Origin of the sequence: Zongyangia hominis (assembly GCF_014385095.1) — a bacterium.
GTDB classification, from domain to species: domain Bacteria; phylum Bacillota; class Clostridia; order Oscillospirales; family Ruminococcaceae; genus Zongyangia; species Zongyangia hominis.
In genome coordinates this window covers 1-54891 of the sequence record NZ_JACRTC010000003.1, presented here as the reverse complement: position 1 = coordinate 54891, position 54891 = coordinate 1, and the positions used below count along the sequence as shown (strand labels likewise).

General features: G+C 58.2%; 65 protein-coding genes (1 of these 65 only partly in view). 12 read left to right on the top strand and 53 right to left on the bottom strand.

All coding sequences use genetic code 11. The features are described 5' to 3' along the window. The 7 genes from H8709_RS05565 to H8709_RS05535 form a co-directional block, all read left to right on the top strand. On the top strand, nt 1-1390 hold the 3' portion of the coding sequence (locus H8709_RS05565) for a glutamine synthetase III family protein (RefSeq protein WP_262397384.1). Its footprint begins 692 nt before the window's first position; the window shows 1390 of its 2082 coding nt (coding positions 693-2082); the start codon falls outside the window, past its left edge; the stop codon is at nt 1388-1390. A gap of 260 nt (nt 1391-1650) precedes the next feature. Beyond that, complete coding sequence (locus tag H8709_RS05560; RefSeq protein ID WP_262397383.1) at nt 1651-3984, top strand: anaerobic ribonucleoside triphosphate reductase; 2334 nt, start codon at nt 1651-1653, stop codon at nt 3982-3984. Nucleotides 3985-4090: 106 nt separating this feature from the next. Continuing rightward, nucleotides 4091-4615 carry an anaerobic ribonucleoside-triphosphate reductase activating protein gene (gene nrdG, locus H8709_RS05555; RefSeq protein ID WP_262397382.1) on the top strand — a complete coding sequence of 175 codons (525 nt, stop codon included), beginning with the start codon at nt 4091-4093 and terminating at the stop codon, nt 4613-4615. Between the two features lie 401 nt (nt 4616-5016). Further along, the gene (locus tag H8709_RS05550) at nt 5017-5466 is read left to right on the top strand and encodes a MarR family winged helix-turn-helix transcriptional regulator (protein ID WP_262397381.1); all 450 of its coding nucleotides are present in this window, start codon (nt 5017-5019) and stop codon (nt 5464-5466) included. Beyond that, nucleotides 5456-6223 carry a sulfite exporter TauE/SafE family protein gene (locus H8709_RS05545; protein WP_262397380.1) on the top strand — a complete coding sequence of 256 codons (768 nt, stop codon included), beginning with the start codon at nt 5456-5458 and terminating at the stop codon, nt 6221-6223. The genes H8709_RS05550 and H8709_RS05545 overlap by 11 nt, the downstream gene beginning before the upstream one ends. A 12-nt stretch (nt 6224-6235) precedes the next feature. Beyond that, nucleotides 6236-6697: a GNAT family N-acetyltransferase gene (locus H8709_RS05540; RefSeq protein WP_262397379.1), complete on the top strand. Its 462-nt coding sequence runs from the start codon at nt 6236-6238 to the stop codon at nt 6695-6697. Nucleotides 6698-6909: 212 nt separating this feature from the next. After that, a complete protein-coding gene (locus H8709_RS05535; RefSeq protein WP_262397378.1) occupies nt 6910-8502 on the top strand; it encodes a peptide ABC transporter substrate-binding protein in 1593 nt (530 codons plus the stop codon). Nucleotides 8503-8773: 271 nt separating this feature from the next. Here H8709_RS05535 and rplQ read toward each other — a convergent pair whose 3' ends face one another. The 45 genes from rplQ to H8709_RS05310 form a co-directional block, all read right to left on the bottom strand. Continuing rightward, on the bottom strand, nt 8774-9115 hold the full coding sequence (gene rplQ, locus H8709_RS05530; protein WP_262397377.1) for a 50S ribosomal protein L17: 342 nt from the start codon (nt 9113-9115) through the stop codon (nt 8774-8776). 33 nt (nt 9116-9148) lie between these two features. Then, nucleotides 9149-10099 carry a DNA-directed RNA polymerase subunit alpha gene (locus H8709_RS05525; RefSeq protein ID WP_262397376.1) on the bottom strand — a complete coding sequence of 317 codons (951 nt, stop codon included), beginning with the start codon at nt 10097-10099 and terminating at the stop codon, nt 9149-9151. Nucleotides 10100-10171: 72 nt separating this feature from the next. Then, the gene (gene rpsD / locus H8709_RS05520; RefSeq protein ID WP_262397375.1) at nt 10172-10798 is read right to left on the bottom strand and encodes a 30S ribosomal protein S4; all 627 of its coding nucleotides are present in this window, start codon (nt 10796-10798) and stop codon (nt 10172-10174) included. Between the two features lie 173 nt (nt 10799-10971). After that, nucleotides 10972-11370, bottom strand: a complete 399-nt coding sequence (gene rpsK, locus H8709_RS05515; RefSeq protein WP_262397374.1) for a 30S ribosomal protein S11 — start codon at nt 11368-11370, stop codon at nt 10972-10974. A 19-nt stretch (nt 11371-11389) separates the two neighbouring features. Then, a complete protein-coding gene (rpsM, locus tag H8709_RS05510) occupies nt 11390-11758 on the bottom strand; it encodes a 30S ribosomal protein S13 (protein WP_262397373.1) in 369 nt (122 codons plus the stop codon). 93 nt (nt 11759-11851) lie between these two features. Further along, on the bottom strand, nt 11852-11965 hold the full coding sequence (gene rpmJ / locus H8709_RS05505) for a 50S ribosomal protein L36 (RefSeq protein WP_160209753.1): 114 nt from the start codon (nt 11963-11965) through the stop codon (nt 11852-11854). Nucleotides 11966-11999: 34 nt separating this feature from the next. Continuing rightward, nucleotides 12000-12218 carry a translation initiation factor IF-1 gene (gene infA, locus H8709_RS05500; protein ID WP_191481396.1) on the bottom strand — a complete coding sequence of 73 codons (219 nt, stop codon included), beginning with the start codon at nt 12216-12218 and terminating at the stop codon, nt 12000-12002. A gap of 31 nt (nt 12219-12249) precedes the next feature. Continuing rightward, nucleotides 12250-12522 carry a KOW domain-containing RNA-binding protein gene (locus H8709_RS05495; RefSeq protein ID WP_262397372.1) on the bottom strand — a complete coding sequence of 91 codons (273 nt, stop codon included), beginning with the start codon at nt 12520-12522 and terminating at the stop codon, nt 12250-12252. A gap of 15 nt (nt 12523-12537) precedes the next feature. Next, entirely contained in the window at nt 12538-13287 is a 750-nt protein-coding gene (map, locus tag H8709_RS05490) for a type I methionyl aminopeptidase (protein WP_262397371.1), read from the bottom strand. Between the two features lies 1 nt (nt 13288). Continuing rightward, nucleotides 13289-13921 (bottom strand): adenylate kinase, encoded by a 633-nt coding sequence (locus tag H8709_RS05485; RefSeq protein ID WP_262397370.1) that lies wholly within the window; start codon nt 13919-13921, stop codon nt 13289-13291. Nucleotides 13922-13940: 19 nt separating this feature from the next. Continuing rightward, nucleotides 13941-15239 (bottom strand): preprotein translocase subunit SecY, encoded by a 1299-nt coding sequence (secY, locus tag H8709_RS05480; protein WP_262397369.1) that lies wholly within the window; start codon nt 15237-15239, stop codon nt 13941-13943. 1 nt (nt 15240) lies between these two features. Further along, the gene (rplO, locus tag H8709_RS05475; RefSeq protein ID WP_262397368.1) at nt 15241-15681 is read right to left on the bottom strand and encodes a 50S ribosomal protein L15; all 441 of its coding nucleotides are present in this window, start codon (nt 15679-15681) and stop codon (nt 15241-15243) included. Nucleotides 15682-15743: 62 nt separating this feature from the next. Continuing rightward, nucleotides 15744-15923: a 50S ribosomal protein L30 gene (gene rpmD, locus H8709_RS05470; RefSeq protein ID WP_262397367.1), complete on the bottom strand. Its 180-nt coding sequence runs from the start codon at nt 15921-15923 to the stop codon at nt 15744-15746. Nucleotides 15924-15937: 14 nt separating this feature from the next. Next, on the bottom strand, nt 15938-16414 hold the full coding sequence (rpsE, locus tag H8709_RS05465; protein WP_262397597.1) for a 30S ribosomal protein S5: 477 nt from the start codon (nt 16412-16414) through the stop codon (nt 15938-15940). 38 nt (nt 16415-16452) lie between these two features. Then, nucleotides 16453-16812: a 50S ribosomal protein L18 gene (gene rplR, locus H8709_RS05460; protein WP_262397366.1), complete on the bottom strand. Its 360-nt coding sequence runs from the start codon at nt 16810-16812 to the stop codon at nt 16453-16455. A 19-nt stretch (nt 16813-16831) separates the two neighbouring features. Then, complete coding sequence (rplF, locus tag H8709_RS05455; protein WP_262397365.1) at nt 16832-17377, bottom strand: 50S ribosomal protein L6; 546 nt, start codon at nt 17375-17377, stop codon at nt 16832-16834. Between the two features lie 15 nt (nt 17378-17392). Then, entirely contained in the window at nt 17393-17791 is a 399-nt protein-coding gene (rpsH, locus tag H8709_RS05450; protein WP_262397364.1) for a 30S ribosomal protein S8, read from the bottom strand. A gap of 23 nt (nt 17792-17814) precedes the next feature. After that, complete coding sequence (locus H8709_RS05445) at nt 17815-18000, bottom strand: type Z 30S ribosomal protein S14 (RefSeq protein WP_262397363.1); 186 nt, start codon at nt 17998-18000, stop codon at nt 17815-17817. A gap of 12 nt (nt 18001-18012) precedes the next feature. Continuing rightward, the gene (gene rplE / locus H8709_RS05440; protein ID WP_262397362.1) at nt 18013-18552 is read right to left on the bottom strand and encodes a 50S ribosomal protein L5; all 540 of its coding nucleotides are present in this window, start codon (nt 18550-18552) and stop codon (nt 18013-18015) included. Nucleotides 18553-18568: 16 nt separating this feature from the next. Continuing rightward, nucleotides 18569-18892 (bottom strand): 50S ribosomal protein L24, encoded by a 324-nt coding sequence (gene rplX, locus H8709_RS05435; protein ID WP_262397361.1) that lies wholly within the window; start codon nt 18890-18892, stop codon nt 18569-18571. Between the two features lie 15 nt (nt 18893-18907). Then, complete coding sequence (rplN, locus tag H8709_RS05430) at nt 18908-19276, bottom strand: 50S ribosomal protein L14 (RefSeq protein ID WP_262397360.1); 369 nt, start codon at nt 19274-19276, stop codon at nt 18908-18910. Nucleotides 19277-19309: 33 nt separating this feature from the next. Continuing rightward, on the bottom strand, nt 19310-19567 hold the full coding sequence (gene rpsQ, locus H8709_RS05425) for a 30S ribosomal protein S17 (protein ID WP_262397359.1): 258 nt from the start codon (nt 19565-19567) through the stop codon (nt 19310-19312). A gap of 21 nt (nt 19568-19588) precedes the next feature. Beyond that, nucleotides 19589-19783: a 50S ribosomal protein L29 gene (gene rpmC / locus H8709_RS05420; RefSeq protein ID WP_262397358.1), complete on the bottom strand. Its 195-nt coding sequence runs from the start codon at nt 19781-19783 to the stop codon at nt 19589-19591. Next, nucleotides 19783-20205, bottom strand: coding sequence for a 50S ribosomal protein L16 (rplP, locus tag H8709_RS05415; protein ID WP_262397357.1), 423 nt, complete (start codon nt 20203-20205; stop codon nt 19783-19785). The genes rpmC and rplP overlap by 1 nt, the downstream gene beginning before the upstream one ends. Next, nucleotides 20205-20870, bottom strand: a complete 666-nt coding sequence (gene rpsC, locus H8709_RS05410; RefSeq protein WP_262397356.1) for a 30S ribosomal protein S3 — start codon at nt 20868-20870, stop codon at nt 20205-20207. The genes rplP and rpsC overlap by 1 nt, the downstream gene beginning before the upstream one ends. Before the next feature lie 20 nt (nt 20871-20890). Then, complete coding sequence (rplV, locus tag H8709_RS05405; RefSeq protein WP_262397355.1) at nt 20891-21226, bottom strand: 50S ribosomal protein L22; 336 nt, start codon at nt 21224-21226, stop codon at nt 20891-20893. Between the two features lie 24 nt (nt 21227-21250). Next, nucleotides 21251-21532 (bottom strand): 30S ribosomal protein S19, encoded by a 282-nt coding sequence (rpsS, locus tag H8709_RS05400; protein ID WP_191509319.1) that lies wholly within the window; start codon nt 21530-21532, stop codon nt 21251-21253. A gap of 27 nt (nt 21533-21559) precedes the next feature. Then, entirely contained in the window at nt 21560-22390 is an 831-nt protein-coding gene (gene rplB / locus H8709_RS05395) for a 50S ribosomal protein L2 (protein WP_262397354.1), read from the bottom strand. 121 nt (nt 22391-22511) lie between these two features. Next, a complete protein-coding gene (gene rplW / locus H8709_RS05390) occupies nt 22512-22805 on the bottom strand; it encodes a 50S ribosomal protein L23 (RefSeq protein WP_262397353.1) in 294 nt (97 codons plus the stop codon). Continuing rightward, the gene (gene rplD, locus H8709_RS05385) at nt 22805-23428 is read right to left on the bottom strand and encodes a 50S ribosomal protein L4 (RefSeq protein ID WP_262397352.1); all 624 of its coding nucleotides are present in this window, start codon (nt 23426-23428) and stop codon (nt 22805-22807) included. Before rplD ends, rplW begins: the two co-directional genes overlap by 1 nt. Before the next feature lie 17 nt (nt 23429-23445). Continuing rightward, nucleotides 23446-24081, bottom strand: coding sequence for a 50S ribosomal protein L3 (gene rplC, locus H8709_RS05380; protein WP_262397351.1), 636 nt, complete (start codon nt 24079-24081; stop codon nt 23446-23448). A 69-nt stretch (nt 24082-24150) separates the two neighbouring features. Continuing rightward, nucleotides 24151-24462: a 30S ribosomal protein S10 gene (gene rpsJ / locus H8709_RS05375; protein ID WP_262397350.1), complete on the bottom strand. Its 312-nt coding sequence runs from the start codon at nt 24460-24462 to the stop codon at nt 24151-24153. A 696-nt stretch (nt 24463-25158) separates the two neighbouring features. Next, a complete protein-coding gene (locus tag H8709_RS05370; protein ID WP_262397349.1) occupies nt 25159-26253 on the bottom strand; it encodes a glycerol dehydrogenase in 1095 nt (364 codons plus the stop codon). A gap of 188 nt (nt 26254-26441) precedes the next feature. After that, the gene (gene proS, locus H8709_RS05365) at nt 26442-27860 is read right to left on the bottom strand and encodes a proline--tRNA ligase (protein WP_392391666.1); all 1419 of its coding nucleotides are present in this window, start codon (nt 27858-27860) and stop codon (nt 26442-26444) included. Between the two features lie 108 nt (nt 27861-27968). Continuing rightward, on the bottom strand, nt 27969-28118 hold the full coding sequence (locus H8709_RS05360) for an OadG-related small transporter subunit (protein WP_262397347.1): 150 nt from the start codon (nt 28116-28118) through the stop codon (nt 27969-27971). A 32-nt stretch (nt 28119-28150) separates the two neighbouring features. After that, nucleotides 28151-29290: a sodium ion-translocating decarboxylase subunit beta gene (locus H8709_RS05355; RefSeq protein WP_262397346.1), complete on the bottom strand. Its 1140-nt coding sequence runs from the start codon at nt 29288-29290 to the stop codon at nt 28151-28153. A 180-nt stretch (nt 29291-29470) separates the two neighbouring features. Then, on the bottom strand, nt 29471-29704 hold the full coding sequence (gene acpP / locus H8709_RS05350; protein ID WP_262397345.1) for an acyl carrier protein: 234 nt from the start codon (nt 29702-29704) through the stop codon (nt 29471-29473). An 82-nt stretch (nt 29705-29786) separates the two neighbouring features. Beyond that, complete coding sequence (locus tag H8709_RS05345) at nt 29787-30593, bottom strand: acetyl-CoA carboxylase carboxyltransferase subunit alpha (RefSeq protein ID WP_262397344.1); 807 nt, start codon at nt 30591-30593, stop codon at nt 29787-29789. Next, a complete protein-coding gene (gene accD, locus H8709_RS05340) occupies nt 30586-31431 on the bottom strand; it encodes an acetyl-CoA carboxylase, carboxyltransferase subunit beta (RefSeq protein WP_262397596.1) in 846 nt (281 codons plus the stop codon). Before accD ends, H8709_RS05345 begins: the two co-directional genes overlap by 8 nt. A 102-nt stretch (nt 31432-31533) precedes the next feature. After that, nucleotides 31534-32889 (bottom strand): acetyl-CoA carboxylase biotin carboxylase subunit, encoded by a 1356-nt coding sequence (accC, locus tag H8709_RS05335; protein WP_262397343.1) that lies wholly within the window; start codon nt 32887-32889, stop codon nt 31534-31536. A gap of 12 nt (nt 32890-32901) precedes the next feature. Next, nucleotides 32902-33342 carry a 3-hydroxyacyl-ACP dehydratase FabZ gene (fabZ, locus tag H8709_RS05330; protein WP_449354413.1) on the bottom strand — a complete coding sequence of 147 codons (441 nt, stop codon included), beginning with the start codon at nt 33340-33342 and terminating at the stop codon, nt 32902-32904. Nucleotides 33343-33680: 338 nt separating this feature from the next. Continuing rightward, a complete protein-coding gene (gene accB / locus H8709_RS05325) occupies nt 33681-34148 on the bottom strand; it encodes an acetyl-CoA carboxylase biotin carboxyl carrier protein (protein ID WP_262397342.1) in 468 nt (155 codons plus the stop codon). A gap of 48 nt (nt 34149-34196) precedes the next feature. After that, nucleotides 34197-35435 carry a beta-ketoacyl-ACP synthase II gene (gene fabF / locus H8709_RS05320; RefSeq protein ID WP_262397341.1) on the bottom strand — a complete coding sequence of 413 codons (1239 nt, stop codon included), beginning with the start codon at nt 35433-35435 and terminating at the stop codon, nt 34197-34199. Nucleotides 35436-35533: 98 nt separating this feature from the next. Beyond that, the gene (fabG, locus tag H8709_RS05315) at nt 35534-36277 is read right to left on the bottom strand and encodes a 3-oxoacyl-[acyl-carrier-protein] reductase (protein WP_262397340.1); all 744 of its coding nucleotides are present in this window, start codon (nt 36275-36277) and stop codon (nt 35534-35536) included. Nucleotides 36278-36608: 331 nt separating this feature from the next. Beyond that, the gene (locus H8709_RS05310) at nt 36609-37601 is read right to left on the bottom strand and encodes a 3-oxoacyl-ACP synthase III family protein (protein ID WP_262397339.1); all 993 of its coding nucleotides are present in this window, start codon (nt 37599-37601) and stop codon (nt 36609-36611) included. A gap of 375 nt (nt 37602-37976) precedes the next feature. Here H8709_RS05310 and H8709_RS05305 point away from each other — a divergent pair, with 375 nt between their 5' ends. From H8709_RS05305 to H8709_RS05295, 3 genes are all read left to right on the top strand, one after another. Then, nucleotides 37977-38903 (top strand): ACP S-malonyltransferase, encoded by a 927-nt coding sequence (locus H8709_RS05305; protein WP_262397338.1) that lies wholly within the window; start codon nt 37977-37979, stop codon nt 38901-38903. 21 nt (nt 38904-38924) lie between these two features. Beyond that, nucleotides 38925-39797 (top strand): shikimate dehydrogenase family protein, encoded by an 873-nt coding sequence (locus tag H8709_RS05300; protein WP_262397337.1) that lies wholly within the window; start codon nt 38925-38927, stop codon nt 39795-39797. 90 nt (nt 39798-39887) lie between these two features. Beyond that, a complete protein-coding gene (locus H8709_RS05295; RefSeq protein WP_262397336.1) occupies nt 39888-40418 on the top strand; it encodes a shikimate kinase in 531 nt (176 codons plus the stop codon). Nucleotides 40419-40549: 131 nt separating this feature from the next. Here H8709_RS05295 and H8709_RS05290 read toward each other — a convergent pair whose 3' ends face one another. The 5 genes from H8709_RS05290 to polA form a co-directional block, all read right to left on the bottom strand. After that, nucleotides 40550-40918 carry a DUF7668 domain-containing protein gene (locus H8709_RS05290; protein WP_262397335.1) on the bottom strand — a complete coding sequence of 123 codons (369 nt, stop codon included), beginning with the start codon at nt 40916-40918 and terminating at the stop codon, nt 40550-40552. A gap of 680 nt (nt 40919-41598) precedes the next feature. After that, nucleotides 41599-43401, bottom strand: coding sequence for a phosphoenolpyruvate carboxykinase (GTP) (locus H8709_RS05285; RefSeq protein ID WP_262397334.1), 1803 nt, complete (start codon nt 43399-43401; stop codon nt 41599-41601). Nucleotides 43402-43516: 115 nt separating this feature from the next. Continuing rightward, entirely contained in the window at nt 43517-44536 is a 1020-nt protein-coding gene (gene tsaD, locus H8709_RS05280) for a tRNA (adenosine(37)-N6)-threonylcarbamoyltransferase complex transferase subunit TsaD (protein ID WP_262397333.1), read from the bottom strand. Then, nucleotides 44517-45062, bottom strand: coding sequence for a ribosomal protein S18-alanine N-acetyltransferase (rimI, locus tag H8709_RS05275; RefSeq protein WP_262397332.1), 546 nt, complete (start codon nt 45060-45062; stop codon nt 44517-44519). The genes tsaD and rimI overlap by 20 nt, the downstream gene beginning before the upstream one ends. Nucleotides 45063-45361: 299 nt before the next feature. Then, a complete protein-coding gene (gene polA / locus H8709_RS05270) occupies nt 45362-47965 on the bottom strand; it encodes a DNA polymerase I (protein ID WP_262397331.1) in 2604 nt (867 codons plus the stop codon). A 169-nt stretch (nt 47966-48134) separates the two neighbouring features. Here polA and dusB point away from each other — a divergent pair, with 169 nt between their 5' ends. Further along, on the top strand, nt 48135-49112 hold the full coding sequence (gene dusB / locus H8709_RS05265) for a tRNA dihydrouridine synthase DusB (protein WP_262397330.1): 978 nt from the start codon (nt 48135-48137) through the stop codon (nt 49110-49112). Nucleotides 49113-49525: 413 nt separating this feature from the next. On the opposite strand, the gene H8709_RS05260 is transcribed toward dusB, so the two are convergent. After that, on the bottom strand, nt 49526-51226 hold the full coding sequence (locus tag H8709_RS05260; RefSeq protein WP_262397329.1) for a S1C family serine protease: 1701 nt from the start codon (nt 51224-51226) through the stop codon (nt 49526-49528). 309 nt (nt 51227-51535) lie between these two features. Here H8709_RS05260 and H8709_RS05255 point away from each other — a divergent pair, with 309 nt between their 5' ends. Next, on the top strand, nt 51536-51913 hold the full coding sequence (locus H8709_RS05255) for a VOC family protein (protein ID WP_262397328.1): 378 nt from the start codon (nt 51536-51538) through the stop codon (nt 51911-51913). Between the two features lie 267 nt (nt 51914-52180). Here H8709_RS05255 and nadC read toward each other — a convergent pair whose 3' ends face one another. Both nadC and nadB read right to left on the bottom strand, forming a co-directional pair. Continuing rightward, nucleotides 52181-53017: a carboxylating nicotinate-nucleotide diphosphorylase gene (gene nadC / locus H8709_RS05250; RefSeq protein WP_262397327.1), complete on the bottom strand. Its 837-nt coding sequence runs from the start codon at nt 53015-53017 to the stop codon at nt 52181-52183. Between the two features lie 113 nt (nt 53018-53130). After that, nucleotides 53131-54624: an L-aspartate oxidase gene (gene nadB / locus H8709_RS05245; protein WP_262397326.1), complete on the bottom strand. Its 1494-nt coding sequence runs from the start codon at nt 54622-54624 to the stop codon at nt 53131-53133. Nucleotides 54625-54891 lie beyond the last annotated feature (267 nt).

The window sequence follows — 54891 nt, the reverse complement described above, 5'->3', positions numbered from 1 at the left end:
TTTCGGACGCATCCGGCTCAGGGTGAGCAAATATATGCACGATCTGGACGAGGAGCTGTGGAGTCTCGGCGTCACCAGCAAGACCAAGCACAACGAGGTGGCCCCGGCCCAGCACGAGCTGGCCCCCGTCTTTGAATCGGCCAACGTGGCCTGCGACCACAACCAGCTCATCATGGAGACCTGCAAGACCGTAGCTAAGAAAAACGGCTTGGCCTGCCTGCTCCATGAAAAGCCCTTTAACTACATTAACGGTTCCGGCAAGCACAACAACTGGTCGCTCTCCACCGACACGGGCAAGAACCTCCTAAGCCCCGGTAAGGACCCGGCGGACAACGCCGTCTTCCTCACCTTCCTGTGCGCGGTGGTGGAAGCGGTGGATGAATACGGCGATCTCTTGCGCCTGGCGGCCGCCAGCGCCGGCAACGACCACCGGCTGGGCGGGTTCGAGGCGCCGCCCGCCATCGTCTCCATTTTCCTGGGGGAACAGCTCACGAGCTTACTGCAGTCCATCGCCACCGGCGTTAATCCCGACACCGTCTCCCGCCTCATCCTGCACACCGCGGCGGCGGCCCTGCCCGACTTGCCCCAGGACGACTCGGACCGCAACCGGACCTCCCCCTTCGCCTTCACCGGCAACAAATTTGAATTTCGGATGGTGGGTTCCTCCCAGTCCATCGCCTATGCCAATATCTTTTTAAACACCGCCGTGGCCGACGTCCTCTCCCGCTACGGCCAGCGTCTGCGTAACGCCGCCGATGTGTCCAGCGAGGTGCGCCGCATCGTCCACGATGTGGTTGCAGAACACAGCCGGATCATCTATAATGGAAATAACTACACAGAAGAATGGGTGGAGCGCGCCCGCAAACGGGGGCTGCCCATCATGAACACCACCTGCGACGCCATCCCCGCCCTGATTTCTGACAAAAATATCACCCTTTTTGAGCGCCACCACGTGTTTTCCCAGGCCGAGTGCTTCTCCCGGTATGATATCATGCTGGACAATTATATCCACGTCCTCTCCATCGAGGCGGCCACCATGGTGGAGATGGCCCGGCGGACCATCCTCCCCGCCTGCATCCGCTATACTGCCGAAATGGCCAAGGACGCCGCCCTCATTGGGGAGGCCGGCGGTATCCAGGCCCCTGTCACCGACATCGTCAAAGAGCTCTCCGGCCTCATCGGCAAGATCAAGGCCGGCACCTCCGCTTTGGAGGAACTCAATCAGAACGCCGGGGAGGACAAGAGCCATTATCAGACCGCCCGCTATTACTGCGACATCGTCGTCCCCGCCATGCAGCGGCTGCGGGAATGCTGCGACCGGGCGGAAACCATCATCGCGTCCGATGCCTGGCCGCTGCCCACCTACACCGATTTGATCTACCGGGTGTAGGCCCCTTTTCTATTGCTATCTTCTTTATCTAAACGTTTGTTCAGGCAAAGACCCCCCTTCCGCTGAGCGGTCGGGGGGTCTTTGTCGTTTGCCTGTGGGTTTTGTATTCTCACAGAAAAGTGACTGTTTTTTTGTTGAATATTGTCGTTCTTTTCTACGGTTTCTTCCTTGACTTTTCCAACACCATACTATACAATTGGTATTGGCTTTTTAACAAACACAATATCTTGTATTTTAAAAACACACGGAGGGAATCGATCATGCTCACAAAAATCATCAAGCGCGACGGCCGGGAAGTGGCCTTTAATATAGAAAAAATCGCCAACGCCATCTTCAAGGCGGCCCAGGCCACCGGCGGCCACGATTATGAAACGGCATTTTCCCTTGCCTCCCAGGTAGTGGATTACATAGAGAACGATCTGGGCAAAAAGACGCCCAGCGTGGAGGAAATTCAGGACGCGGTGGAAAAAGTTTTGGTGGAAACGGGACATGCCCGCACCGCCAAGGAATTCATCCTCTACCGCTCCGAGCGCACCCGGGTGCGGGAGATGAACACCCGGCTCATGAAGACATACGAGGACCTGACCTTCCAGTCGGCCAAGGACAACGACGTCAAGCGGGAAAACGCCAACATCGACGGCGACACCGCCATGGGCACCATGCTCAAATACGGCTCCGAGGGCGCCAAGCAGTTTTATAAGATGTTCATTCTCGACCCCAAACACTCCGAAGCCCACGAAAGCGGCGATATCCACATCCATGATCTGGACTTCTTGACCCTGACCACCACCTGCTGCCAGATCGATTTGGAAGCCCTCTTTGACGGCGGCTTCTCCACCGGCCACGGCTTTTTGCGGGAGCCCAACTCCATCCAGAGCTACAGCGCCCTGTGCTGCATCGCCATCCAGTCGAATCAAAACGACCAGCACGGCGGCCAGAGTATTCCCAACTTCGATTACGCCATGGCGGGCGGCGTCAAAAAGACCTATCTGCACACCTATAAAGCCAACATGGCGAAGGCCATCGAAACCCTCACCGACCGGGAGGACGCCGCGGCATTTGTCGGCGATATGATCGCCGTACTGGAGGAGAAAACCGGCTTTGTCCCGACGCTTGCCCAAAACGCGGCCTATCAGTCGGCCGAGCGGGCTTACCTGCAAGAGCATTTCGACGAGGAGACCGCGTCGCGGCTGCAGGGCATCGCCTCCAAATACGCCCGCAAGGAGACCGACCGGGCCACCTATCAGGCCATGGAGGCGCTGGTCCACAACCTCAACACCATGCATTCCCGGGCGGGCGCACAGATTCCGTTTTCCTCCATCAACTACGGCACCGATACCTCCCCCGAGGGCCGCATGGTCATCAAGAATATCCTCTTGGCCGAAGAGGCGGGTCTGGGCAACGGGGAGACCCCCATCTTCCCCATCCACATCTTCAAGGTCAAGGAAGGCGTCAACTATAACGAGAACGACCCGAGCTACGATCTGTTCAAGTTGGCCTGCCGGGTATCGGCCAAGCGCCTCTTCCCCAACTTCTCCTTCCTGGATGCGCCGTTTAACCTCCAGTATTACCGCGAGGGCGACCACAACACCGAGGTTTCCTACATGGGTTGCCGCACCCGGGTCATGGCCAACGTCTACGACCCCGAAAGAGAAGTCACAGCTGGCCGCGGCAACTTGAGCTTCACCTCCATCAACCTGCCCCGCCTGGCCATCAAGGCCCACGGCAACTTGGATCTCTTCTTCGAGGACCTGGACCGGAAGATCGACCTGGTCATCGAGCAACTCTACGACCGCTTCCAGCTCCAGTGCCAGAAGAAGGTCCGCAACTATCCCTTCTTGATGGGACAGGGCGTGTGGCTCGACAGCGACAAGCTGGGCCCTGACGACTCGGTGGCCGAGGTGCTGAGACACGGCACTCTGACGCTGGGCTTCATCGGTCTGGCCGAGTGCCTCAAGGCCCTCATCGGCAAGCACCACGGCGAGTCCGCCGAGGCGCAGAATTTGGGGTTGGAGATCGTGGGCTATATGCGCAGCCGGATGGACCAAGAGACCAAGAAGAGCGGCCTCAACTTCTCCCTCATCGCCACCCCGGCGGAGGGCCTTTCCGGGCGCTTTGTCAAGATTGACCGGAAGAAATACGGCGTCATTCCTGGCGTCACCGATCGGGACTACTACACCAACTCCTTCCATATCCCCGTTTATTTCCCCATCTCCGCCTTCGATAAAATCCGCCTGGAGGCCCCCTATCACAACCTGACCAACGGCGGCCACATCAGCTATGTGGAGATGGACGGCGATCCCACCCAGAACCTGGAGGCCTTCGAGCAGGTCATCCGCTGCATGAAGGAATCGGGCATCGGCTACGGCTCCATCAACCATCCGGTGGACCGGGACCCGGTATGCGGTTACACCGGCATCATCGGCGACGAGTGCCCCAACTGCCACCGCACCGAGAACGACGGCGGCCCCGCCTTCGAGCGCATCCGCCGCATCACCGGCTATCTGGTGGGCACTTTGGACCGCTTCAACAACGCCAAGCGCGCCGAGGTGGAGGACCGTGTCAAGCACGGCGTCACCATGGAGGAGCTGTAAGCCCTCCATCGCGCGCCCCAAAATGAATGTGATGGACGCCCCGCCTGCTGTGCGGGGCGTACCTTTTGTGCCCATCGGGCATCTTTAAAAATGGGAGGAAAAAACAATGTCCGCATCAGTCTCCTGTGAAAACCGCACCCTGCGCCTGGCGGGGGTCATCAAGGAATCCATCGTGGACGGGCCGGGGCTGCGTTTCACCGTCTTTGTCCAGGGCTGCCCCCACCACTGCCCCGGGTGCCACAACCCCCAGACCCACGACTTCGAGGGGGGCTTTGATTGTCCCATCGACAAGATCGTGGCGGAGGTCAAAAAGAACCCCTTGCTCCAAGGGGTGACCCTCAGCGGCGGGGAACCCTTCTGCCAATGCGAGGCACTTGCCGCCCTCTGCCGGGAGGTGAAAGCCCTGGGACTGAATATTTATATATACAGCGGGTATACATTTGAGCAGATTTTACAGCTTTCCGACCCATTTGCCCGTGATTTGCTGGAACAGTGTGATATATTGATGGACGGGCCCTTCCTACAGGAGGAGCGCACCCTGGACGCGCCCTTCCGGGGCAGCAGGAATCAGCGGGCCATTGAGGTGGCGCCCTCCCTCACCCAGGGGGAAATCGTCCTCCACAACTTCTAGCACCTACCGGGGCGGGAAATCGCGCGCCTACCGGCGGGGTTGTCGCGCCCTGGGATTCCTTCGCAACACTGCCGCGACACCTGCGCGCCTACCGGCGGGGTTGTCGCGCCCTGGGATTCCTTCGCAACACTGCCGCGACACCTGCGCGCCTACCGGCGGGGTTGTCGCGCCCTGGGATTCCTTCGCAACACTGCCGCGACACCCGCGCGCCTACCGGCGGGGTTGTCGCGCCCTGGGATTCCTTCGCAACACCGCCGCGATTCTCGCATTGCCGTTGCGAATGGGTTACAGCGCGATGTGGCAGAGGACACTGTCCGCCCGCAGATGGTGGTTGACAGAAGAGGAAAAAGGGTGTATGCTATCCATATTGTTCTAAATAGAACTAATTGGAGGTGTAACCGTTGCTCTATGAATTTTGGGACAGTCTCTCCCTCCTCAAGCGCCTGTACGACCAGGCGGTAGAGCCGGTGGCGCGGCGGCACGGCATCACGCGGATGGAACTGGACATCCTGCTTTTTCTGTCCAACAACCCGCCCTTTGATACAGCCACTGATATTGTGGAGCGCCGGAAGCTGACCAAATCCCATGTGTCCACTTCCATCGCAGGTCTGGCGCGGCGGGGATATTTGGCGCGCTCCTTTCAAGGGGAGAATAAGAAGCTGGTTCATCTGCGGCCCTTGCCCGCCGCCGTGCCCATTATCGAGGAGGGGCAGCAGGCACAGCAGCGCTTCTTTTCCGCCATTTTAGCGGGGTTTTCCAAAGAGGAAGCAGAGGCCATGGAAAGCGCCCTCATAAAAATTACAGGCAATGCCAGGAGCGCGCTGCAAGGGGGTACTTTTGATGTTATATAAACTGCTCATCTGTTTTATTGCCGGCATCGGCGCCGGATTGGGAACAGGCTTCGCCGGCATGAGCGCGGCGGCCGTCATCAGTCCCATGCTCATCACCTTTCTGGGCATGCCCGCTTACGAGGCCGTGGGCATCGCGCTGGCAAGCGACGTGCTCGCCAGCGCCGTCAGCGCCTACACTTATGGGAAAAATAAAAATCTGGACATCAAAAACGGCCTGGTCATGATGGTGTCCGTCCTCTGCTTCACCCTGGTGGGAAGCTGGGTTGCCAGTTTAATCCCCAACACCGCTATGGGCGGCTTCTCCGTCTTCATGACCCTCCTTCTCGGCATCAAGTTTATCGTCCGACCCGTCATGACCACCAAGGAATCCATGCTGGGCGTGAGCCCCCGCAAACGCTTTGTACAGTCGGTGGCCTGCGGCGTCCTCATCGGCCTTATCTGCGGCTTTGTGGGCGCGGGCGGCGGCATGATGATGCTCCTCATCCTCACCAGCGTCCTGGGCTATGAGCTCAAAACCGCCGTGGGGACCAGCGTCTTCATCATGTCCTTCACCGCCCTCACCGGCGCTGTCAGCCACTTTGCCATCGGCGGCGCGCCCGACCTTTGGTCCCTCATTTTCTGCGTCCTTTCCACCCTCCTCTGGGCCAGAATCGCCGCTAAATTCGCCAATAAAGCGAGCCCCATCGTCCTCAACCGGGCCACCGGCGTGGTCCTCTCCCTGTTGGGCGTCTCCATCATCGCCGTCAAATTCCTCTAAAGGAGCCTTTCTATGATTCTTAGAAGCTATCAGCCCGCCGACTGCGCTCAGCTCGCGGCCCTCTTTTACGGCACGGTCCATTCGGTCAACGCCCGCGACTACACCCCGGCGGAGTTGGACGCCTGGACCGGGAGCAGCGTGGACCTGGACGCCTGGAACCGTTCCTTTCTGGAGCACTACACTGTTGTCGCGGAAGAAAACGGAATCATTGTGGGCTTCGGGGACATGGACGCCACCGGCTATCTGGACCGGCTCTTTGTCCACAAGGATGCACAGGGCCGTGGCATCGGAAGCGCCATCTGCGACGCATTAGAGCGCGCCGTTTCCTCGGAAATGATCACGACCCACGCTTCCATCACGGCAAAGCCTTTTTTCCTTCGCCGGGGCTATCTTCTCGTGGAGGAACAACAGGTGCGGCGTGGGAAGGAGCGGCTGACCAATTTTGTCATGCAAAAGAAGAACCCAGCGCGGTAAAAAAACGGACAGGAAAATTCCTGTCCGTTTTCTTTGTTTTCTTCGTATGATGGCGCTCCTTTTGGAATATGCTAGGAATACAAGTCTTATTTTTAAGATTCTTTGAAATTTTTGTGATAGCGTTGATTCCCTCTGTCTCCCATGCTACACTAAGAAAGTAATCTTGACATATTCCATCGCTTTCGGGCGATGTTTTTCATAGGAGAACCATTGTGTTTAAAAAAATCATTGTACTGATCCTGTCCGCCGCTCTGTTGTGCGCGCCGCTCACCGGGTGCTCCCGGGACAAGACGGCCGGACAGATTTTTCGATATGACATTGTGGCGGAGCCCACCAATCTGGACCCGCAACTTGCCGGGGATCACGAGTCCATGTTGGTCATTGAAAACGCCTTTGAGGGGCTGCTCACCCTGGATGAGGACAACCAAATTGCCCAGGGGGTAGCAGAGCGGTACGAGGTGTCCAGCGACAATTTAATCTACACCTTTCATCTCCGGGACGACGCCCAGTGGTCGGACGGCACCCCGGTCACCGCCGCCGACTTCCAGTTTGCCCTCCAGCGCATTGTGGACCCCAACACCCATTCCCCCCATGCCCACTCCTTCTTCTGCGTCAAAAACGCCGAGGCCATCTATAACGGCGCCGCGCAGATGGACGCTTTGGGGGTGCAGGTCATTGATGCCCACACCTTGGAAGTAACCCTCGGGTATCCCAATCCCTATTTCCCCACCCTGATGGCTTCTTCCGCGGCCGTCCCCTGCAACGAGAAGTTTTTTCTCTCCACCAAGGGTCGCTATGGACTGGACGCGGATATGCTTCTTTATAACGGGCCTTTCTTTATCCGCAAGTGGTCTCACGACGAATATGTGTCCCTACGGCAAAACAGCCACTACATGTCCGAAAAGCCGGCGATCGCAGGCGGCGTGACCTTCTATATCAAGGAAGCGCTGGATTTAAACCGCCTTCTGGACGGCAATATCGACGCCATGCCGGTGACGGCCGATCAGTTGGAGGCCGTCACCAAAAAGGGCCTCAGTTACGACAGCTTTGAGGACACGGTATGGGTTCTGGCTTTTAACGGGAAAAATGAAGTCTTCCAAAACGCCAACATTCGCAAAGCAATTTCCTATGCCATGAACCGTTCCACCTGCATCGAGGTGCTGCCCAGCTATATGTCCTTCGCGGATGCTCTCATTCCCAACGCCGTCAACATGCTTGACCGTTCCTACCGCTCGGTGGCTGGCAAGGACCTGATGTATGGCTACGACCCGGCGGCCGCCAAGAGCTGTCTGAATGCGGGCCTCGCCGAGCTGGGCTTGGAGAAGCTGCCCAAGACCAACATCATTTATCCAGACGAACCGCCTCACAACCTGGCGCTGAGCCTCATGCAGAAAAATTGGAAGGACGATTTGTCCTCCTACCTAAATATTGAGCCCCTCCCTTTGAGCGAAGTCAGCGAAAAGGTGGAGTCCGGCAGCTTTGAGATGGCGCTCATCCCCCTCAAAGCGGGCTACGACGCGCCGGACAGCCTGCTCAACAATTTCCTTGCCACCTCCAAGCAAAACTACTACGGCTATCAGAGCGCCGGTTTTACGTCTGCTCTTAACGCGGCGCTGGAGAGCACCGACATCGTCTCCAAGGCCAATGCCTTCGCCCAGGCCGAACAGCTCCTCCTCAATGACTGTATTGTGGTGCCCATGTACTTCCAGACCTCCAGCTATGCTACCGGCGAGGAGGTCACCGGCATCAGCTTCTCCCCCTTCTCCGGCCAGATTCACTTCAAATACGCCCGCAAGCCCGCCTAACCGCCTGACGGCGGAGGATGCCGGTCCCTGCCGGGACGGGATGACGCGACTTGGGGCTTAACTGAAACCATTGCTCTGTCGCCCGCGTTGACACCGCCATTGCATCAGAGCGCGTTATCCTGCACCGCCGCCTGACGGCGGAGGATGCCGATCCCTGCCGGGACGGGATGACCCGACTTGGGGCTTTACCGAAACCATCGCGTCGCCCGCGTTGTCTATAAAAAAAGCAGCCGCTTGTAGCGGCTGCTTTTTTCATACCTTGGCCTTTTGATTACACCAGCTCGATGATGGCCATTTCCGCAGCGTCGCCGCGGCGCGGGCCGATCTTGATAATTCTGGTATATCCGCCGTTTTTCTCTTTATAGTTGGGCGCAATCTCGTCGAACACTTTCTTGGCCACGCTCTCCTTCGTGATGAAGGAATAGACCTGACGCTTGGAGTGGAGATTGTCCTGTTTCGCGGTTGTAATCATTTTCTCAGCCATGGACCGAACCTCTTTGGCTCTGGTGACCGTGGTCTCAATCTTGCCTTTTTCCAGCAGATAGGTTACCATGGCACGCAGCATCGCCTTTCTGTGGTCAGAGGTTCTGCCGAGTTTCCGTGTACCTGGCATCGAAATTCACTCCTTTACCTGGTTGTTTGCAAACTATTCCTCTTCCTTGCTCAGATTAAAGCCCAGGGAGTTGAGTTTGCTGATCACCTCTTCAAGACTCTTCCTGCCGAGGTTTCGTACTTTCATCATATCTTCCTCAGATTTATTGATAAGGTCTTCCACCGTGTTGATGCCCGCGCGCTTGAGGCAGTTGAAGGAGCGCACAGACAGGTCAAGTTCTTCAATGGTCATCTCAAGGACCTTCTCTTTTCCGTTATCGTCTTTCTCCACCATGATTTCAGTGCGATAGACTTCATCGGACAGGTCAACGAACAAGTTGAGATGCTCGTTGAGGACCTTGGCTGCAAGAGATACGGCTTCCTTGGCGGAAATGGTTCCGTCGGTCCATACCTCAATTGTCAATTTGTCGTAGTCGGTAATCTGGCCGACACGCGTATTTTCCACGGTATAGTTGACCTTGAGCACCGGCGTATAGATGCTGTCCACCGGAATCACGCCGATCGCTGTCTGGAGCGTCTGCTTGTTGCGCTCCGCCGCCACGTAGCCGCGGCCTTTGTCCAGCGTGATTTCCATGTAGAGCTTTGCGCCGGCTCCCAGAGAAGCAATATGCATACTCGGGTCAAGAATTTCCACTTCGCTGTCCGCTTTGATGGATCCGGCGGTGACTTCGCACTCGCCCTCCGCTTCGATGCAGACAACCTTCGGGCCGTCGCTGTAAAGCTTGGCCGTCAATCCTTTGATGTTGAGGATGATCTCCGTGACGTCCTCTTTCACCCCGGGAATCGTTGAAAATTCATGTTGAATACCGTCAATCTTGACAGATGTGACGGCAACACCAGGAAGCGAGGAGAGCAGCACACGCCGTAGGCTGTTACCTAACGTTGTACCAAAGCCGCGCTCGAGAGGCTCAACGATAAATTTGCCATAAGTCCCGTCAGACTTCATATCCGCCGTCTCAATTCTTGGCTTCTCAATTTCTATCATTCATAACCCTCCTAGTAGGACAGGCCCAGCAGGACCCGTGTTTTTCGTCTTCCTTTGCCGATGTGCCGGGCATTACTTGGAGTACAACTCGACGATGAGATGCTCCTCAACCTCGAGGTCGATATCCTCACGCTGGGGCAGCTCTACGACGGTCGCCTGGGAATTCTGACGGTCCACGTCCAGCCACTTGGGAACGGGCTTGGCGGAGTTTGCCTCGATGACCGCTTTGAATTTTTCACTCGCCTTGCTCTTATTGGCAATCGCGATGACGTCGCCGGCTTTGAGCAGGTAAGAGGGGATATTCACTTTCTTGCCGTTCACAGTAAAGTGGCCGTGACGCACCAGCTGTCTCGCTTCTTTTCTAGAAGAAGCAAAACCGCAGCGGTATGCCACATTGTCGATACGGCTTTCCAGGATGCGGAGCAGGTTTTCACCGGTCACGCCCTGTTTGCGCTCGGCCATGTCGAAATATTTCGCGAACTGGCCTTCCAAAACGCCGTAAAAGCGTCTTGCTTTCTGTTTTTCCCGCAGCTGCAGACCATACTCTGAGGTCTTCTTGCGGCCTTGGCCATGCTGGCCGGGAGCGTAGCTTCTGCGGACAATGCCACATTTATCGGAGTAGCATCTCTCGCCCTTCAAAAAGAGCTTCTGGCCCTCGCGACGGCACAGTCTGCAAACCGCTCCAGTATATCTTGCCATATGGTTACACCTCCTGTAAAATACCGATTCGAGACGGGCTCGCCCCGCCCTGGGCCTGCATTGCGCAAGCCTGCGAATCGAAACGCATGCCTTCCACCGGCACGCTTTGCGCTCATCACGGCCTTACCGGGAAACCGGGGCCGAGAGCGGAACTTACACAGCACGCTGTGTGATTATACACGCCGTCTCTTGGGCGGGCGGCATCCATTGTGAGGGATCGGGGTCACGTCTTTGATCATGTTGACTTCCAGTCCCGCAGCCTGCAAAGCGCGGATTGCGGCCTCACGTCCAGCGCCCGGACCTTTGACATATACTTCCACCGATTTCAGCCCATGCTCCATAGCGGCTTTGGCAGCGGTCTCCGCTGCGGTCTGCGCTGCAAACGGGGTCGATTTTCTGGAGCCTCTGAATCCAAGTCCGCCCGCGCTTGCCCACGAAAGGGCATTGCCCTGTGTGTCGGTAATGGTCACAATGGTATTGTTGAAGGTGGACTGGATATGTGCGGCGCCACGTTCAATATTTTTGCGTTCACGACGCCGGCGAGTGGCCTTTTTCGCTGTTGCTTTTGCCATCTCTCTTATCCCTCCCTAGTTATTTTTTCTTGTTGGCGATGGTCTTCTTCGGACCCTTGCGGGTTCTGGCGTTGGTCTTGGAACGCTGTCCTCTGACGGGCAGGCCCTTTCTATGACGAACACCCCGGTAGCATCCGATTTCCACCAGTCTCTTGATGTTCAGCGCAACCTCGCGGCGCAGATCACCTTCCACCTGCAGATTGTGGTCGATGTATTCACGCAGTTTGGAGACGTCGTCCTCGCTGAGGTCTCTGACTCTTGTGTCAGGGTTGACGCCGGTTGCTTCGATAATGTCCTGAGCTTTTTTGCGGCCGATACCATAAATATAGGTAAGGCCAATCTCGACCCGCTTCTCTCTCGGCAGGTCCACACCAGCTATACGAGCCATATAACTGTTGCACCTCCTTCTATACTTTTACAAAAAGTATTGATACGCCCGGAGCGTTTTCCTCTCCGGAATCTTACCCGTTACACGCCGGGATTAGCCCTGGCGCTGTTTGTGTTTGGGGTTAGAGCATATTACCATGATCCGCCCCTTGCGTTTGATGACTTTGCATTTCTCGCAAATAGGCTTCACGGAAGGTCTGACTTTCATTTGAAATACCTCCTTGTTTCGGGCCCAGTCGGGGCTATTTGGAACGCCAGGTGATGCGTCCCTTGGTCAGGTCGTAGGGTGACATCTCGACCGTCACCTTATCCCCGGGCAGAATGCGGATAAAGTTCATCCGCAGCTTGCCTGAGATATGGGCCAGAATTTTATGACCGTTCTGCAGCTCCACCTGGAACGTCGCGTTGGGCAGGGCTTCCAGTACGGTACCCTCAATCTCGATTACATCGTCTTTCGACAAGCGAATACCTCCCTCGCAGGTGACGGGCGGCTCACTGCTCTCCCATCTTTTGGGGAGCGTCCAGCGGGCCGTTATACTCCCGCAGAGCACGCCTGAGTTGATTGTTGGTGGTCAGCGTTTCCACATCCAGAACCTTGTTCGTCGGCGCTAAGTGCCGCAGGTTTTTCCGTTTGGGCCTTTCCAGCTTGCGCTCCTTGCCGTCGGCAATGGTGGCAAAGCCGTCCCTCACTTCCAAAACCAAGTAGAACCTTCCGCCGTCGTGTCCCGCCATGGACTTCACGACACAGCCTTTCGTTACTTTCATTTTGTCCCTCCCAGTTTATGGACGGGTCAACACCACCGGACCATTTTCTGTGATGGCGATGGTATATTCAAAATGCGCCGACAGGCTGCCGCTCACAGTCACTGTTGTCCAGTCGTCCGCCAGCACCCTGACGTTCTCCCCCACGGCGTTTACCATGGGTTCGATGGCGATGGTCATGCCGGGAACCAGCCTAGCGCCCCGCCCGGGTCGGCCGAAGTTGGGCACATCCGGGGACTCGTGCAGGTGTTCGCCGACGCCGTGACCGACATATTTCTTGACGACCGCCATGCCGTTTGCCTCCACATAGGTTTGGACCGCATGGCCGATGTCGCCGATCCGATTGCCGGCAACAGCAGCTTTGACGCCAAGCTCCAGGCTCTGTCTGGTTACATCCAGTAACCGCTGCGCTTCCTCACTGATTTCGCCCACCGGGAAGGTGAAGGCGTTGTCGCCGTGAAAGCCGTGGATGCAGGCACCCACGTCCACACTGACGATGTCGCCGGGCTGAATCACTTTGGTCTTTTTCGGGATGCCGTGGATGACCTCGTTGTTGATGGAAATACAGGCGCTGCCCGGAAACCCGCCGTAGCCCAAGAAGGACGGGATCGCGCCCTCGCCCACGATGTAATCATGGACTATGGTGTCGATCTCCTTGGTGGTGACGCCAGGTTTGATATGTTCCCCGGCCACCTGCAGGGCCATGGCGGAAATCCTGCCCGCCTCGCGCATGAGCTCCAGCTCCCGCGCCGTTTTCAGCACAATCATGTCAGTCCTCCAGGGCTTTCAGGGTCAGTCTGGTTGTATCCGCGACCTCTTCCTGGCCGATGACCGTGCGGAGCTTGCCCTTTTGCGCATAGAAATCTTTGAGGGGCTCGGTCTGCTCGTGGTAGACCTTCAGCCGGTCCCGGATGGTCTCGGGCTGGTCGTCCTTGCGGATGATCAGCTTCCCGCCGCATTTGTCGCACAGGCCCTCGTTCTTGGGGGCTTTGTACAACAGATGGTAGGAAGTGCCGCAGCTCTCGCAGACCCGGCGGCCGGACAGCCTCTTTTCGATGTCCTCGTCGGAAACCTCGATGTTCACCACCCGGTCGATCTCCACACCCATCTCGTCGAGGGCCTGGGCCTGCACGACGGTGCGGGGGAATCCGTCCAGGATGAAGCCGTTTTGGCAGTCGTCCTGACTGAGTCTCTCCCGGATGATGCCGATGACCACGTCGTCGGGGACCAAGGTGCCGGCTTCCATGTAGGATTTGGCTTTGAGCCCCATCTCGGTTTCGTTCTTCAGTGCTTCACGAATGATGTTTCCGGTACTGATTGCCGGAATGTGGAGGTGATCACAGATCATCTCCGCCTGTGTGCCCTTGCCGGCACCCGGGGCGCCGAGAAGAATCAGCTTCATAACCATATCCTCCTTTTCGCTATTCAAGGAAGCCCTTGTAGTGACGCATCATCATCTGCGATTCCATCTGTCTCATGGTATCGATGGCGACGCCCACGATAATCAGAACTGTCGTACCGCCCAGGGCGATGTTCATGCCGCTCACCGCACCGAAGACGATGGGCAGGATGGCGACCAGTCCCAGGAAGAGCGCGCCGATGAGGGTGATTTTGCTGATAATCCGCGCGATGAAGTCGGACGTCGGCTTGCCGGGACGAAGTCCGGGCACCGTGCCGTTGTTCTTGCGGATATTGTTGGAAATTTCAATGGGGTTATACTGAACGGCCACATAGAAGTAGTTAAACGCGATGATCAGCAGGAAATAGAGGATCGCGTAAACCGGCTTATTGTAGTCGAAAGCGCCCAGGAATTTGCCCCAGAAGCTGGTTGCGCTGGGATCAACAAACGCCTTGATGGTGCCCGGGATTGCCAGCAGGGAGCTGGCGAAGATGATGGGCATAACACCGGACATGTTGACCTTGATGGGAATGTGGCTGGACTGTCCGCCGTACTGCTTGCGTCCCACGACGCGCTTGGCGTACTGCACCGGGATTCTCCGCTCGGCGTTGGTCATCAGCACGATGAAGGCGATAACCACTAAGAAGATCACGATGACCAGCGGCACCATGAAGTAGTACTTGGTCTGGCCGTTTTTCGCGAGCTCCAGATACGCCATCATCTGGGAAACCATCTGGGGACCGCGGGAAAGGATACCGGCAAACAGGATGATGGAAATACCGTTGCCGATGCCACGCTCATTGATCTGCTCACCCAACCAGACAACCAAAGCTGTACCGGCGGTGAAAGCGAGAACGATGACGATGGCCGCGAACCAGCCGGCGAAGCCGGAGCGGTACTGGACAACACCGGAGGTGTTTCTCAGCATGATATAGTAGGCGATGGCCTGAATGAGGGCCAGGCCCACGGTGGTATAACGGGTGATTTTGTTGATCTTTTTGCGGCCGTCCTCGCCTTCCTTGGCCATTCTTTCCAAGGCCGGGATGGCGATGGTCAAAAGCTGGATGACGATGGAGGATGTGATGTAGGGGGTGATGGACATGGCGAAGATGGTCGCCTTGCCCAGCGCGCCGCCGGTCAGTACATCCAGGTAACCGAGCAGGTTGCCGGAGCCGGAAATCAGCTCTTTGATGGCCGCGGGATTAAGGAATGGCACCGGGATGGCGGAGCCAATCCGGAACAGTAAGAGGATGAGCAGGGTAAAGAGAATCTTTTTCCTCAGATCAGCGATTTTCCACGCATTTTTCAGGGTTTCAAACACTCTACTTCACCTCGGCCTTTCCGCCCGCCGCTTCAATTTTCTGCTTTGCGGAAGCAGAGAAAGCAGCGACGCTTACTGTCAGCTTTTTGGTGAGTTCACCGTTGCCCAGGATTTTGATACCGTCCAGGGGCTTTTTGATCAGACCGGCCTCGATAATCGCCTTCTCATCCACAACCGCGCCGTCCTCGAACCGCTCCAGGGCGGAAACATTGATGGCTGCATACTTTGTGGCGAAGATGTTATTGAAGCCTCTCTTCGGGACACGTCTCTGCAGGGGCATCTGACCGCCTTCAAATCCAGGTCTGACGCCGCCGCCGGAACGTGCATTCTGGCCTTTATGGCCTTTACCGGCTGTTTTGCCGTTTCCAGAACCAGCACCTCTGCCCTTGCGCTTGACATCTTTTACGGAACCAGGTGCCGGAGATAGCTCGTGCAATTTCATCGTGTTCGCACCTCCTTGCTAGGCTGTTCTGCCTGCTTTTTTATCAGTTGGATGGGGGCCGCTTACGCTTCCTCTACCTCGACCAGGTGGGAGATCTTAGCGACTTTCCCTCTCGTTGCTGCATTATCAGGCTGAATCACCTGTGCACCGATTTTGCGAAGGCCCAGGGATTTGGCGGTGGCGATTTGATCGTCTTTTCTCCCCGCGAAGCTTCTGATGAGCTTAATCTTCAGGTTTGCCATGATAATCCCCTCCCTTAACCTAAAATTTCTTTCACAGTCTTGCCCCGGATGGCGGCCACCTGTTCGGCGTCGCGCAGGGATGCCAGACCGTTCATGGTTGCGCTCACCACGTTGCAGGGGTTATTCGAGCGCAGGCATTTGGTACGGATGTCGCGGATGCCGGCAGTCTCAAGGACAGCACGGACCGGGCCGCCGGCGATTACGCCGGTACCGGGTGCGGCCGGTTTCATCAGAACGCGGCCAGCGCCAAACGCGCCGATAATTTCATGAGGAATGGTTGTGCCTTTCAGGGAAACCTTGATGAGGTTCTTTTTAGCATCCTCGATTCCCTTGCGAATTGCATCCGGAACTTCGCTCGCTTTGCCAATGCCAAAGCCTACGATCCCGTTGCCGTCACCCACAACGACCAGCGCGGCGAATTTGAAAATACGGCCGCCCTTGACGGTTTTGGATACACGGTTGATGGATACAACTCTTTCAGTGAGTTCCATTGTAGATCCGTCGATTCTAGCCAAAAGTATCCTCCTCCCTAGAATTTTAATCCGCTCTCACGAGCGCCGTCGGCCAGCTCTTTGATGCGGCCGTGGTAAATATATCCGCTGCGGTCAAACACCACTTCGGTGATGCCCGCGTCCACTGCTTTTTTGCCAATGGCCATGCCGACCTTTTTCGCAGCCTCTTTGTTACCGCCAAAACCTTCAAAATCCTTGTCCATCGAAGATGCGCTAACTAAGGTGACTCCCTTCACATCATCAATAATCTGGGCGTAGATGTGTTTTGCGGAGCGGAATACGTTGAGGCGCGGACGCTGCGCGGTGCCGCTGATTTTAGCGCGCACTCTGCGATGTCTTAAAAGCCTTGCTTTGTTGCTGTCAGGCTTTGTCACCATTGCTTTTTCCCTCCTTTAATTACTTCTTGCCCTTACCGGCCTTGCCTTCCTTGCGGATGATCACTTCGTCGATATACTTGATGCCCTTGCCCTTGTAGGGTTCCGGCGGACGTTTCTCGCGGATCTCGGCGGCAAACTGTCCCACACGCTGTTTGTCAGCGCCGTGGACAATGACTTTGTTCGGGGCAGGAACTTCGATGGTGATACCATCGGTTTCAGGCACGATGACCTGATGGGAGTAACCCAGTGTCAGGACCAGGTTTTTACCCTGCTTCGCGGCACGGTAACCGACGCCGTTGATCTCCAGCTCCTTCGAAAAGCCGGTGGTCACGCCCTGTACCATGTTGGCGATCAGGGTTCTGGTCAGTCCATGCAGGCTCTTATGCATTTTATCCTCGGAAGGACGGGATACGATGATCTCGTTGCCCTCCAGCTTAATTCCAATCTCGGGATGGAACGTCATGTCCAGCGCGCCTTTCGGGCCCTTGACCGCCACTTCCTGACCGTTGACTTTCACGTCGACTCCCGCGGGAATTTCAATTGGTTTTCTTCCTATACGAGACATTCCCTGTGCACCTCCTTACCAAATAAATGCAAGGACTTCGCCGCCAACATTCTCCTTACGGGCCTGTCGGTCGGTCATGATGCCCTTGGATGTGGAGAGAATCGCAATGCCGAGGCCTTTCATGACCTTGGGCATATCCTCGCAGCTGGTATAGATGCGCAGGCCGGGTTTAGAAACCCTGCGCAGGCCGGTGATGACCTGTGATTTATTCTCACCGTATTTTAAGGTAATACGGATAATCCCTTGCTTACCATCGTCGATGACCTGGAAGCCTTTGATATATCCCTCGTCCACAAGAATCTGCGTGATCGCTTTCTTCATGTTGGAAGCGGGGATATCCACCGTGTCGTGTTTTGCTGAGTTCGCATTTCTGATGCGGGTCAGCAAATCGGCAATTGTATCGGTGATTTGCATGCCGTCAACCTCCTTTGCTCTTTTTACCAGCTGGCCTTCTTCACGCCCGGGATCTGGCCTTTGTAGGCGAGTTCCCTGAAGCAGATACGGCAGATGCCGAACTTGCGAAGATAGGCGTGTGGCCGGCCACAGATTTTGCATCTGTTATATGCTCTCGAAGAGAACTTCGGCGTTCTCTGCTGTTTGATAATCATGGATTTCTTTGCCACAAATCTTCCCCCTTACTTCGCAAACGGGGCGCCCATCAGCGTTAACAGCTCCCGGGCTTCCTCGTCGGTTTTAGCGGTAGTGACAAAGCAGATGTCCATACCGCGGACCTTATCAATTTTATCGTACTCAATTTCCGGGAACAGAAGCTGCTCCTTGAGACCCATGGAGTAGTTGCCGCGTCCGTCGAAGGAGTTGGCGTTGATGCCTCTGAAGTCTCTGACGCGCGGGAGCGCGACGTTGAAGAGTCTGTCCAGGAACTCGTACATCCGGTCGGCGCGCAGGGTGACTTTGGCACCGATGTCCATGCCTTCACGGAGCTTGAAGTTTGCAACCGATTTCTTCGCCTTGCAGACGACGGGCCGCTGGCCGGTGATCTTCCCAAGGTCGGAAATGATTGCCTCGATGATCTTGTGGTTGTCGCGGGCCTCGCCGCAACCAACGTTGATGACGATCTTTTCAAGCTTCGGGATCTGCATGACGCTCTTGTAGCCGAACTTCTTCATCATTGCCGGGGCTACTTCTTTCAGATAGAAATCTTTCATTCTAGCCATGTTCTTTCCTCCTCACTTAAAAAGTCTCGCCGCATTTTTCATTTCTGCACATCCGCACCTTGGTTCCGTCTTCCAGAATCTTATGTCCGATGCGGGTGGGTTTGCCGCAGCGCGGGCAAACGAGCTGTACCTTGCTGGCATACATGGCGCCTTCCGCCTTCACAATGCCGCCGGGCTCGCCCATCTTGCGGGGCTTGACATGTTTCGTGACCATGTTGATGCCCTCTACGATGACCTTCTGCTCAGCGGGGCTGACTGCCATAACTTTGCCCTTTTTGCCCTTATCCTTGCCGGACAGGACCACAACGGTATCGCCCTTTTTGACATGAATCTTATTCACTTAAGAGCACCTCCATTACAGCACCTCAGGGGCGAGGCTTAAAATCTTGAGGTAATCCTTGTCGCGGAGTTCCCTCGCCACCGGGCCAAAAATACGTGTGCCCCTCGGGTTTTTATCATCTCTTATAATAACGGCCGCGTTTTCATCGAAGCGGATGTAGGATCCATCATCACGGCGCAGTCCCTTCGCAGAGCGGACGATGACTGCCTTGACCACTTCACCTTTTTTGACAACGCCGCCGGGTGCAGCTTTTTTAACCGAAGCTACCACTACATCGCCAATGTTGGCGTATCTTCTGCGGGTGCCTCCCAGCACACGGATGCACATGAGTTCCTTTGCACCGGTGTTGTCGGCGACCTTCAGATAGGTCTGCATCTGTATCACAGAGCGTTCCTCCTTTCGGCTTTGACAGTTTGACTATTTCGCTTTCTCGATGATGGCTGTAACTCTCCACCTTTTATCTTTGGAAAGGGGACGGGTTTCCATCACCTGCACCTTGTCACCGATACCACAGGCGTTGTCCTCGTCGTGGGCTTTCAGCTTCACCGTGCGTTTGATGATCTTTTTATAAAGGGGGTGTTTGACGTTGTCCTTGATGGCGATGACGACGGTTTTGTCCATCTTGTCGCTGACAACAGTGCCGACCCTCGTTTTTCTGAGGTTTCTCTCGCTCACAGTTTCATCCTCCCTTCCGTGTTACTGCACGTTCTCTTTTTCGTGGATAATCGTTTTGATGCGGGCGATGTCCTTTTTGACAGCCTTAATCCGCATCGGATTATCCAACTGGTTGATCGCGTGCTGGAACCGGAGGTTGAAAAGCTCAGCTTTGAGGTCCGCGAGCTTCTGGTTGAGCTCGGACTGAGTCATATCACGAATCTCTGTCGCTTTCATTACTTCTCCTCCTCCTTATCCTTTGTAATAAATTTACACTTTAACGGGAGCTTGTGAGCCGCGAGTCTCATAGCTTCCCTTGCGATATCCTCGCTGACGCCGCCCATCTCGAACATGACGCGTCCAGGTTTGACGACGGCCACCCAGTACTCGGGGCTGCCTTTACCGGAACCCATGCGGGTCTCAGCCGGCTTCTCGGTGACGGGCTTGTCGGGGAAAATTTTGATCCAAACCTGACCGCCACGCTTGATGTAACGGGTCATGGCGATACGGGCTGCCTCGATCTGCTGGGAGGTAACCCAGGAGGGCTCCAGCGCCTGCAGACCAAACTCGCCGTTGGAGATGAAGTTGCCGCGCATGGCTTTGCCCTTCATGCGTCCTCTGTGGACACGGCGGTATTTTACTCTCTTCGGTAGAAGCATTATTTTCTGCCTCCTTCCCTCTGAGGCTTTCTGACTTCCTGCAGTACCTCTCCGGCGTAGATCCACACCTTGACGCCGATTTTACCATAGGTGGTGTTCGCCTCAGCAAAACCGTAATCGATGTCTGCGCGCAGGGTCTGCAGCGGGATGGTGCCCTCGTGATAATGCTCGACGCGGGCGATCTCCGCGCCGCCCAGACGGCCGGACACGCAGGTCTTGATACCCTTTGCTCCCAACTTCATAGCGCGGCCAATGGCTTGCTTCATGGCGCGCCGGAAGGAGATTCTGCGCTCGAGCTGGGACGCGATGGACTCGGCCACCAGCTGTGCGTTTTTATCGGGTTGTTTGACCTCAACGATGTTGAGGAAAACAGGTTTTCCAATCAGTGCCTCGCAGTTTTTGCGGAGCTTCTCGATCTCGCTGCCGCCTCTGCCGATGACCATACCGGGTTTGGCGCAGTGGATGTTGATTCTAATTCTCTTGGCATCGCGCTCGATCTCGATGCGGGGGACGCCGGCGGCATACAAAGTCTTTTTAAGGAACTTACGCAGCTTATAATCCTCAACGAGGATATCGCCGAAAGCATCGTCCTTAGCAAACCAGCGGGAATCCCAATCTTTAATGACACCCACTCTGAGACCATGTGGGTTAACTTTCTGGCCCATAGTTTACCTCCTCTTTCAGCTTATTCCTTTTCTTTCAGAACCAGGGTCATGTGCGAAGTTCTCTTTTTGATGCTGAACGCACGGCCCTGTGCTCTCGGTCTGATTCTTTTCAGAGTCGGACCCGGTGTAACAAAGCACTCGGCAACAAACAGATTGTTCTTATCCATATTGTTGTTGTTCTCCGCGTTTGCCACGGCCGATTTCAGGAGCTTCTGAAGAGGCTCACATGCAGCCTTCGGTGTATACTTGAGTATCGCCATCGCCTCGTCGACCGGTTTGTTCCTGATCAGGTCAAGCACAATCTGGACCTTGCGGGGCGCAATACGGGCATATCTGAGGTAAGCCCTTGCTTCCATAGGTAATCCTCCTTCCGGCCTTCTTTACTTTCCGGTATTCGATTTTTTGGAGCCTGCGTGGCCTTTGAAGGTTCTGGTGGGAGCAAACTCACCGAGTTTGTGTCCGACCATGTCTTCAGTAATATACACAGGCACATGTTTGCGTCCATCGTGGACGGCAAAGGTGTGTCCAACGAATTCGGGGAATATCGTAGATGCGCGGCTCCAGGTTTTGAGAACCTTCTTTTCGCCTGCTTCGTTCATAGCAACGACTCTCTTATACAGTGCCTCCTGTACGAAAGGGCCTTTCTTTACGCTTCTACCCATTGATCATCTGCCTCCTTTCCTGTCGCTCTATTTCGCGTTGCGACGCTTGACAATGAACTTGTCGGAGCGGTGATGTTTCGCTCTTGTCTTGTAGCCCAGCGCGGGTTTGCCCCACGGGGTGACAGGGCCCGGACGGCCGACCGGAGATTTACCTTCACCACCGCCGTGCGGATGGTCGCAGGGGTTCATGACAGAACCGCGGACGGTGGGTCTCCAGCCCATGTGGCGTTTGCGGCCGGCTTTACCGTAGTTGACGTTTTCGTGGTCAACGTTGCCGACCTGGCCGATGGTGGCCATGCAGGTGACAGGAACATTGCGAAGCTCGCCGGAAGGCAGACGGATCAGTGCGTATCCGTTTTCTTTTGCCATGAGCTGTGCCAGAATACCGGCGGCGCGGGCAAGCTGTGCGCCCTTGCCGGGATACATCTCCACGTTGTGGATGAAGGTACCCACGGGGATGTTGACCATCGGCAGCGCGTTGCCCGGTTTGATATCAGCATCGGCGCCGGTGGAAACAGTGTCGCCCACTTTGAGCCCGACCGGTGCGATGATGTAGCGTTTCTCGCCGTCCTCATACTGCACCAAGGCAATATGTGCGGAACGGTTGGGGTCATATTCCAGGGTGAGAACGGTGGCGGTGCCGACCTTATCTCTCTTGAAATCGATGATGCGGTATTTTTTCCGGTTGGCGCCACCGCGGTGACGAACCGTGATTCTACCGGTGTTGTTGCGTCCGGAAGTGTTCTTCACAGGAGCCAAGAGGCTCTTTTCCGGAGCGACCTTGGACAGCCCGCTGTAGTCGGTGGTGGTCATGCCACGGCGGCCGGCGGTTGTCGGGTTGTAGTTTTTGATCGCCATTCGGTTTCACTCTCCTCATAAATTCTGTTTCGCGGAAGATTCCGCTCAAAAGAACTTGGTTTAGCGGGATTTATGAGTATCCCATACAAGTCCCTCGCGTATTGTTTCTTTCCAGCAGGGACTACACCATGCTCTCGAAGAACTCGATGCCTTTGGAGTCTTCTTTGAGAGTTACAATGGCTTTCTTCCAATCGGGCGTATAGCCCTCATTCCGGCCCTGACGTTTTTTTCTGCCTCTGACGTGCATGGTGTTGACTTTCAGAACCTTGACGCCGAAGAGTTCCTCGACAGCTTTGCCGATTTCGATCTTGCCGGCGTCGTTGGCCACTTTAAACGTGTATTTTTTCATGCCGATGGCCTCCATGCTGGCCTCGGTGATGATGGGGCGGATAATGATGTCCTGAGCGGTTCTCATTATGCATACACCTCCTCGATCTTTGCCACAGCGTCCTTGACGACGATAAATTTATCGTAGTTAAGGATGTCGTACACATTCAGGGTGCCGACCACGGCGGTCTTGACGCCCGGAATGTTTTTAGCGCTTCTGATGACCGTATTGTCGATTTCCGGCAGTACGATCAGTGCCTTGCGGTCAGCGCCCAAAGCGCCCAGCATTGCCACAACGCTCTTGGTTTTGATGGCGTCGAGCTTGAGCGCGTCGAGCACCACCATCTCGCCAGCGAGCACTTTGCTGGAGAGGGCGGATTTCATAGCCAGTCTCTTCACCTTTTTGTTGAGAGTGTAGCTGTAATCGCGGGGCTTGGGGCCCAGGGCAATACCACCGTGTCTCCACTGGGGAGCCCGGATGGAACCCTGTCTTGCGTGGCCGGTACCTTTCTGTCTCCAGGGCTTGCGGCCGCCGCCTGCGACCTCAGTGCGGGTCTTGGTGGACTGGGTGCCCTGACGCTGGTTGGCCAGGTAATTGACAACAGCGTCGTGCATGACGGACTTGTTGGGCTCGGTCCCGAAGACAGCATCGGAAAGCTCGATCTCGCCGACGTTCTTTCCCGCCATATCAAATACTGTAACCTTTGGCATCGTGCTTCCTCCTTCCCTTAAGCCCTTTTCACGCTGTCGGTGATAAAGACAATCCCGTTCTTAGGACCCGGGATTGCACCTTTGAGCGCAATCAGGTTGTTTTCTGCATCTACCTTTACTACCTCGAGATTCTGGACGGTGACCGTCTCGGAACCCATGTGGCCGGGCAGTTTCTTGCCCTTCATGACTCTGGACGGGTCGCTGCACGCGCCCATGGAGCCGGCGTGACGATGCACAGGTCCGGAACCGTGGGTCTCTTTCAGGCGGGAGTTGTTCCAGCGCTTGATGGTACCGGCATAACCTTTACCTTTGCTGGTGCCGCACACGTCGACCTTGTCGCCGAGCTCGAATTTGTCAGCTTTGATGATGTCGCCGACGTTTACTTCCTCACAGTTGTCCAGACGGAATTCTTTGAGGGTTCTTTTGACCGGGGCGTCCGCCTTTGCGAAGTGACCGGCGATGGGCTTGTTCACGTTCTTGGAACGGATATCGCCGAAACCGATCTGTACAGCCTCATAACCATCGTTGTCGACGGTTTTCTTCTGTACGACCACGCAGGGGCCCGCTTCCACGACGGTGACAGGGATGACTTTTCCCTTTTCGTCAAAAAGCTGGGTCATGCCGATCTTTTTGCCTACGATGCATTTTTGCATACTCTACTTACCTCCTATGGTTATTGGTTGACTCCCTTTGCGGGGCCAACATGACCTGACCGCGTGAAATTAAAGTTTGACTTCGATGTCCACGCCGGCAGGAAGCTCAAGACCTAACAAAGCCTCGACGGTTTTCTTCGAGGGCTTAATTATGTCGATGAGTCTTTTGTGGGTTCTCATCTCAAACTGCTCGCGGCTGTCTTTGTACTTATGGACAGCGCGCAGAATGGTGATGACCTCTTTCTCGGTGGGCAGGGGGATCGGACCAGAAATCTTGTCGTTTTCCCTCTTTGCGATTGCAACGATCTTTTCAGCCGCTGCGTCGACCAGCTTGGGGTCATAGCCCTTCAGTCTGATTCTGATGTTTTCTTTGACTGCCACTACCATCGCCTCCTCATAATTTTGCTTGTGCGGGGCAACGATCAAAAAACTGAACACCGAGCCGTGTGTTCCGTGCTCGGCCGTTTAAAAAACCGGTTAAACTGTGGAAAACCACACGTCTAGCCGGGACATGGGCGTTTTTTCGCCCTACGCAAAGCGCCAAAAATTCTGGAAAAGCGCAGCTTTCCCAAGATTTTTCGCGGTTTCAGTATTTTTTGTCGCCCGGTTTAAAATCGGACATACTCGGCGGAAATTACCTGCTTCTCAGAGCAGCAACCTCCCGCTTCATCGCATATCTAGTGCAGTCGTGCTTGTATATAATACAATAAAAATGGCTTAAATGCAAGCTTTTTTTGCATTTTTACGAGGAAAATACTGGTCAAGTGCAACTTTGTCGCTTTGACCATCTTTCACGAAGTTTTTCCGTCAATTTTGGACATATTTTTTATTTTTTCCCGGGATGCGGCGCCCGCCACGCCTGGGTCTGCCCGACACGGACCTCCGGTCAGGTTGACGGGCTCCCAGCTTTATACGCAACATTGCCGCGACGCCCGCGCTATCATTGCCAACGCGCAACCGCCGCGACTGTCCGGCATCCCCACTGGCAGGTGGCCCCTCGTAGCGTGGCGGGCGGGCACATTCTTTTCTCACATCTTAGAAAAGCGGCGGAACCAAATGGTTCCGCCGCTTCTTCTTTTATTCCATAAAGTATCTTCCGATGGCGTCGGCCGCGATCATGGCCGCGCACACCTTTTCCGGCGAGACTTCCAACGGCATGTTGCGCAGGGTGTCCCCTTCGCCGCAGGCCAGGGTGGCCGCTTCCATAAGTTTCGACTTATCCACCTTCTTGATGCCCATTTGGGCGAAAGTGACCGGCAGTCCCACTTCGATGCAGAAGGAAACCACTTCCTCGATTTCGTCCTCGGGGGCGTTTTCCAGGACCAGTTGGGTCAGGGTGCCGAAGGCGACCTTCTCGCCGTGGTAGAGGTGGTGGCACTCTTTGATGCAGGTCAGTCCGTTGTGGATGGCGTGAGCGCCGGCCAGGCCGCCGCTTTCAAAGCCGATGCCGCTTAAGTAGGTATTGGCTTCGATGATCTTCTCCACCGCCTCGGTGCAAACGCCCGCTTCCATGGCAATTTTGGCCTTGACGCCCTCGCTCATCAGGGTATCGTAGCACAGGCGCGCCAGCGCCATGGCGGCGCTTGTCACCTTGCCGCCGGCGCAGGTGTCGCTGCGGCTGGCCTTGGTGGCTCTGGCCTCAAAATAGGTAGCCAGGGCGTCGCCCATGCCCGCGACCAGCAGTCTGGCCGGAGCCGCCGCAATGATGGAGGAATCGACCACCACCAGGTTGGGATTCTGGGGAAGGAAGAGATACCGCTCGAACACGCCGTCGTCGGTATAGATGACGGAGATGGCCGAACAGGGGGCGTCGGTGGAAGCGATGGTGGGACAGATGACCACCGGTGTTTTTTCATAATAGGCCACCGCTTTGGCGGTATCGAGAATCTTACCACCGCCCACGCCGATAACGCAGTCGCATTTATTTTTCGCGACCACCTCGCGCAGACGATTGATTTCCGTCTCACAGCACTCGCCGCCGAAGACGTCGAAGGTCACGGCGATGCCGGTTCCCTGGAAGCTCTCCTCCACCATGGGGCCGATGCGCTTATTGCCCCCCTCGCTGATGAGAATGAGCATGGATTTGCCCATCTTGCTCACATAGCCGCTTAAGTTTTTCAGTTCTCCCTGGCCCTGCACATATCTGCTCGGGCTGATGATGATATTTGCCATCTGTTTGACCACCTTTCCTCTGTCCCTGCCGGGACGGGTCGCCGCGGCAGGGGTTTTGGTTGTAACACTTGTCGCGCCGCACGCGTTACTGTTGCAATGGGTGCCACAGCGCGGTCCCTGCCGGGACGGGTCGCCGCGGCAGGGGCCTTGGTTGTAACACTTGTCGCGCCGCACGCGCCGGCAGGTGCCTAATAGGCTTTGCCCCAGTAGACCATGCTCTTGGCGGGCTTGCCGCAGCAGACGCAGGTGTCGGAGATCTGCTCCTGCTCAAAGGGCATGCAGCGGGAGGATACGCCCGCCACTTCCTTGAGCTTCTCCTCGCATTCCTGATCGCCGCACCACATGGCCTTGATGAAGCCGAGCTTTGTCTCAGCGATCTCCTTGAGCTCGTCGAGGCTCTTGGCCTCATAGGTCTTTTCTTCCCGGTTTTTGCGGGCCTTTTCGTACATGCCGTCGTGTACGGCCTTTAAAAGCTCGGGGATCTTTGTTTCCAATTCGTCCAACGAGACGAAATACTTCTCCCGGTTGTCCCGGCGCACCAGGACGCACTGGTTTTTCTCGATGTCTTTGGGCCCGATTTCCAGACGCAGGGGCACGCCCTTCATCTCGTACTGGGCAAACTTCCAGCCGGGGGAATTGTCGGTCAGGTCGATCTTGGCCCGGCAGAACTTCTGAATGCGCTCCAGAACCTCGTTTGCCTTGTCGGTGACGCCCTCCTTGTGCATGGCGATGGGGACGATGATGACCTGGATGGGAGCCACGGCGGGGGGAAGCACCAGGCCGTTGTCGTCGCCGTGGGTCATGATGATGGCGCCGATCAGGCGGGTGGAAACGCCCCAAGAGGTCTGGAAGGGGTGCTGGAGGGTGTTGTCCCGTCCGGTGAAGGTGATGTCGAAGGCCTTGGCGAAGCCGTCGCCGAAGAAGTGGGAGGTGCCGCTCTGGAGGGCCTTGCCGTCGTGCATCATGGCTTCGATGGTATAGGTCTCCTCCGCGCCCGCAAACTTCTCCTTGTCGGTCTTGCGGCCCTTGATCACCGGGATGGCTAGGTCGTTTTCACAGGTCTCGGCGTAGATGCCCAGCATCCGCTGGGTCTCTTCCTTGGCTTCCTCCGCGGTCTCGTGCATGGTGTGGCCCTCCTGCCAGAGGAACTCCACGTTGCGCAGGAAGGGGCGGGAGGTCTTCTCCCACCGCACCACCGAGCACCACTGGTTATAGAGCATGGGCAGGTCCCGGTAGGACTTGATGACATGGGCGTAATGGTCGCAGAAGAGGGTCTCGGAGGTGGGGCGCACGCACAGGCGCTCGGTGAGCTTTTCGCTGCCGCCGTGGGTGACCCAGGCCACCTCGGGGGCGAAGCCCGCCACGTGGTCCTTCTCCTTTTCGAGGAGGCTCTCGGGGATGAGCATGGGCATGTAGACGTTCTCATGTCCCGTCGCCTTAAACTTGCGGTCGAAGATCTGCTGGATGTTCTCCCACAGCGCGTAGCCGTAGGGGCGGAAAATCATGCAGCCGCGGACGCTGGAATAGTCCACCAAATCCGCTTTGATGACCACGTCGGTATACCATTTGGTGAAGTCCTCGTCCATCTTGGTGATGGCTTCCACCATTTTTTTCTGATCTGCCACGTTTGTTCCAACCTTTCTATATCGCGTGCCGTCGGAGCGGCCTCGCTTTGATGACGGCGCCGGAAGGCCCGGGCCGGAGGATGCGGGAATTTATTCGTCTTCCTTGGGTTTTTTGCCGGAGGTAAACTTGGTTAACAGCACCACCAGCAGGAAGATGAGCCCAATGACCACAAAGATGCCCAGCATTCCCTTGCCCATGAGTTCAAAGGACTGGGAAAGCGCGTTCATATCCACATTCATATTGTTTCTCCCTTTCTAAGACGCCCGGGCGGTCAATGGATCATGCCGGGGACCAGTCCCAGGATGATGCCACCGGCGATGACGGACGCGATCTGGCCCGAGACGTTGGCGCCCACCGCGTGCATGAGCAGATGGTTCTGGTTGTCCTCCTTGAGGGCCATCTTCTGCACCACTCTGGCCGACATGGGGAAGGCGGAGATGCCCGCCGCGCCCACCATGGGGTTAATTTTATGCTTGAGAAAGAGGTTTAAGAATTTGGCGAAGAGGACGCCGCCGATGGTGTCAAAGACAAAGGCGACGAGGCCCAGAGCCATGATGAGCAAAGTGTAGGGGGAGACAAACTGCTCGGCCTTCATGCTGGCGGAGATGGTGATGCCGAGTAAGAGCGTCACCAGGTTGGCAAGCTCCTTTTGGGCCGTCTGGCTCAGGGAGTCCAAGCGCCCGCACTCCCGGATGAGGTTGCCGAACATGAGAAAGCCCACCAGGGATACCGACTGGGGCGCCACGATGCCCGCGATGACCGTCACCAGGATGGGGAAGAGGATGCGGGTGGCCCGGGAGACGTTCTTGGGATTATAGGGCATCCGGATGCGCCGCTCCTTTTTGGTGGTGACGAGCTTGATGGCGGCGGGCTGGATGATGGGCACCAAGGCCATATAGGAGTAGGCGGCCACCGCGATGGGGCCGATGTAGTTACTCTTGAGCACCTGGGACACCAGGATGGAGGTGGGGCCGTCCGCCGCGCCGATGATGCCGATGGCCGCCGCGTCCTTGAGCCCGAAGCCGCAGAGCACCGCCACCGTGATGGTGAGGAAGATGCCGAACTGGGCCGCCGCCCCAAAGAGGAACATCTTGGGGTTGGAGAGGAGGGGGCCGAAGTCGATCATGGCGCCGATGCCGATAAAGAGTAACAGCGGCAGGGCCTCCGAGGCCGCGATGCCGATGTTGAAAAGCCAGTCCACGATGCCGTTGACCTCGCCGATGCCCTGCACGGTCTGGTTGATGACGCCGCTCAACGGGAGGTTGACCAAAATAGCGCCAAAGCCCATGGGCAGCAGGAGGGCGGGCTCATAGTCCTTTTTGATGGCGAGATAGATGAGGAGTCCTCCGATGGCCCACATGACCACCTGTTTCCAGGTAATCGCCGTCAGGCCGGCGATAAGAAAATCCAATGTCACCGCTCCTTTTCATTCGTTTGCTTGTCCAATTTCCCTGCCCCGGCGCGCCGGAAACAGGGATTCTCCTCCATTATAGGAGAAAAACTCGGTTTTTTCAATAAGAAATGCGAACCTTTCCGCCGCAAAAGAAAGCCGCCGCACAATCGGATGTGCGGCGGCTCTTCCAAGCGTTTCCTATGCGTCGATTTTGGACTCGATGTACTTGACGATGTCGCCGACGGTTTTGATGTTCTCGACTTCCTCATCGGGGAATTCCAGGTCGAACTCCTCCTCGATGCTCATGACAAGGTCGACAACATCCAAAGAGTCCGCGCCGAGGTCGTCGGTGATGCTGGCCTCCATGGTGACCTGCTCCTCGTCGACATCCAGCTGATCGCAAAGAATTTCTCTGACTTTCTCCAGTACCATTGCTGTTCCTCCTCAAATGACTTTAGATTTTATTTTCTATAAGTTAAGGTGATCTTTCACCAGGTAACCCTATGGATATGCACTACTCTTCGGAAAATTCACCGATTTTCCTAAATTTGTGATAGCGGGCGTCCAAAAGCTCCTGTTCGTCCCAGTCCCGCAGCACCCCCACCGTGTGGATGAGGTAGTCTCTGAGCGTCTGGGCCATGAGCTCCGGCTGCTTGTGCGCGCCGCCCGTGGGTTCCGCCAAGATATCGTCGCACACGCCGAATTCCTGGAGGTCCTCCGCCGTGATTTTCAGCACATTGGCCGCTTCCTTCTCTTTGGAGGCGTCCTTCCACAGGATGCTGGCGCAGCCCCGGGGGGAGATGACCGAATAGACGGCGTTTTCCAGCATGGCCAGCCGGTCGCAGACGCCCAGCCCCAGCGCGCCGCCGGAGCCTCCCTCGCCCAGCACCACCGAAATAACCGGCGTCTTGAGGCGCATGAGCTCAAACAGGTTCTTGGCGATGGCCTCGCCCTGGCCCCGCTCCTCGGCCTCCACGCCGCAGAACGCGCCGGGGGTGTCGATGAAACAGAGGACCGGACGGTGGAACTTCTCCGCCTGGCGCATCAGCCTGAGGGCCTTGCGGTACCCCTCCGGGTGGGCCATGGCGAAATTGGCGTGCTTGTTTTCCTCGATGGTCTTGCCCTTGAGCTGGCCGATGACGGTGACGGGGGTCCCGTCCAGGACACCGATGCCGCCCACAATGGCGTGGTCGTCGCCGTAGAGCCGGTCGCCGTGCATTTCAAAAAATTCGTCGAAGACGACGGGGATATAGTCGCGCACCGTGGGGCGCTCCTTCTGGCGGATGAGCTCCATCCGCTCCCAGGCGGTCAATTTACTCATCAAATCCACCCGCCTTTCCCGCGCCGTGCAGGCGGATAAGGTCCGCCAAAGTCCTGCGCATTTCCCGGCGCTCCACGATCATGTCCACAAAGCCGTGTTCCATGAGAAATTCCGCCGACTGGAAATCGTCGGGAAGCCGCTGCTTGATGGTGCCCTCGATGACCCGGCGTCCGGCAAAGCCCACGAGCACCTTGGGTTCTGCGATGATGATGTCGCCGAGCATGGCAAAGCTGGCGGTGACGCCGCCGGTGGTGGGGTCGGTGAGGACGGTGATGTAAAGCAGCCCCGCGTCGCTGTGCCGGGCACAGGCGCCGGAGGTCTTGGCCATCTGCATGAGGGAGAGAATCCCCTCCTGCATCCGGGCGCCGCCGGAGGAAGTGAAGATGACGACGGGGAGGCGCTTCTCGGTGGCCCGCTCAAAGGCGCGGGTGATCTTTTCTCCCACCACCGAACCCATGGAGGCCATCATAAACCGGGAGTCCATCACCGCCACCACGCACTGCTCCCCCATGATCTCGCATTCGCCGGTGACCACCGCGTCGGAGAGGCCCGTCTTCTTCTGAAGTTCCTTCACCTTCTCCTCATAGCCGGGGAAATCAATGGGGTTTCTGCTTTTCATAAGGGTATCATATTCTTTAAACGTCTCATTGTCAACCGTTAATTCCAGTCTTTCACGGGCGCTGAGCCGGGCGTGATAACCGCAGCTTTTGCACACCTTGCCGCCCGCTGTAAATTCCTCCATCAGCGCCACCTGCTGGCAGCGGGGACACTTAAACAGCAGATCGCTGGGAATGCTGATTTTTTTTGCTTTTCCCTCGGAGGTGTCTTCGATGTCCAGCCGGGTCTTTACCTTTTGAAACAGTTCCTCCCACACGACGGCGTTCCCTCCTTTTTACCAAGCCCCCGGGCTTTTTTGCGCCCTTTGCCCAGGGGGCGGGGCCTACTGATGGGCAAAGTTCTTCCGATCCAAGAAGCCGATGTCGAAGCTGCCCGCCTCGAAGTCCGGGTCCTTGACCAAGTTTAACTGAAACTCGATGTTGGTGTCAACGCCCTCCACTAAAAATTCAGCCAGCGCCCACCGCATTTTCAGGATGGCCTCCTTGCGGGTGGGGGCGTAGACGATGAGCTTGGCGATCATGGAGTCGTAGTACGGAGTTATAGTATACCCTTGGTAGATGGCGCTGTCAATACGCACGCCGGGGCCCCCCGGCATGTGCAGCGCCTCGATGGTGCCCGGGCAGGGGCGGAAGCCCAGGGCCGGGTTTTCGGCGTTGATGCGGCACTCGATGGCGTGGCCCTTGAGCTGGATGTCCGCCTGGGTATAGGGCAGCTTGTGCCCGGCCGCGATGAGGATCTGGCGGCGGACGATGTCCACCCCCGAGACAAGCTCGCTGACCGGGTGTTCCACCTGGACCCGGGTGTTCATCTCCATAAAGTAGAAGTTGCCCTGTTCGTCCACCAGAAATTCCACCGTGCCCGCGTTTTCATAGCCGCAGGCCTTGGCCGCCGCGCAGGCCGCCTGCCCCATCCGTTCCCGCAGCTCCCCGGTCATAAAGGGGGCCGGGGAGGGGGATTCCTCCAGCACTTTCTGGTTGCGCCGCTGCATGGAGCAGTCCCGCTCTCCCAGATGGACCACATTGCCGAACCGGTCGGCCAGGATTTGGACCTCGATGTGACGGGGGCCCACGATGAATTTCTCGATGTACACGTCGCCGTTTGCAAAGAAGGTCAGCGCCTCCTGTTTCGCGGCGGTGAAGGCGCCTTCCAGCTCCGCCTCGCTCCCCACAAAGCGGATGCCCCGGCCGCCGCCGCCGGCGCTGGCTTTCACCATGACCGGGTAGCCGATCTCTTTGGCGACGGCCTTGGCGTCCTCCAGGCTTTCCACCACGCCGTCGGAGCCCGGCACCACCGGCACCCCGGCCTTCTTCATGGTTTCCTTGGCCGTGGCCTTGTCCCCCATCAGTTCGATGGACTCCGGCTTCGGCCCGATGAAGGTGACCCCGCACCGCCCGCACATCCGGGCAAACGCGGCGTTCTCGGAAAGAAAGCCGAACCCGGGATGGAGGGCCTCCGCCCCCGTGATCTCACACGCCGACAGGATGGCCGCGATATTGTTGTAACTGTCCTTGGTGGCCGCGGGGCCGATGCAGATGGCCTCGTCGGCGATCTGGGCGTGGAGGGCGTCCCGGTCCGGCTGGGAGAAGACGGCCACCGTCCGCACTCCCAGCTCCCGGCAGGCCCGGATAATCCGCACCGCGATTTCCCCGCGGTTGGCAATCAGAATCTTTTTAAACATGGCGTCCCTCCACTATTCTTCGCCCGCGGCCTTGGGGCCGATGGCAAAGGTGAGCTCCGCCGTCACCGCCCGCTTTCCATTCACCGTGGCCGTGGCCTTGCCCACGCCCATGCTGCTTCTCAGCTTGAGCATCTCCATTTCCAAGAGGACGGTGTCGCCGGGTTTGATCTGCTGGCGGAACCTTGCTTTGTCGATGCCCGCGAAAAAGGCCACATGGCCCTGAAACTGCTCTAAACTCAGCACGCAGACAGCGCCCGCCTGGGCCAGCATCTCCACCGTGAGCACCCCCGGCTGTACCGGCATGCCCGGGAAATGGCCCTGAAACCAGAACTCGTCTTCCTTTAAAGTCTTTCTCGCCACCACCCGTTCGCCGGGGGTGAGCTCCAATATTTCATCAATGAGCAGAAACGGGTCCCTGTGGGGGATAATTTTCTTGATCTGCTCTTGGTTCATCAGCACTTCTTCCACTCTCTTACCTCTTTTCTCCGGCTCCGCCGGGGGTTGTCGCGCTCTTGGTTTTCATCGTACCACTGTCGCGTCGCCCGCGTTACTGGTTCGTATGCGTCACAGCGCGGCATCCTCCAGCGGTAGCTGGCCTGCGGGCGGGATGACGCGCAATTGTTTCCTTTCGCATCACTGCCGCGTTGCCCGCGTTACAGGCCCATATGCGTTACAGCGCGGCATCCTCCAGCGGTAGCTGGCCTGCGGGCGGGATGACGCGCAATTGTTTCCTTCCGCACCGCCGTCGCGTCGCACGCGTTTATGTTGCCAATGCGTTACAGCCCGGCGCCTTACGCCGGGTCGATGACCATGACGGGCTGGCCGAACTCCACCGGCTGGGCGTTATCGATGAGGATGTCGGCGACGACGCCGTCAAACTCGCTGGGCACCTCGTTCATCAGCTTCATGGACTCAATGATAAAGAGGGTATCCCCCTTCTTGACCCGGGTCCCCACGCTGACGAAGGGGGGCTTTTCCGGCGCGGCCGAGTGGTAGAAGGTTCCCACAATGGGGGACTTGACCACCTGGCCCCGCACCTCCTTTTCCTGCACGGGAGCGGCGGCCGGCGCCTGGCCCGCCTGGGCCGGTGCGGCGGCGGGAATAGGCATGGGCACCGCGGGCATGGGCGGAAGCACCATCTCGGTCTTGGCTCCCTCGATGACGAGCTTCACCCCTTCGCTTTCAATTTCTAGCCGGGTGAGCTGATCCTCTGCCACCCGGTCCATCAGGCTGATGATATTTTCTACATTCAGTTCCATAGGTTCCTCCCCGCGCCCCGTCTCTGGGAGCGCCGCAGTTTGACGGGCTTATTCGCCCTGATATTTTTTCAGACACAGGGTGGCGTTCTGTCCGCCGAAGCCCAGTGAATTGGTGATGGCATAGGTAATATCCGCCTTCCGTGCGCCCTCGGTGACATAGTCGAGATCGCACTCCTCGTCGGGCACCTGGAAGCCGATGGTGGGCGGCAGCACGCCGTCGCGCAGCGCCAAGACGGAGACGGCCGTCTCCATAGCGCCCGCCGCGCCCAGCATGTGCCCGGTCATGGACTTGGTGGAGGACATGGGAATCTCCTTCGCCTGCTCCCCAAAGACCTTCTTGACCGCTCTGGTCTCATATTTGTCGTTGATGGGGGTGGAGGTGCCGTGGGCGTTGATGTACCCCACCTGGTCCGGACGGATGCCCGCCTCTTCAATGGCAAGCTCCATGGCCTTGGCTGCGCCCGCGCCCTCGGGGTCGGGGCTGGTGATGTGATAGGCGTCGGCCGTGGCGCCGTAGCCCACGACTTCCCCGTAAATCTTGGCCCCTCTCTTCTTCGCGTGCTCCAGTTCCTCCAAAACGAGCATCACCGAGCCTTCGCCCATGACAAATCCACTGCGCTCCTTATCAAAGGGGATGGAGGCGCGCGTCGGGTCCTGGCTCTTGGTCAGCGCCCCCATGTTGTGGAAGCCCGCCGCCGCGAACTTGGTGATGGTCGCTTCCGCGCCGCCGGTCACCGCCACATCCAGATATCCGTATTTGATGTTGCGATAGGCCTCCCCGATGGCGTGGTTGGCCGAGGAACAGGCGGTGACGGCGGTGAAGTTGGCCCCTTTAAAGCCGTGCTGCATGGCGATCATGCCGCAGCCCATGTTGGAGATCATCATGGGGATAAAGAAGGGGGACACCCGGTTATAGCCCTTTTCGATGGATTTGAGGTGTTCCTCCTCGAAGGTGCCGATGCCGCCGATGCCGCTGCCCAGGATGACGCCCACCCGAAACGGATCGTCGTCCTCGAACTTGCTGTCCGCGTCCGTGAGGGCCAAACTTGCCGCCGCGCAGGCGAACTGACAATACCGGTCCATCCGCCGGGCTTCCTTCTTGCTGATATACGCGGTGGGGTCGAAGTCTCTGACCTCGGCCGCCAGCTTAATATCAAAATCACTGGTGTCGAAATGGGTGATCTCCCCGATGCCGCACATGCCCGCTTGGATGTTCTTCCACATCTCCGCCACGCCCGTGCCCACCGGCGTCACCGCGCCGATGCCAGTCACTACCACTCTGTTCATGCCTTTTCCCATACCTTTCCATCCTCCCCTGGGGCCCTAAGGCCTCGGACAGGGGATTTTCAGTATTATTTATCTTAATTTATACAATTAGTATTTAATCACATCACCATGCCGCCGTCGATGACCAGGGTTTGGCCGGTGATATAGGTGGAATCCGGTCCCACTAAGAAGGACACCGCCGCCGCGATCTCCTCCACCTCGCCGAAGCGCCGGAGGGCGATGCCGTGGAGGGCCTCCTCCTTGACCTTGTCGGGGAGGACCGCCGTCATCTGGGTGTTGATAAAGCCGGGAGCCACCGCGTTGACGGTGATATTGCGCCCGCCCAACTCCTTGGCGGCGGTCATGGTCATGCCCACGATGCCCGCCTTGGAGGCGCTGTAATTAAACTGACCGGCGTTGCCGTAAAGCCCCGCCACCGACGAGACGTTGACGATGCGCCCGCCCCGCTGGCGGATCATCTGGGCCCCGGCAAAGCGGGTCATATTGAAGACGCTCTTCATATTGACATTGATGACCGCATCGTACTGCTCCTCGCTCATGCGCACCAAGAGACCGTCCCGGGTGATACCGGCGTTGTTGACGAGCACGTCCAGGCTGCCGAAACGGGCCACCACCTTCTTGACCATCTCGCCGCAGCCGTCAAAATCGGTGACGTCGCACAGGAAGCAGTCGGCGTCCACGCCGTACTCCCGGCACTTGGCCGCCACCTGCTTGCCGCCGTTTTCAAATTCCACCTCGCCGCGGCAGTTGACCGCGATGTTCATGCCGTCCCTGGCCAGACGCTCTGCGATGCAGGCGCCGATGCCCTGGGAGGCTCCGGTAATTAACGCTGTTTTTGCCAAAATCAACACTCCTTTTTCTCACTGTGTCCCATGCCCTCAAAAAGGGCGCTTTTTCTATTCTCCCGGCCCGCTTTGCGGCGGACGGGGCGGGCCGTCAAAGGCCCCCTATCAATCTGTGCGCCTGACCCGCCGATGGGGGGCGCAGCCGAAGTATTTCGCTTTTGTGCTGTCCGGCGCCGTATCGAAGCCGGCGATGAGTCCGGGACGCCTAGGGTTCGCGGGAGGGCCCGCTTTCCCGTCCGCGCCCTCTGGGAGCGGCGCGCATAGGGGGCGAGCGCCACGATCGAAAAGGCGGCCGGCCCCACCCAGAGCCACGGAGTACACGGGGCCCTTATTCCACGTCGAAGATGACCGCGCCGTAGGTGAGCCCCGCGCCGAAGCCCACCAGACACACCCGGGTGCCCGACGGCATCCGGCCCAGGCGTCTTGCCTCCTCGCAGGCGATGGGGATGCTGGCGCTGGAGGTGTTGGCGTATTTATCCAAGTTGCAGAAGACCTTCTCCATGGGGATGTGCAGCTTCTGGGCCGCGGTCTTGATGATGCGGATATTGGCCTGGTGGGGGATGAGCAGGTCGATGGACTCGGTGGAAACTCCCGCCTTCTCCGCCGCCTTTTCCACGGCCCGGGGCATGATGCGGGTGGCAAACTTATAGACCTCTCTTCCGTCCATATAGAGGACGCCGTCGGGCCAGTCGACATACTCTTCAGGCAGCGCGGGCACGTCATGCTCCATGAACACCGTCTTTTTCTCCGGACGCCGGGCAAAGAGCAGATGCGCCCCCGTGCCGTCGGCGCCCATATAAGAGGTATAGAAGGCGTCGGACTTTTCCAGCAAATAGGCCGCCGCCCCGTCCCCGAACAGGACGCAGGTGGAGCGGTCCTCGTAGTTGGTGATCTGGCTCAGCCGCTCGGAGGAGATGACCAGCGCCTTTTTGACGTCCCCGCTCACGAGATACCGCCGGGCCATGTCGATGGCGTAGACGCACCCGGCACAGGCGCAGTTGACGTCGATGCACATGCACTCCTCAATGCCCAGCCCGCTCTGGGCGATGCAGGCCATGGAGGGGGAATAAAAATCGGCGGTGACGGTGCTGAAGATGATGAGATCCACGTCGTCGGGCTCCACACCCGCGTCACGCAGGGCCCCCTTGGCCGCCTTGACGCCCATCTCCACCGTCAGTTCCCCGTCGGCGATGTGGCGGGTCTTGATGCCGGAACGGGAGGTGATCCACTCGTCGGAGGTATCCAAAAATGAGGTGAACGCCTCGTTTTCCACGCAGAGGGGAGGAATATAGCTCCCCATCCCTAAAATTTTAATTCCCATATCGTTTCCCTGTCTCCGCTTCCCGCGCGCGGACTTTTGCTCATGCTCTTTCATTCGGGAGCCGCCCGCGGGCCGTATTTGGCGGCCTCCCGCTCATTTCTTGTGAAGTTTTCCCCCAGCGCCTTGATTTTCTCGGGGTTTATTGTTATAGTAATTTTGGTAAGCCTCCCGCAAAAGCCTGTGGCTGGGAGGTTCTTTTTCTGCAAAGGGCGCTCTCACGCGCTGCTAGGAATTTCCAATTTTTATAAAAAATATAATAGCCGTTACATTTTATTATGATAGTGACTGACGGCCGATTTGTCAATGATGATTTTGTGAAAATCGTGGCAAATGGCAGGATTTTTCGTCGCGAAGCCATCAAAATGGAGGTTTGACATGACCAAAGTAGCTTATCTTTTCGCAGGCCAGGGCTCTCAATACTGCGGCATGGGCAAGGAGTTCTACGACACTTCCCCCGCCGTCCGCCAGATCTATGAGTGCGCCGGGGACATCCTGGGCCGTGATATCGCCGCCGTCTCCTTTGGGGAGGACGCCGACGCCCTCTCCCAGACCATCAACGCCCAGCCGGCCATCTTTGCCATGAGCCTTGCCTGCTACACCCTGTGCAAGGATCACCTGCCCCCGGCCATGGCCATGGCGGGCCACTCGTTGGGCGAATACGCGGCCCTTTGCGCCAACGGGGTCATGAGCATGGAGGACGGCTTCCGGGTCATCGACGCCCGGGCCCGCGCCATGCAGCAGGCGGGTGAACGCCATCCGGGGGCCATGTACGCCATCGTCGGCTGTGACCCGGAGAAGGTGGGGGAAGTCTGTGAGGGCATCGACGGCTATGTGCTGCCGGTCAATTACAACAGCCCCGTCCAGACCGTCATCGCCGGGGAGCTGGACGCCGCCGCCAAAGCGGTGGAAGTCTTCACCCAAATGGGCCACCGGGCCGTCAAACTGGGGGTGTCGGCGGCATTTCACTCCCGGCTCATGGAGGAGGCCGCCGTCTCCTTTAAAGAGGCCATCGCCTCCATTCCCTTTGGGAAAGGGAAAGCCCCCTTCTATTCCAATGTGACCGGCGACTGCGACGCCGATCTCACGGACATGCCCTCCTATCTGGCCCGCCACATGGTGTCCCCGGTCCTCTTTACAAAAGAGCTTGCGAACATCCGGCAAGCGGGGGCCAGCATCTTCGTGGAGCTCGGGCCGGGCAAGGTGCTGACGGGGCTGGTGCGCAAGACCCTCAAGGGCATGCCCAACCTCCACATCGAAAACAAGAAAACTTTGGGGACAGCCATCGCGGAATTGTCCCTGTAACCTAAAGCGAGGCGACCGAACATGGAAATGCAAAAGGCGCGCTCCTTTGCCCTCATCGGCTATCCTTTAGGGCACACCATGTCGCCCCCCATCCACGCCGCCCTCTTTGCGCTGGCGGGACAGACGGGGGACTATCAGGTCATGGAAATCCCCCCCGAGGCGCTGTCCGGACGGGTGGGAGCGCTCCGCGCGCTCACCGGCTTTAATGTGACGATTCCCCATAAACTGGAAATTATACCTCATCTGGACGCACTTTCGGACAGCGCCCGCCGCTTTGGGGCGGTCAACACCGTCCGGTGCGGGGAACAGATGGTGGGCTACAACACCGACGTGGACGGCTTTCTCCGCTCCCTGCGTGAAGCGGGGGTGGAGACCCGGGACCAGCGGGTGCTGATCCTGGGGGCCGGCGGGGCCGGGCGGATGATGGCCATTGAACTTGCCCTGCGCGGGTGCGACGTGGTATTGGCCGTGCGGCTGGGCGGCGTGCCCCGGGCCGAAGGCGTCCTCGCGGACATCCGGGCCCTCTCCCCCCACGCGCGGGCGCGGCTGGTGCTCATGGACGAAGTGTTGCCCCTCATGGAGCGGGAGGGCGCGTTTGATCTGATGTGCAACGCCACCCCGGTGGGGATGTTCCCCAAAGTGGAGGCCATGCCCGCCACCGAAGAGATGATGGCCGGTTGCCGCCAAGTCTTCGACGCCATCTATAACCCCGGCGAGACCCGGCTGCTGGCGTGCGCCCGCCGCCTGAGCAAAAAGGCCGTGGGCGGCATGTCCATGCTGGTGTGGCAGGCGGTGGCCGCCCACGAAATCTGGGACGGCTCCTCCTATGACCCCGCCGACATCGCGGCCCTCACCGTGCGCTTTGAGCGGGAGATGGCAAAGACGGGACGGTAAGGGGCGCGATTTCCTGTCTTCTGCGCCGCCGGGTACCTTAACGATAGAATGATCATGCAACTGCCCCGTGGGGCGGAAGGGAGTAAAACCATGTTACACAATATTGTTCTTTGCGGATTTATGGGCAGCGGCAAGACCACCATCGGCAAGATGCTGGCCGGCCACCTGCTTTTCACCTATGTGGATACCGACGACGTCATCGAGGCGTCCACCGGCATGACCGTCCCCCAGATCTTCGAGGTCCACGGGGAGGAGCATTACCGGGATCTGGAGCACGCGGCCGTCCAGGATCTGACCTCCCGCAACAAAAGCCAAGTGATCGCCACCGGCGGCGGCATGATGACCTTTGAGCGCAATGTGGAGCTGTTTCACTCCCACGGGGACCGGGTCATCTTCTTGGACATCCCCTTTGACGTGTGCTATAAGCGCATCAAGGATTCCGACCGGCCGCTGGTGCGAAACAACACTCCGGAGAAGCTGCGGGAGCTCTATAACGCCCGCCGGGACCTCTATCTCAAGGCCTGCGACCAGCGCATCACCGGCCTGGATTCCGAGGCTATTGTCCGGGAAATTATTCAGGGCATCGAGCTTTCCTACACCCCTGAAAGCGAGCGCTTCTAACGGCACAAACTGAAGGCCCGGCAGTCGATGACTGCCGGGCCTTTTTCTGCGCGTCTTTGTAAAACCTGCTCAGTGGCTCTCACTGCAGAGTGACTTCGGGCGCTTTTATGGACTCGCCCCGGAGCCGATTCTCACCGCAGGGCGGTTTCGGGCGCTTTGCGGGTGACGTGAATTTCGTCAATGGCCGAATAGACCACGCGTCCCTGCCCGTCGAGGCCGATGGCGCAGACCAGATAAAGGCCGCTTCTTTCCCCGTCCAGCCACAGATTCAGGTATCCCTTGTAGAAATTGGTTTGCCGCAGCTGCCGGTAGGCAAAGTCATCCACCAGCCGCCGCACGGGAACCCGGGTGGGCGCCCCATATCGGGCCAGGATTTCCCGGATTTCCTCCTCGCTGACACCGATGAGCTTTCCCTCCCGGCCAAGCGCCTCATACTGTTCGTCCACAATCTTCTCCAAGATTTGATAAACTTCTTCAAACAATACCGATGCAATGCCCATCTCAGTCGCCTCCGCCTTATCCCCATCTTGATTTACATTTTATCCCATTCTTATGAAAAAATCTACCATATCTCGTAAATTTCCTGGAAATGATCGGACCGGCAAAAAATAAGAGCGCTCCGCGGTGGAGCGCTCTTTTTTAATCCAGATTCTTGGACAGCAGTTTGACGCTGGCAATCGCACTGAGAACCATGGCCGCACATCCTGCCGCCACCAGGGATAGCGCTACAATCGCATTCCACAAGGCTGCATTTTTTCCTTTTTCATACATGGCTGGGCCCTCCGTTTCTACTTGTTTTTCCGCCTTTAGTGTAGCACGTTTCCCCCCGCAGCGCAAGCCCCACCTGCGGCGGACCTGCCGGTCGGGATGCCGCGCTGTTGTCTCCGCCAGAACGAAAGCGCGGGTGCCGCGACGGCGTCGCGATGGGGCCAGGGGCGCGTCCTGCCCGCCGCAGCCCCTACCGGGGCGGGATGCCGCGCCGGACCTGCCGGTCGAGATGCCGCGCTGTTGTCTCCGCCAGAACGAAAGCGCGGACTGCGCGGCGGCGGCGCAAAGGGGCCAGGGGCCTGACCTGCCCGCCGCGGGCGCTGGGACGTCATGTAGGCGGCGCAAACAGGCAGGGGACGCTGGGCAAAACAAAAAGGCGGTACGTAACCGTACCGCCTTTTTATCAAAATGCTTATTTGTTCAGGTTTGCTTCCAGAGTTGCCAGCTGTTTTTTCAGCTCTTCCGGCAGTCTGTCGCCAAATTTGGCATAGAACTCGTGGATGCCCTTTGCTTCCTCTTTCCAGAGGTCCACGTCTACATCCAGCAGACCTTTGAGGGTATCCAGATCGATATCCAGGCCTTCGATGTCGATGTCCTCGGGTTTGGGCTCGTAGCCGATGGGAGTCTCCATCGCGTCGGCCTTGCCTTCGCAGCGGGCCAGGATCCAGAGCAGGACGCGCATGTTGTCGCCAAAGCCCGGCCAGATGAAGTGGCCTTCATCGTCGGTTCTGAACCAGTTGACGTTGAAGATCTTCGGAGCCTTGTCGCCCAGCTTCTCGCCCATTTCGATCCAATGTGCGAAGTAGTCGCCCATGTGGTAGCCGCAGAAGGGCAGCATGGCCATGGGATCGCGGCGGACAACGCCGACGGCGCCGGTAGCGGCGGCAGTGGTCTCAGAAGCCATGATGGAGCCGACGAACACGCCGTGGTTCCAATCGCGGGACTGGTAAACCAGAGGAGCGGTCTTGGCGCGGCGGCCGCCGAATACGATGGCGGAGATGGGCACGCCGTTGGGGTTATCGAACTCTTTGCTCACGCAGGGGCAATTCTTTGCCGGAGCGGTGAAGCGGCTGTTGGGATGAGCGCCTTTGCTTCCATCGGTGCAATCCCACTTCTCGCCCTTCCAGTTGACGGCGTTCTTCGGCGGGTTCTTGTCCAGACCCTCCCACCAAACGGTGTTGTCATCCAGGTTGTGGACAACGTTGGTGAAGATGGTGCCCTGTCTGGTGGAAGCCAGCGCGTTGGGATTGGATTTCTCGTTGGTGCCGGGGGCAACGCCGAAGAATCCGTTCTCCGGGTTGATGGCCCACAGACGGCCGTCGGGACCGATGCGCATCCAGGCAATGTCGTCGCCGACGCACCATACTTTATAGCCCTTTTCCAGATAGGCTTTGGGCGGAATGAGCATGGCAAGGTTGGTCTTACCGCAAGCGGACGGGAAAGCGGCGGAGATGTATTTGATCTCGCCCTGGGGATTCTCAATGCCGAGGATGAGCATATGCTCGGCCATCCAGCCTTCCTTCCAACCCTGGTAGGAAGCGATTCTCAGCGCGAAGCACTTTTTACCCAGCAGCACGTTGCCGCCGTAACCGGAGTTGACGGACCAGATGGTGTTGTCCTCCGGGAAATGGACGATGTATCTGTTTTCCTCGTCCAGCTGCGCTTTGGAGTGCAGGCCGCGGACGAAGTCGTTGGACTCGTCACCCAGCTGTTTGAACGCGTCGGCGCCCATGCGGGTCATGATGTCCATATTGAGTACAACATAGGTGGAGTCGGTCAGCTCGACGCCCACTTTGGAAAGTTTGGAACCGATGGGGCCCATGCAGTAGGGGATGACATACATGGTGCGGCCCTTCATGCAGCCGTCAAAGAGCTTTCTCAGCTTCGGATACATGACTTTGGGATCTTCCCAGTTGTTGGTGGGGCCGGCATTCTCTTTTTCTCTGGAGCAGATAAAGGTTCTGCCCTCGACACGGGCCACGTCGTTGAGCGCGGTTCTGTGCAGCAGGCAGCCCGGCAGTTTTTCTTCGTTGAGTCTTTCCATTTCGCCGATGGAAATGGAGAGATTCCGCAGCTCTTCAAGCTGCTCTTCGCTGCCGTCAATCCAGACAATCTTGTCCGGTTTTGTCAGGGCCGCCATCTCGTCGACCCAGTTGAGAACATTCTTGTTGTTTGTAAGCATTGTCCTATCTCCTTTCGCCGATTGCTTTGGCAACCGGATGTAAGCAAAAGTACCACGAATATCATTATAACCCCTGTGTCCAGTGTTTTCAAGCGGGAAATTGTTATATTCTTATCAAATTTTCAATCCCGCAACAAATTTGGCAGTTTTACCAAGTGGGTATTTGGTCAATGGGCAAACTCGCACAAGCGTTCAGGGACATGTCCGCCACATTTCCCGCCAAAAACTCGTGGTAAGCCTGCGCCCCCACCATAACGGCGTTGTCGGTGCAGTAGATGGGCGAGGGCACCGTGAGGGTATAGCCCCGTGCCGCGCACTCCTTTTTGAGATGCGTTCTGAGCCCGGAGTTGGCGCTTACTCCCCCGGCCAGCACGATCTGCTTGTGGTGAAGTTCCTTGGCCGCCAGCAGCAGCCGATCGGAGAGGATTTCCACCACCGCCTTCTGGAAAGAAGCCGCCAGGTCGTCCCGGTTAAATTCTTCCCCCTTCTGGGCGCAGTTGTGGATGAGGTTGATGACCGCGGTTTTAAGCCCGGAAAAGCTAAAGTCATAGGGGCAGCCCTCCACCTTGGGACGGGGCAGTTTATAGGCGTCGGGGTTGCCCGCTCTGGACGCCTTGTCGATGTAGATGCCGCCGGGATAGGGAAAGCCCATGGCGCGGGCGGCCTTGTCGAAGGCCTCCCCCGCCGCGTCGTCCCGGGTGCGGCCGATGATATGAAAATCGGTGTAGTCCCTGACCTCGATGATGTGGCTATGCCCCCCCGACGCCACCAGGCACAGGAAGGGGGGGGTAAGCTCCGGGTGCTCGATGTAGTTGGCGGCGATGTGGCTGCGGATGTGGTGGACGGGGATGAGGGGCTTGCCGGAGCCCAGGCAGAGGCCCTTGGCGTAGTTGACGCCGACGAGCAGCGCGCCGATAAGGCCGGGGTAAGCGGTGACCGCCACCGCATCCACCTCCTCTAGGGAGAGGCCGGCTTCGGTGAGGGCGGAAGTCACCACCCCGTCGACGGCCTCACAGTGGCGGCGGGAGGCGATTTCCGGCACCACACCGCCGTATATTTTATGCTCCTGGACCTGGGAATCGATGATGGAGGAGAGGACCCGGTGTCCGTCCTCCACTACGGCCGCGGCCGTCTCGTCACAGGAGCTTTCAATGGCTAATATTTTCAACCGTCTCTTCCTTTCTCTGTTCGTTGAGATAGTCGCCCTGATGGATCTGCTCTGGGAACAGGTCGCTGGACCAATAACGGCGGGTCATGATGAGGGCGTCCTCCTTGGGCTTTTGATAGTAGCCGGGACGAAATCCCACCCGGTCAAAGCCCATCTGCTCATAGAGGGCGATGGCCCCAGTATTGGACGCCCGGACCTCCAGCGTCACCAGGCGGAGCTCATGCTCCTTGGCAAAGTGGAGAAGCGTCTGCAAAAGCGCCCGGCCGATGCCCCGGCGGCGGCAGGACGCATACACCGCGATGTTGGTGATGTATCCCTCCCCGACGATGTTGTGCATCCCCGCGTAGCCGGCCACCCGGTCCTGGGGGTCCAGCGCCACATAAAAGGCCGCCAGGGGATTGGTTAGCTCATAGGCGAGCCCCTCGTCTCGCCAGGGGGTGGAGAAACACTCCTTTTCCAGCCTGGCGACCTCCCTGATGTGCCGCTGCTCCATCTTGACAATGCGGATTCCTTCGATTGCTTCCATACTGCTTCCTTCCGTCTTCTCTCTCAAATCCTGTTATAGCGCCCAGCTGCCGCTGGGGCCAGCTACCGCTGGGGGATGACGCGCCAGCTACCGCTGGGGGACGACGCGCCTTTTAGTTCAAACTGCAACGGTGTCGCGTTGCCCGCGCTCGGGTTACGCATGAGCTCTGTCGCGGTTTGCTCCACCGCGCCTACCGGCGTGGACGACGCGCCCTTAAGTCCAAACTGCAACAGTGTCGCGTTGCCCGCGTTTGGGATACGAACGACGCCACAGCGCGACATGGCAGCGCGCCCTGCCCGCTAGCCTTTGGCGGCCAGCCAGTTCTCCCCGGCGTGGACGTCCACCTCCATGGGGACCTTTAAATGAACCGCGTTTTCCATCTCCTCTTTCAGGATGGCGGAAGCTCTGTCCACCTCCTCAGGGGGCGCGGCGAGAATCAGTTCGTCGTGGACCTGCAAAATGAGCCGGGTTTTAAGCCCCGCCCTTTCCAGGGCGTCGCTGACCCGGACCATGGCGATCTTGATGATGTCCGCCGCTGTGCCCTGGATGGGGGTGTTCATGGCCACCCGCTCCCCGAAGTTGCGCATGTTCCGGTTGGAGCTAGAAAGCTCCGGCAGGTAGCGGCGGCGTCCCATAAGAGTCACCACATAGCCGTTATCCTTGGCAAATTTCTTGATCTCTTCCATATATTTGGCCACGCCCCGGTAGGTGTCCAGATACCCCTTGATATAGCTGTCGGCCTCGGCCACACTGACCCCGATGTCCTGAGAGAGGGAGAAGGCGCCGATGCCGTAGACGATGCCGAAGTTGACCGCCTTGGCCCGCGAGCGCATGAGGGGGGTGACTTCCAGAGGAGTCAGACGGAAGACCTGGGCCGCCGTCTGGCGGTGGATGTCCTCCCCCATTTGAAAGGCCGCGATCATGTTTTCGTCGTCGGCGATGGACGCGAGAACCCTGAGTTCAATCTGGGAGTAGTCGGCGTCGATGAGGTTCCAGCCCGCAGGGGCCTTAAAGAACTTGCGCAATGTGGAGCCGAGCTCGGTGCGCACCGGGATATTCTGCATGTTGGGCTCGGTGGAGCTGATGCGCCCGGTGCGGGTCTCGGTCTGGTTAAAGCTCGAATGAATCCTACCATCGGGGAAGACGGCGGCCAACAGCCCGTCCACATAGGTGGATTTGAGCTTCGTCAGCTTCCGGTATTCCAGGATTTCCTCGATGATGGGGTGCTTGCCCCGCAGGGATTCCAGCACGTCGGCGTTGGTCGAATAGCCGGTCTTGGTCTTTTTTCGGGTGGGCAGTTCCAGTTTTTCAAAGAGGATGACCCCCAGCTGCTTGGGGGAATTGATGTTGAACACTTCCCCCGCAAAGCCGTAGATCCGCTCCTGAAGGGAAAGAATGTTTTTGTCCAGCTCCTTGCCGAACTCCGCGACTCCGGCGGTGTCGATGTCAAAGCCCGTGTGCTCCATCTGGGCCAGCACCTGGGAGAGGGGCATCTCGATTTCAAAAAGCAGTTTGTCCTGCTCGTTTTTCTGAATGGCCGCGAGGAGCGGCGGGTAGAGGGCCAAGGTCATGGCCGCATCCAGCGCCCCCCGTTCGTCCTTGCCCTCCCCTTCGAGCAGGGGCACCTTCGCGCCGTACTGGGAGGAGAGCATGGTCAGATCGTAGCTGGCGGAGGTGGGGCTTAAAAGATACGCCGCCAGGGACACGTCGAAGATGAGATTCCCGATGCGGTAGCCTCTGGTGATGGCGTGGTGATGGAGGGCCTTGCCGTTATCGGTGACGAGCTTGACGCCCTGCGCCTGCAGCAGCCGGTCGATGAAAGCGGCGTCCTTGGTGTGAAAGACCCCCTTCGCACAGGCCGCCCACCCCTCGGTGATCTCCTCCCCCTCGGCCCGCACGCAAAAGGAGACGGGTTCGGTTTCTTTTAAGAGCTTTTCCAGGGCGGCCTTGTCCAGTTCCGAGACGGGAATGGCGGCGGCGGGCGGCTCATTTTCCCCGGGCGCTTCGGCCGGTGCGGAAGCGGTGGCCGCGTCGGCCCGCAGGCCCAGGCGCTGGATGGTGGAATACATCTCTAACTTAGAGAGCAGGCGCACCGCCGCCCCCTCGTCGGGGACGCCCCGGACATAGCAGCGGGCCCCGCACTCCACCGGCGCGTCCAGGTCGATGGTGGCCAGCACCTTACTCATCTGGGCGATGCCCTGGGCGTCCTGGAGCTTTTTGCGCACGCCGGGCTTGAGCTCGATTTCGTCAAAGTGCTCGAAGATATACTCGATACTCCCAAACCGGGAGATGAGGTCGGTGGCCGTCTTCTCCCCGATGCCCGCCACGCCGGGGATGTTGTCGGAGGCGTCGCCCATGAGGGCCTTGACGTCGATAAACTGGGTGGGAGTCACCCCGTACTTTTCCCTGACCTCCTCGGGGCCGTAGACGGTGTACTCCGCCCGGCCCATCTTGGTGGCGGCCAGCACCACGGTGACCCCGTCCCCCACCAGTTGGAGGGAGTCCCGGTCCCCGGTGGCGATGACGCACTCGTCCCCGTCGTCTTTGCAGCGCTGGGCCAGGGTGCCCAGGATGTCGTCGGCCTCGTAGCCCTCTTTTTCCACGATCTTGTAGCCCAGGTCCACAAGCAGCTCCTTGACGAGCGGCAGCTGGACCGCCAGTTCCTCGGGCATGCCCTTGCGGTTGGCCTTGTAGTCGTCGAACATCAGATGCCGGAAGGTGGGGGCCTTGAGGTCGAAGGCGAAGGCCACCGCGTCGGGTTTGATATCGTCCATCAGCTTGAGTATGATATTGATAAAGCCGAAAATGGCGTTGGTATAGATGCCGTCCTTGTTGGAAAGAAGCCGGATGCCGTAAAAGGCCCGGTTCAAAACGCTGTTGCCGTCCACAGCCATGAGTTTCATACATTCACCTCGTCCTAAATTCACGGTCCCCGGCAAAAAGCCGGAATCCGCCGGCCTTTTCCCCCTTCCGGGAACAAAAGCCGATTCGGAATTATTATACCACATTTGTTGCGCGTCTCCCACAAATTTGCTAGAATAATTCTACCTGCAAAGAAAAAGGAGTTTTTCCATGGAATATATGATGATCGGCAATGTGAGGATTCCCCGCACCGCCACCCTGGCCCCCATGGCCGGGGTGGGCGACCGGGCCTTCCGCCAGGTGTGCAAGGAGTTCGGCTGCGCCTTCGTGGTGGGGGAGATGGCCTCCTCCAAAGGCCTGACCTACTCGGACAAAAAGACCGCCGCCCTGCTCACCGTCACCGACGCCGAGCGGCCCATGGCGGTCCAGCTCTTCGGCGACGAGCCCGCCACCCTGGCCGAGGCCGCCCGGCGGGCCATGGCCTTTTCCCCCGACGTCATCGACATCAACATGGGCTGTCCCGCCCCCAAGGTGGCGGGCAACGGCGGTGGCTCGGCGCTGATGAAGCACCCGAAGCTGGCCGGGGAGATCGTGGCGGCGGTAGTCAAGGCGGTGCCTGTCCCGGTGACGGCCAAGTTCCGCAAGGGCTGGGACGAGGAGCATGTCAACGCGGTGGAGTTCGCCAAAATATTGGAGGACGCGGGGGCCGCCGCCCTCACCGTCCACGGCCGGACCCGCCAGCAGATGTACGCTCCGCCGGTGGACCGGGACATCATCCGACAGGTGAAGGCGGCGGTCTCCATCCCGGTCATCGGCAACGGGGATGTCACCGACGCCTTGAGCGCCAAGCGCATGCTCGAGGAGACCGGCTGCGACTGCGTAGCCGTGGGCCGGGGCGCTCTGGGCCGCCCCTGGGTCTTTGAGCAGATCGCGGCCTATCTCACCGAGGGCGTCCTCCTCCCCGACCCGCCGCTAAAGGAGCGGATGGAGGTCATGCTGCGTCAAATCCGCCTCGCGTGTGAGTACAAGGGCGAATACATCGCCATGCGGGAGGCAAGACGCCACGCGGCCTATTATATGCACGGGCTCAGAGGGGCCGCCTCTCTGCGCCGGGCGGCGGGCCAGCTCAGAGAGTTTGCCGACGCCCAGCGTCTGGCCGAGGAGGCCCTGCGTCAAAACGAAGGATGAGAACGGCGGAATATTTCTCCGAGGAAACCGGACGGCGGCAGTCAGCCGCCGTTTTTTGCGTTGCCTCCCCGGTAACATCCACGCCTTGGCCGGGGACGCCGGAGAAGGTATGCAGCGGCAGGTTCCAACGCCCGCCGGTGGGAAGACCTCGAAACCGGCGGGCTCCCCACGGTATCGGAATGCCCGACCGGTGGTAATCGCCGCAAAAGACACGGGGCCGATGGGGCGGCGACACCGATGGCCGCAGCGGCGGAAAGCGGCCCCCACTCGGGCCGGTTTTGCCTCGCCCGGCCAAACCGCGGACCCTTCCTTTGTAAAGCAAAAAGAAAAAGGGCCGGTTCATAAGAACCGGCCCTTTTCCTTTGGAGAATTTTGAGAAGAAGAAGTAATCTATATAGAAGGAGTACGCGAAATTAGTTGCCCCGGTCGGGGATGGCGCCATCGCCGGGGAGTTGGCCGGAGCCGCCGGACGCGTCATTTTGTCCGGAGGCGCCGTTCTGGTTGGGGGTGGTTTCCGCCAAGGTCACCGCCAGGGAGACCTGCTGGCCGTTTCGCTCCACCACCATCGTGATCTTGTCGCCCGCCGTGTGGCTTTGGATGATGTCTTTAAGCTGGGACCCGCTTTCAATGGCGGTGCCGTCCACCGAGACAATCCGGTCGCCCGCCTGGATCCCGGCCAGCTCCGCGTTGCCGCCGACATTTACTTGCTGTACATAAACGCCTTGTTTATCCACTTGGTATTTCATTTGTGCCTCTTGGCTGGTGATGTCCAGGGTGGTGACGCCCAGGGCGAAGCGGCCCTTGACATAGCCGTAGTCGATGAGGTTGTCGATGACGTTCTTGACGTCGTTAACCGGGATGGCAAAGCCCAGGCCTTCCACGTTTTCGCCGGTGGATTTGGCCACCACCAGGCCGATGAGCTCGCCCTTGTCGTTAAAGAGCCCGCCGCCCGAGTTGCCGGGGTTGATGGCGGCGTTGGTCTGTAACAGGTTCATCTGCTTGCCGTCCAAGGTGATCTCCCGGTCCAAAGCGCTGATGATACCGTTAGTAACCGTGCCGCCCAGCTCGCCCAAGGGGTTGCCGATGGCGACGGCGGTCTGGCCCACCTGGAGGGTGTCGGAATCGCCCATGGTGACAGGAGTCAAATCCTTGGCGTCTATTTTGATGACGGCCACATCGGTCTGGGCATCGGTGCCCACCAGGGTGGCGTCGTAGGTGTCGCCGTTTTTGAGCCGTACCTTGACGGTGCTGGCCCCTTCAATGACGTGGTTATTGGTGATGATATAGCCGTCCTCCGAGATGATGACGCCGCTCCCGGCGCCGGAGGAGATGTACTGCTGCATGAAAAACCCGCCGTTCGAAACGCTTTCGGTGGTGATCTCCACCACCGAGTTGCCGTTCATCTCCGCGATCTGCGCCACGCTCAAAGAGCTCGTATTGGCGCTGACGGTGGAGGCGGGGGGCGTGGAGTTGCCGTTTTGGGGTGCTGTCATGTGGTTTCCGGCGAGGCTGTTGGCCAGGTATCCGCCGCCGAAGCCCGCGGCTCCCGCCGCGGTGATGCCCACCGCCATCATGACCGCCGCCGCGCGCACGCTCATGGGACGGGGCGATTTTTTCGCCTTGGGGGCTTTCTCTTTTTTTTGGCGCGGGGGTTTGCCCGCACTGTGGGCGGCGTACCAGTCGGCGCTGCGCCCGCCCGGCGGCGTTGTGGTATCCTGGTCCGCGCCGTACCCTTGGCTGTAAGCGCCGTAGGAGGTGGAAGACGCCGTCCACCCGGCGGAGGAAGCGTCCGCCGGGTCCGCCGTCCGGTTCCAGTCGGCGGTGGGTGTGGCCGCCGCGCCGTCTACGGAAGCGGAGGAAGCTTTCTGCGCGCTGTCCGCCTGGGGCTTCACGGAAGAATCGGCCATGATCCAGCCGCTCTGGTTTGTCCCTCCGCTGACACCGCCGGCGCTGTTTGTTTCGGAAGTTGGGGTGCTGTCCTGTTTGCTTTCATAAGTTTGATAGCCTTGTCCGTACACATCCGCCGGACCGGCCGGATCATTTTTCAGGTTGGCTCTGTCCTCGTCTCTGAGGAAATCGAATAAGCTGTTCATCTCGTTTTTATCTTGATACATCAAAGGTGCCTCCTTCATGTTCGTTTCCTTGACTGTGTTTATAGTATACCCGGCCCAAGTGACAGTTTTTTGAATGAAAACTGAATAGCAAATGAAAGTAAATCATGGATTTTGTAAACACCGGCCCCATTTGTGAAAAAAGTTTGAACGAAACATCAACATTTCGTTTCTGCCTCCTTTTCTGTAATATTCACTAACTTCCACCTTGTATTTTCAGAAGGCTCAGAAGGGGCAAATCCATTGCATTTTCAAGAAGCGGCCTTTATAATAGAAATAACATCAATATTTTATAAAAAGGGGTGCGCACATATGAAAAACAATCCTGTGGGCCTGGCTCATATCGGACTGCCTGTCAAAGACTTTAAGAAATCCGTTGAATTTTATAAGAGCCTCGGCTTTGAAGAAGTCGTTATGTTGGAAAAATCCTGCATGCTGGAAAACAACGGCTGCACCATGGAGATCTACCAGCGCCATGACGATCTGCATCAGAAACCCCTGGGCATTGTCGACCACATCGCTTTTGTGTCCAATGATATCGACGCCGCTTATGCGGAGGCCGTCTCCCTGGGTTACAAAATCACCACCAAGGGCATCGAGTCCAACGACATGTTCGCGCCCAAATCGAACCGCTACTTTAAAATTTCCGGCCCCGACGGCGAGGAGCTGGAGTTCGCACAAGTGAAATAAACATAACTGCAACCAAAAGCAGCCGCTAAAAGCGGCTGCTTTTTTCATGTCCGGGGCCGGATCTGCTCCCCGGGAAGTCCCCCGCGAAAGCCAAGGCGGCGGCCGCTCATCACCGAATTTACAGCGTAGTCCATAATTGCGGCGGCGAAAGGCACGCGGCCCTAACAGGAAAGAGAAAGGCCCGTCCTCCATTCGGTGAGGCCGGGCCTTTCCCCTCTTAAACGTGCTAGCGCCGTCCGCAGCTTTGCGGACGGCGCTTTCCGGTTACTATTTGATCTTCATGGAGATGTCGAAGCACTGCACCGAGTGGGTCAGCGCGCCCAGGGAGATGATGTCCACCCCGGTCTGGGCCACCTGGGCGATATTTTCCAGCGTGATGTTGCCCGAGGCCTCCAATTTGGCCCGGCCCGCCGTGATGGCCACCGCTTCCTTCATGGTGTCGCAGTCCATGTTGTCGAGCATGATGATGTTGGCGCCCACCGCCAGGGCCTCCCGCAGTTCGTCCAGGGAGCGGGTCTCCACCTCGATGGAGAGCATGTGTCCGGCCTTTTTCCGCAGGGCTTCCACGGCGGCGGTGATGGAGCCGTAGGCGTCGATGTGGTTATCCTTGAGCATGGCCGCGTCCGACAGGTTGTAGCGGTGGTTGCGCCCGCCGCCGCAGACCACCGCGTACTTTTGCAGGGGGCGCAGTCCCGGCAGCGTCTTGCGGGTGTCGGCGATGGAGGCGTTGGTTCCCGCCGTGAGCTTCACACAGCGGTTGGTGGCCGAGGCGATGCCCGACATGTGCTGGATGAGGTTGAGGGCGGTGCGCTCGCCTTTGAGAAGGCTCACCGTGCGCCCCTTCATCTCCACGATGACGTCCCCCTTTTGGATGGGGTCGCCGTCGCGCTTATAAATTTCATAGGATACTTCCGGGTCCAAGAGGGTGAACACCCGCATGGCCACGTCGATGCCGCAGAGCACCCCCTCGTCCTTGGAGACAAAGTAGGCCTCGCTCACCGCCTCGGGGTCGAGCAGATAGTCGCTGGTCACGTCGATATAGTTGATGTCCTCCTTGAGGGCGGTTTTGATCAGGTCGTCGATATAAAACTGGGGCAGTGTCATGATTTTTCCTCCTTCCGCCGCGCCGGGGAAAAGCGTGCGGCGTCTATGTTATCACCTTCGCCGGGCCATTCTTACCAGGCGGCGTCCATTTCATCGCATTCGCCGGGCCTTTCTTACCGGGCGCCGGGGGCGGCGTCCCCCTTCTCCGAGACGTCCTGCAAAATCAGGCAGGCGATGGTGGCCAGGCTCAGTGCCTCAAAGTAGTCGTGGCTCATCATAAAGCCGCCGTCGAGGAGCATCCGGCGAATTTCCAGGATGCGGGCGAGGCCGGCCGCCGCCTTCTCCGGATCGGGGACCACAAAGTCCGCCTCCTGCATGATGGCGCGGATTTCGGTGCGGATGCCCTTGGGTATCCGATTGCGGCCCCGGTCCGCCGGGAAAGCGGGGTCGGGGTAGCTGGCGGGCTCCGTCAGGCTCCGGGCGTTAATATGATTGGCCGCCGCATGGGAGAAGACCAGGGCCTCCAGCAGGGAGTTGCTGGCTAAGCGGTTGGCCCCGTGTACACCGGTGTGGGAACACTCCCCGCAGGCGTAGAGCCCGTCCACCGTGGTGGCGGAGTTGAGGTCCACGTCGATGCCGCCCATGAGATAATGCTGGCAGGGATAGACCGGAATCGGGTCCTTGGTCAGGTCGTAGCCCTCCACCAATAGCGCCGCATAGATCATGGGGAAACGCTCCTTGATAAACTTGGGGTCCTTGTAGGAGATGTCCAGATAGAATTTGTCGCTGCCCACCCGCTTTTGTTCGGCCATGATGCCCTTGCTCACCACATCCCGGGGGGCCAGCTCCCCTCTGGGGTCATAGCGGGTCATGAACTGCTGGCCGTGGCAGTTGAGCAGCTTCGCTCCCTCGCCCCGCACCGATTCCGAGATGAGGAACCGCTCCCGCACATTGCCCGCAAAGGCGGTGGGGTGAAACTGGACAAAGCTCAAGTTCTTGATGCGTGCGCCCATCTGGTAGGCCAGGGCGATGCCGTCGCCGGTGGCGATGGCGGAGTTGGTGGTGTAGCGGTAGACCCGCCCGATGCCGCCGGTGCAGAGCATGACATACCGGGCGGCGAGGAAGCAGTGCTCATTGTCGTGGTGCTCGTCGTCATAGAGGGCGTCGATGGCAAAGCCATCCCCTCTCTTTTCCAGTCCCACCACAATGGAATGCTCCCAAATAGTAATATTTTCTTGTTTTTTTACATTCAGTATAAGTTTATTGACGATTTCCCGGCCCGTGCAGTCCTTGTGATGGAGGATACGGGGTTTGGAATGGCCGCCCTCCAAGGTCAGGTGGGTCTTCCCCTCGGCATCGGTGTCAAAGTCCACGCCCAGCTCCATGAGGTGCCGGACCTCTTTGGGTCCCTCTTCGCAGAGTTTTGTCACCGCGGCCAGGTCGTTTTGATGCCCTCCCGCTATGAGGGTATCCTCGATGTGATACCGCACGTCGTCATAGTCCGGACGCGTCACCGCCGCGACGCCGCCCTGGGCCAGAGAGGAGTTGCTCAGGGTAATGTCCCGTTTGCAGATGATCAGCACCTTTAAACGCTTGTCCAGATGCAGCGCGCCGTAAAGGCCCGCCACACCGGTGCCAATGATGACGACATCATAATTTTGTTCCATGTTCGTCTCCCATTATCCGCCGTGTCAACGCGGCATTTTGTCTGTCCTTATTTTACCACAAAGCGGTTCTCCGCGCATCCTTTTTTTGCGCTCGTGCCGTGTAGACATAGGCGCCGATGAGATCGGCAGTCCTGCGCTCATGCCGCGCGGGCACATCCTTTCCCTTGCCGGAAAGGATGCAAAGGGCACAGCAAGGGGGACTCCCCCTTGCTAACAACCCCCAAGGATCGCGCTCTGGGTCTGCGGCGGATGACCGCCCTCCCTCCA

What these genes read in the sequence shown, in the direction of transcription:
- rpsC (WP_262397356.1), bottom strand. Translation starts at nt 20,870, where the DNA reads ATGGGCCAGAAAGTTAACCCACATGGTCTCAGAGTGGGTGTCATTAAA.
- nadB (WP_262397326.1), bottom strand. Translation starts at nt 54,624, where the DNA reads ATGGAACAAAATTATGATGTCGTCATCATTGGCACCGGTGTGGCGGGC.
- rimI (WP_262397332.1), bottom strand. Translation starts at nt 45,062, where the DNA reads ATGGAAGCAATCGAAGGAATCCGCATTGTCAAGATGGAGCAGCGGCAC.
- rpmC (WP_262397358.1), bottom strand. Translation starts at nt 19,783, where the DNA reads ATGAAAGCGACAGAGATTCGTGATATGACTCAGTCCGAGCTCAACCAG.
- H8709_RS05525 (WP_262397376.1), bottom strand. Translation starts at nt 10,099, where the DNA reads ATGATAGAAATTGAGAAGCCAAGAATTGAGACGGCGGATATGAAGTCT.
- H8709_RS05485 (WP_262397370.1), bottom strand. Translation starts at nt 13,921, where the DNA reads ATGAAGCTGATTCTTCTCGGCGCCCCGGGTGCCGGCAAGGGCACACAG.
- rpsE (WP_262397597.1), bottom strand. Translation starts at nt 16,414, where the DNA reads ATGGAACTCACTGAAAGAGTTGTATCCATCAACCGTGTATCCAAAACC.
- proS (WP_392391666.1), bottom strand. Translation starts at nt 27,860, where the DNA reads ATGGTGGAAGCCATCACCAAGATGGACGAGGACTTCACCAAATGGTAT.
- rplW (WP_262397353.1), bottom strand. Translation starts at nt 22,805, where the DNA reads ATGAGAACCGCTCAGGACATCATTATCCGCCCCATCATCACCGAGGCC.
- nadC (WP_262397327.1), bottom strand. Translation starts at nt 53,017, where the DNA reads ATGACACTGCCCCAGTTTTATATCGACGACCTGATCAAAACCGCCCTC.
- rpsD (WP_262397375.1), bottom strand. Translation starts at nt 10,798, where the DNA reads ATGGCAAGATATACTGGAGCGGTTTGCAGACTGTGCCGTCGCGAGGGC.
- rpsM (WP_262397373.1), bottom strand. Translation starts at nt 11,758, where the DNA reads ATGGCTCGTATAGCTGGTGTGGACCTGCCGAGAGAGAAGCGGGTCGAG.
- accB (WP_262397342.1), bottom strand. Translation starts at nt 34,148, where the DNA reads ATGGAACTGAATGTAGAAAATATCATCAGCCTGATGGACCGGGTGGCA.
- H8709_RS05295 (WP_262397336.1), top strand. Translation starts at nt 39,888, where the DNA reads ATGTTACACAATATTGTTCTTTGCGGATTTATGGGCAGCGGCAAGACC.
- rpsK (WP_262397374.1), bottom strand. Translation starts at nt 11,370, where the DNA reads ATGGCAAAAGCAACAGCGAAAAAGGCCACTCGCCGGCGTCGTGAACGC.
- H8709_RS05260 (WP_262397329.1), bottom strand. Translation starts at nt 51,226, where the DNA reads ATGTATCAAGATAAAAACGAGATGAACAGCTTATTCGATTTCCTCAGA.
- H8709_RS05560 (WP_262397383.1), top strand. Translation starts at nt 1,651, where the DNA reads ATGCTCACAAAAATCATCAAGCGCGACGGCCGGGAAGTGGCCTTTAAT.
- rplP (WP_262397357.1), bottom strand. Translation starts at nt 20,205, where the DNA reads ATGCTTCTACCGAAGAGAGTAAAATACCGCCGTGTCCACAGAGGACGC.
- rpsH (WP_262397364.1), bottom strand. Translation starts at nt 17,791, where the DNA reads ATGCAAATCACCGATACAATTGCCGATTTGCTGACCCGCATCAGAAAT.
- H8709_RS05310 (WP_262397339.1), bottom strand. Translation starts at nt 37,601, where the DNA reads ATGGGAATTAAAATTTTAGGGATGGGGAGCTATATTCCTCCCCTCTGC.
- H8709_RS05545 (WP_262397380.1), top strand. Translation starts at nt 5,456, where the DNA reads ATGTTATATAAACTGCTCATCTGTTTTATTGCCGGCATCGGCGCCGGA.
- rplD (WP_262397352.1), bottom strand. Translation starts at nt 23,428, where the DNA reads ATGCCAAAGGTTACAGTATTTGATATGGCGGGAAAGAACGTCGGCGAG.
- rplE (WP_262397362.1), bottom strand. Translation starts at nt 18,552, where the DNA reads ATGGCTAGAATGAAAGATTTCTATCTGAAAGAAGTAGCCCCGGCAATG.
- nrdG (WP_262397382.1), top strand. Translation starts at nt 4,091, where the DNA reads ATGTCCGCATCAGTCTCCTGTGAAAACCGCACCCTGCGCCTGGCGGGG.
- H8709_RS05290 (WP_262397335.1), bottom strand. Translation starts at nt 40,918, where the DNA reads ATGGGCATTGCATCGGTATTGTTTGAAGAAGTTTATCAAATCTTGGAG.
- H8709_RS05360 (WP_262397347.1), bottom strand. Translation starts at nt 28,118, where the DNA reads ATGAATGTGGATATGAACGCGCTTTCCCAGTCCTTTGAACTCATGGGC.
- fabF (WP_262397341.1), bottom strand. Translation starts at nt 35,435, where the DNA reads ATGAACAGAGTGGTAGTGACTGGCATCGGCGCGGTGACGCCGGTGGGC.
- dusB (WP_262397330.1), top strand. Translation starts at nt 48,135, where the DNA reads ATGGAATATATGATGATCGGCAATGTGAGGATTCCCCGCACCGCCACC.
- fabZ (WP_449354413.1), bottom strand. Translation starts at nt 33,342, where the DNA reads ATGAACCAAGAGCAGATCAAGAAAATTATCCCCCACAGGGACCCGTTT.
- rpmJ (WP_160209753.1), bottom strand. Translation starts at nt 11,965, where the DNA reads ATGAAAGTCAGACCTTCCGTGAAGCCTATTTGCGAGAAATGCAAAGTC.
- H8709_RS05255 (WP_262397328.1), top strand. Translation starts at nt 51,536, where the DNA reads ATGAAAAACAATCCTGTGGGCCTGGCTCATATCGGACTGCCTGTCAAA.
- rplV (WP_262397355.1), bottom strand. Translation starts at nt 21,226, where the DNA reads ATGGAAGCAAGGGCTTACCTCAGATATGCCCGTATTGCGCCCCGCAAG.
- H8709_RS05540 (WP_262397379.1), top strand. Translation starts at nt 6,236, where the DNA reads ATGATTCTTAGAAGCTATCAGCCCGCCGACTGCGCTCAGCTCGCGGCC.
- H8709_RS05345 (WP_262397344.1), bottom strand. Translation starts at nt 30,593, where the DNA reads ATGAGTAAATTGACCGCCTGGGAGCGGATGGAGCTCATCCGCCAGAAG.
- rplR (WP_262397366.1), bottom strand. Translation starts at nt 16,812, where the DNA reads ATGGTGACAAAGCCTGACAGCAACAAAGCAAGGCTTTTAAGACATCGC.
- map (WP_262397371.1), bottom strand. Translation starts at nt 13,287, where the DNA reads ATGATTGTGCTGAAAACGGCGCGGGAGCTGGAGCTCATGCGCGAGGCG.
- accC (WP_262397343.1), bottom strand. Translation starts at nt 32,889, where the DNA reads ATGTTTAAAAAGATTCTGATTGCCAACCGCGGGGAAATCGCGGTGCGG.
- H8709_RS05370 (WP_262397349.1), bottom strand. Translation starts at nt 26,253, where the DNA reads ATGGCAAATATCATCATCAGCCCGAGCAGATATGTGCAGGGCCAGGGA.
- rplC (WP_262397351.1), bottom strand. Translation starts at nt 24,081, where the DNA reads ATGCAAAAATGCATCGTAGGCAAAAAGATCGGCATGACCCAGCTTTTT.
- acpP (WP_262397345.1), bottom strand. Translation starts at nt 29,704, where the DNA reads ATGGTACTGGAGAAAGTCAGAGAAATTCTTTGCGATCAGCTGGATGTC.
- rpmD (WP_262397367.1), bottom strand. Translation starts at nt 15,923, where the DNA reads ATGGCAAACCTGAAGATTAAGCTCATCAGAAGCTTCGCGGGGAGAAAA.
- rpsS (WP_191509319.1), bottom strand. Translation starts at nt 21,532, where the DNA reads ATGGGTAGAAGCGTAAAGAAAGGCCCTTTCGTACAGGAGGCACTGTAT.
- rplB (WP_262397354.1), bottom strand. Translation starts at nt 22,390, where the DNA reads ATGGCGATCAAAAACTACAACCCGACAACCGCCGGCCGCCGTGGCATG.
- H8709_RS05305 (WP_262397338.1), top strand. Translation starts at nt 37,977, where the DNA reads ATGACCAAAGTAGCTTATCTTTTCGCAGGCCAGGGCTCTCAATACTGC.
- rplO (WP_262397368.1), bottom strand. Translation starts at nt 15,681, where the DNA reads ATGAAATTGCACGAGCTATCTCCGGCACCTGGTTCCGTAAAAGATGTC.
- H8709_RS05300 (WP_262397337.1), top strand. Translation starts at nt 38,925, where the DNA reads ATGGAAATGCAAAAGGCGCGCTCCTTTGCCCTCATCGGCTATCCTTTA.
- H8709_RS05495 (WP_262397372.1), bottom strand. Translation starts at nt 12,522, where the DNA reads ATGAAAGTAACGAAAGGCTGTGTCGTGAAGTCCATGGCGGGACACGAC.
- rplF (WP_262397365.1), bottom strand. Translation starts at nt 17,377, where the DNA reads ATGTCTCGTATAGGAAGAAAACCAATTGAAATTCCCGCGGGAGTCGAC.
- rplQ (WP_262397377.1), bottom strand. Translation starts at nt 9,115, where the DNA reads ATGCCAGGTACACGGAAACTCGGCAGAACCTCTGACCACAGAAAGGCG.
- polA (WP_262397331.1), bottom strand. Translation starts at nt 47,965, where the DNA reads ATGAAACTCATGGCTGTGGACGGCAACAGCGTTTTGAACCGGGCCTTT.